This is a genomic window from Pseudomonas sp. GW531-T4, assembly GCF_017349615.1.
Taxonomy (GTDB): Bacteria; Pseudomonadota; Gammaproteobacteria; order Pseudomonadales; family Pseudomonadaceae; genus Aquipseudomonas; species Aquipseudomonas chlororaphis_I.
This window is the reverse complement of sequence record NZ_JACMZT010000022.1, coordinates 57,672-104,503: the sequence shown is the minus strand read 5'-3', so window position 1 is coordinate 104,503 and position 46,832 is coordinate 57,672. Positions and strand designations below refer to the sequence as shown.

Genomic DNA, 46,832 nt, shown 5'->3' with positions numbered 1-46,832 from the left:
ACTGAGGGTGGCGGTGTATTTGCGGTAGCGCGCATTCGGCTCGCCCGGCCCTGGGTGGCCATTGTCCTGGGCGTCGAAGGCACCGATGCCGTGCTGCATGCCCAGGTCGAGGTTGACGAAGGCACCGCCGATGCGCCGGCCGTGGTTGATGCCGAACTGGGCTTCGCTGAGGCGATTGCTGCTCAGGGCCAGCTTGCTGTCTTCGATGAAGTTGTTGGTGCGCAGGTAGGCCAGCCCGGCATTCAGCGAGGTCTTGCTCACCGCGTCACGCAGGATCACCCGCTCGGCGCGCAGCTGGTGGTTCTGGCTGTCGCCGGTCTGCTTGAAGCTGAAACCATTGGCCTGGGCCTGGGAGCGGTACTCGCTCTGGCTATAGGTGTAACTGAAGTTCCACCAGCCCCAGGGCAGGTTGTAAGAGAGCATGGCGTTGTTGGAGGTGTGCTGGTGGTCGCTCATGGCATCGTGGCCACCGCGCAACATCAGCTGGTCGGCCAGCCCCAGCGGGCTGTCCCAGTCGAAGGTGGTGCCCCACTGCTGCTCGCCGGTGCTGCGCTGGCCGTCGTTGCTGCGCGACAGCCCGGCCCGCCAGGGCTTTTGCGCGGTGTTCTTGACCAGCACTTGGCTGCCGCCGACCTCCTTGCCGGGGGCCAGCTCCATTTGCGCCTGGTTCGACGGCAGGCGGTTGAGCTGGTCCACCAGTTGTTCGATTTCCCGCAGGTTGACCAGCGCGCCGACCTGACCGGGAAAGGCCATGGCCAGCTCCCGCTCGGACAGCTGGCTGTCGGCCGCGCCCTTCAAGCCTTCGAGCCGGCCCTCGACCACCAGCACCTTCAAGTGGCCGCCAGACAGGTCCTGCTGCGGCAGGTAGGCACGGCTGGTCACCAGGCCCTTCTCCAGGTAGTAGTCGGTGATGACCTTGAGCAGCTCATTGAGCTGGCTGACGCCCAGGCACTGACCGATATAGGGCTTGAGCAGGCGCGCCTGCTCGGCGGCGGACAGGCTGTCGGCGCCCTTGAGTTCGATGTCCTGGATCGGGAAACAGCGGGTGTCGGCAGGCGCGGTCGGCGCCGTGGGGGCAGCCTCTTTACCGGGCAGGTCCTTGAGTTCTTCCAGGCGCCGGCGCTGCTCTTCGAGCAGGCGGTCCTGGCGTTCGCGGATCAGGTCGGTGTCACCGGGGGTGGGAGCAGCATGAACGAGGTGTAGCGGAGTCAAGCACAGCAAAGCCAGGCACAACCTCCCCGCGAGGGCGGGTGAGTACATGTTCGATCCCTCGAGACGCATTAGTATCAAAATGATATCAATATGTTAATTGGCCATCATTTTGGCGTCAATCATTCATCCTGCCGGCTGGTGCAGGAGAGAGGCTCTGCAACGAGGGTTCCAGCGAAGAACTCAAGTCGTCGAGGGGCCAGAGCCAGTGAAGGCGCGGCCAAGAAGAAGGCCGACAGCTGATCGCCGGCCAATAAAAAGCCCGGACGGGGTCCGGGCTTTTTGTATGGCGCTACGGCTTATTCGGCAGCCGGTGCTGGCTTGCGGCGCTTGAGCGGCGCCATGCCGTCCTGGCTGACCAGGGCATCGCTTTTCGGCCGGTTGGCGGTCTTGCGTTTGGTCGGGGCCTTGGCCACGGTTTTTTTCTTGTCGCCCTTGGCGTCGGTCTTTTTCTTCTTCACACCCGCGGCCTTGCCGGAGGCCTTGACCTTCTTCGGCCCGCTGTAGGTGCCTTTGACTTCCTTGATGGTGCGGCGCTCGAAGTGCTGCTTGAGGTAGCGCTCGATGCTCGACATCAGGTTCCAGTCGCCATGGCAGATCAGCGAGATGGCCAGGCCGTCATTGCCGGCACGCCCGGTACGGCCGATGCGATGCACGTATTCGTCGCCGCTGCGCGGCATGTCGAAGTTGATCACCAGGTCCAGGCCGTCGACATCCAGGCCGCGGGCGGCGACGTCGGTGGCGACGAGGATTTTCACCCCGCCCTGCTTCAGGCGGTCGATGGCCAGCTTGCGGTCCTTCTGGTCTTTCTCACCGTGCAGGACGAACGCCTTGTACTCCTGGGCCACCAGGCGGCCGTAGATACGGTCGGCCATGGCGCGGGTGTTGGTGAAGACGATGGCCTTCTGGTAGGTCTCGTTGGCCAGCAGCCAGTTGACGATCTGCTCTTTGTGCTGGTTGTGGTCGGCGGTGATGATCTGCTGGCGGGTGGTGTCGTTCAGCTGGCTGACCGCGTTGAGCTGCAGGTGCTCAGGGTTGTTCAGGACCTTGGCGACCATCTCGCGCAGGCCCGAGCCACCGGTGGTGGCGGAGAACAGCATGGTCTGCTGACGGTTCGGGCACTCGTCCACCAGGCGCTGCACGTCGTCGGCAAAGCCCATGTCGAGCATGCGGTCGGCTTCGTCGAGGACCAGCACTTCCACTTCTTTCAAATCGAGGTTGCCGGCGTTCAGTTGCTCGATCAGGCGACCCGGGGTGCCGATCAGGATGTCCGGCACCTTGCGCAGCATCGCGGCCTGGACCTTGAAGTCTTCGCCGCCGGTGATCAGGCCGGCCTTGATGAAGGTGAACTGCGAGAAGCGTTCGACTTCCTTCAGGGTCTGCTGCGCCAGCTCACGGGTCGGCAGCAGGATCAGGGTCTTGATGCTGACGCGGATCTTCGCCGGGCCGATCAGGCGATTGAGGATCGGCAGGACGAACGCGGCGGTCTTGCCGCTGCCGGTCTGCGCCGTCACCCGCAGGTCACGCCCTTGGAGCGCGAGCGGAATGGCCGCTGCCTGCACAGGCGTTGGCTCGACAAATTTAAGCTCGGCCACGGCTTTGAGCAGGCGTTCGTGCAGGGCGAATTGGGAAAACACGGGTGCTACCTCGAAGATATGCAAAAAAACAGCTGCATAGGGTAACGGTTTCGGGCGCGAAGGCCGAGTTTCTTTCACGCAAACCACGGTAAACAATTGGTTTTTGTCAGCGATTCGTCCTTAACGGTAACTTTCGACGGCTTAAATGTTCTAATCGATCCGTCTCGTCTCATAGAGGAAGCTTCTGACCCCATGGATTTCAAACAGCTCTGGCTCAACGTTCAAGACCTCTGGGGGGCGCTCGATGAGCACCCGCTCCTGCATTCCAGCCTGGCCCTGGTCATCCTGCTGGTGGTGGCGCTGCTCGTCGGACGAGTGGCGCGCTACCTCATCCTGCACGCGGTCAAGCTGCTCGGCCGCCAACCGTCCCTGCACTGGCTCAACGACCTGCGCCAGAACAAGGTGTTCCATCGCCTGGCACAGATGACCCCGTCGCTGGTGGTCCAGTTCGGCCTGCACCTGGTGCCGGAGCTGAGCAAGACCAGCCTGGTGTTCCTCGGCAACCTGGCCCTGGCCTTCACCATCCTGTTCCAGGTACTGGCCATCAGCGCCCTGCTCAACGCCCTGCTGGACATCTACGCCCGCACCGAACATGCGCGCACCCGTTCGATCAAGGGTTACGTGCAACTGGCGAAGATGGTGCTGTTCGTGTTCGGCGCGATCATCATCGTCGCCACCCTGATCGACCGCTCGCCGCTGCTGCTGTTGTCCGGCCTGGGCGCCATGTCGGCGGTGATCCTGTTGGTCTACAAGGACACCCTGCTGTCGTTCGTCGCCAGCGTGCAACTGACCAGCAACGACATGCTGCGGGTCGGCGACTGGATCGAAATGCCCCAGGTCGGCGCCGACGGCGATGTAGTGGATATCACCCTGCACACGGTCAAGGTGCAGAACTTCGACAAGACCATCGTCTCGATCCCCACCTGGCGCCTGATGTCCGAGTCGTTCAAGAACTGGCGCGGCATGCAGCAGTCCGGCGGCCGGCGGATCAAGCGCAGCCTGTACATCGACGCCAGCGGCGTGCGCTTCATCAACGATGAGGAAGAGGTGCGCCTGGGCAAGGTCCACCTGCTCACCGACTACATCAGTCGCAAGCAGGCCGAGCTCAAGAGCTGGAACGAAGCCCAGGGCAATGTCGCCGCCATGTCGGCCAACCGCCGCCGCATGACCAACCTGGGGACCTTCCGCGCCTATGCCCTGGCGTACCTCAAGAGTCATCCGGACATCCAGCCGAACATGACCTGCATGGTCCGCCAGATGCAGACCACCGCCCAGGGCATTCCGCTGGAAATCTACTGCTTCACCCGCACCACGGCGTGGACCGACTACGAGCGCATCCAGGGCGATATCTTCGATTACCTGCTGGCGGTGATGCCGGAGTTCGGCCTGAGCCTGTATCAGCAGCCGAGCGGCAACGACCTGCGCGCCGGCCTGCTGCCGGCGGTGCTGGGCGCCAGTCATATCCCCGAAGTGGAAAAACGCGCGCTGTAATTCCCGCCTGATCGCCCCGTCCCCGGGGCGATCAACCCCTCTATCTGCTCAATCTGTAGGAGCGAAGCTTGCTCGCGATCCGCGCAGCGGCCTGACCTCGCGGTGTCTGTCAGATCACTATCGTGGGCAATCGAGCGTCGACCGGCCGCTCCTACAGGGCAGTGGCAGTAGTCGCGGCGTTTTCGCCGCGACGGCTGATCCACACCGCCGCCAGGATCACCAGCGCGCCGAGGAACAGGCGCCCCAGTTCCTCATGCTGATTCCAGATCAACAGATTGATCAGCAGCCCCACCGGCACATGCAGGTTGTTCATCACCGCCAGGGTCGCGCCAGTGACCAGGCAGGCGCCCTTGTTCCACCAGTACAGCCCCAGCGCGGTGGACACCAGCCCGAGAAACAGCAGCACGGCCCATTGCAACGGGGCTTCGGGCAGGAAGTCCGGCTTGCCGAACAGCAGGAAGGCCGGCAATACCACCGCCAGCGCCCCCAGGTAGAAGTAGCCGAAACGCCGGTAATGCGGCAGGTCGCTCGGATGGCGCGCCACCAGGTGCTTGTACAACACCTGCCCGGCGGCGTAGGTAAAGTTGGCCAGTTGCAGCAGCAGAAAGCCCATGAAGAAATCCGGGCTGATGCGGTCGTAGCGGATCACCGCCGCCCCGGCCACCGCTACCAGCGCCGCCAGCAGGCCCCAGGGGTTGAAGCGCCGGTTCAGCGCGTCCTCGATCAGGGTCACATGCAGCGGCGTGAGGATGGTGAACAGCAGCACCTCCGGCACCGTCAGCACGCGAAAACTCAGGTACAGGCAGACGTAGGTCACGCCGAACTGCAAGGCGCCGATCAGCAGCATGCTGCGCATGAACGCCGGCTCTACCTGGCGCCAGCGGGTCAGCGGGATGAACACCAGCCCGGCCAGCAACACCCGGACCAGCACCGCGAAATAACTGTCGACATGCCCGGCCAGGTATTCGCCGATCAGGCTGAAGGAAAACGCCTGGATCAGCGTGACAAAAAGTAGATAGCCCATGCTCGCCTCGTCTTGAAGAGGCGGCGACGATAGCGGTTTTGCCCCGCCCGACGCAAAGCGGTGTATCAGAAATACCGCGGTGCCTGGTTTGGCGACGGCTGCGCCGTCGATCGCAGCCTCGCTGACGCTCGACAGCGGCTACGGGCCAACGATTGCAGCCGATGGCCCAGTCACTCGCCTCCCCGCTTTTGTAGCCGCTGCCGAGCTCCGGCGAGGCTGCGATCGGCTGCATAGCAGCCGCGAACCCGGCAACCGCGGTGTATCAGAAATACCGCGGTGCCTGGTTTGGCGACGGCTGCGCCGTCGAGCGCAGCCTCGCTGACGCTCGACAGCGGCTACGGGGCAACGATTGCAGCCGATGGCCCGGTCACTCGCCTCCCCGCTTTTGTAGCCGCTGCCGAGCCCGAGCGAGGCTGCGATCGGCTGCGTAGCAGCCGCGAACCCGGCAACCGCGGTGAATCAGAAATACCGCGGTGCCTGATTTGGCGACGGCTGCGCCGTCGATCGCAGCCTCGCTGACGCTCGACAGCGGCTACAACGGACGTGACAAATCGCGGGCAAAAAAAAGCCCGATCTCGCAAAGCGTTCAATCGGGCAGGAGCACTCAGGAGCAACAAGTGCAAAGGGAGGTTCGATGCGCACACAAACTTGAAGGGGAGCGCAGGGCCTACTAGACCACTGCGCGATTATCTGGCGATTAACGGATTAAGCGACCTGGGCCAGTTTGGCGTTGGCCTGGTTCAGGCCCTTCTCCTGGAAGTCGCCGCCCAGGTTCATGCCTTCGGCGTGAATGAACTCGACGTCGTGGATGCCGATGAAGCCCATCACCTGGCGCAGGTAGGGTTCCTGGTGATCCGCGGTGCTGCCGGCGTAGATGCCGCCACGGGCGGTCAGCACGTAGGCACGCTTGCCGTTGAGCAGGCCCTGGGGACCGGTTGCGGTGTACTTGAAGGTCACGCCGGCACGCAGCACGTGGTCCAGCCAGGCTTTGAGGGTGCTCGGGATGGCGAAGTTGTACATCGGCGCGGCCATCACCAGCACGTCGGCGGCCAGCAGTTCGTCGGTCAGTTCGTTGGAACGCTGCAGCGAGGCCTCTTCGCTCTCGTTGCGCTGCTCGGCGGGTTTCATCCAGCCGCCCAGCAGGTTGCTGTCCAGGTGCGGCACCGGGGTTACCGCCAGGTCACGCACGGTGATCTGGTCGCCCGGGTGGGCCGCCTGCCATTGCTTGATGAAGGTCTGGGTCAGCTGGCGGGAAACGGAATCCTGCTGACGGGCACTGCTTTCGATGATCAGAACGCGGGACATGGGATGTAGCCTCCATCGGGAATGCTGTAGGTCGATGGAGCGCAGATTAAACAGAGTCATATCGATGAAAAAGCGCAAATAACTGCTATAACCAATCAATAAATTCGTTTATAAGCGGAGCAGGTCGCGCACCCTGCTCCGCTTTGCGCTTACTTGGCGGTACAGGTCAGGTCGATGCGCAGCTTGATGATGCTGCGGTTGAACTTGGCCGTGGCGTTCTTGAACTTGCCGGCCGCCACTTCCACCTTGCGCGTGCGCGGGGCTTCGGGGCCGTTGCGGAAGACCACCGTGCAGGCGGCGTCGGTGGTGCCGTAGTTGTTCACCTGGATCGAACCGATGTCAGCATCGGTGTCGTAGGCGGTGTAGTCGATGCTCACGCCTTCGAGGTGTTTCTTCACGTCGATGGGATAGGCGAACGCACTGAGCGGCAGCAGGGCCAGCAACACACAACAGAATTTTCTCATTCGGCAGTCTCCAATAAGGAGCGCCAGCTTAGGACAAGAGGAGCTCCTCATGAAAGCGCCCCGCGTTACCCTCGATCAATGGCGAACACTGCAGGCCGTGGTCGATCACGGCGGCTTCGCCCAGGCCGCCGAGGCGCTGCACCGTTCGCAATCGTCTGTCAGCTACACCGTGGCGCGCATGCAGGACCAACTGGGCGTGCCGCTGCTGCGTATCGACGGGCGCAAGGCCGTACTCACCGAGGCCGGCGGCGTATTGCTGCGCCGCTCGCGGCAACTGGTGAAACAGGCCAGCCAACTGGAAGACCTGGCCCACCACATGGAACAGGGCTGGGAAGCCGAAGTACGCCTAGTGGTGGACGCCGCCTACCCCAGCGCGCGCCTGGTCCGCGCCCTGACCGCCTTCATGCCGCAAAGCCGCGGCTGCCGGGTGCGCCTGCGCGAGGAAGTGCTGTCCGGGGTCGAAGAGGTGCTGCTCGAAGGCGTGGCCGACCTGGCCATCAGCGGCTTCAACATCTCCGGCTACCTGGGCACGGAAATGAGCTCGGTGGAATTCGTCGCCGTGGCCCACCCGGAACACGCCCTGCACCGCCTGAACCGCGAGCTGAATTTCCAGGACCTGGAAAGCCAACTGCAGGTGGTGATCCGCGACTCCGGCCGCCAGCAGCCGCGGGACGTCGGCTGGCTCGGCGCCGAACAGCGCTGGACCGTCGGCAGCCTGGCCACCGCCGCCACCTTCGTCGGCAGCGGCCTGGGCTTTGCCTGGCTGCCGCGCCACATGATCGAACGCGAACTCCGGGAGGGCCTGCTCAAGGTGCTACCGTTGGACCAGGGCGGCAGCCGGCACCCGACCTTCTACCTGTATTCGAACAAGGACAAACCCCTGGGCCCGGCCACGCAGATCCTCGTCGAGCTGCTGCGCACCTTCGACACCGCGCCGCTGGACGCGCCGTTCGCCGCCCCGGAACAAGCCTGAACCGACACTTGAACCCTCCACGCGCCTGAACAGGAATTCAGCCATGGCCTATTTCGAACACGAAGGATGCACCCTGCACTACGAGGAATACGGCCATGGCGAACCGCTGGTGCTGGTTCACGGGCTCGGCTCCAGCACCCGGGACTGGGAAAAGCAGATCGCCGAGCTGTCCGCCCATTACCGCCTGATCCTCCCCGACGTGCGTGGCCATGGCCGTTCCGACAAGCCCCGCGGGCCTTACAGCATCGCCGGTTTCAGCGCCGACCTGGTCGCCCTGCTGGAACACCTGAACCTGTCGCGGGTGCACCTGGTGGGCCTGTCCATGGGCGGCATGATCGCCTTCCAGCTCGCGGTGGATCAGCCCCGGCTGCTGAAAAGCCTGTGCATCGTCAACAGCGCGCCCGAGGTGAAGATCCGCAGCGCCAACGACGCCTGGCAGTGGTTCAAGCGCTGGAGCCTGATGCGCCTGCTCAGCCTCGAAGCCATCGGCATCGCCCTGGCCGGCAAACTGTTCCCCAAGCCGGAGCAGGCCGAGCTGCGGCAAAAGATGGCCGAGCGCTGGGCAAAAAACGACAAACGTGCTTATCTCGCAAGCTTCGATGCCATCGTTGGCTGGGGGGTCCAGGAACGACTTTCGCAAGTCGCCTGTCCAACCCTGGTCATCAGCGCCGACCGTGACTACACCCCGGTCGCACTGAAAGAAAGCTATGTGAAACTGCTGCCCGACGGGCGCCTGGTGGTGATCGCCGATTCGCGTCACGCCACACCGCTGGACCAGCCGCAACGCTTCAACCAAACCCTGCTCGAGTTTTTAACCGCAGTCGACACCACCACCCAGGATCACTGACCCATGCTGAAAAAAATCGCCCTCGTCGCCGGCTCCGTTCTGTTCGCTGCCAACCTGATGGCCGCCCAACCGGCCAAGGCGCCTCACGTCCTGCTGGACACCAGCTTCGGCAAGATCGAAGTCGAACTGGACCCGGTCAAGGCCCCGATCTCCAGCAAGAACTTCCTCGACTACGTCGACAGCGGCTTCTACACCAACACCATCTTTCACCGGGTGATCCCGGGCTTCATGGTCCAGGGCGGCGGCTTCACCCCGCAGATGGTGCAGAAGGAAACCCGCGACCCGATCAAGAACGAAGCCAGCAACGGCCTGCATAACGTACGTGGCACCCTGTCCATGGCCCGCACCTCGAACCCGAACTCGGCCACCAGCCAGTTCTTCATCAACGTCGCCGACAACGCCTTCCTCGATCCGGGCCGCGATGCCGGTTACGCGGTGTTCGCCAAGGTGGTGAGCGGCATGGACGTGGTCGACCAGATCGTCAACTCGCAGACCACCACCAAACAAGGCATGCAGAACGTGCCGATCGACCCCGTGCTGATCAAGTCGGCCAAGCGCATCGACTAAGGCCCTGTACGGAAAGTGGCTACACCCGCCGACTTTTCGTACAGAGCCCAAGGCTTCGCCGGGACTCCCGGCGCAGCGCCGACACGGCGCTGCGCCTGCTTACTGATAAGGAGAGCCCGCCACGCGGGCGTCAGATCCCATGCTCTATCGTCGTTTTGAACAGCTGATCGATATTTTCCGCGACGCTCCCACTGCCGCTCCCCCCAACCGCGTACTGCCCTTCTACCTCTATTACATCAAGCAAGTCTGGCCGAGCTTCGTCGCCCTGCTGGTGGTCGGCCTGTTCGTCGCGCTGATCGAAGTGTCGCTGTTCAGCTACCTGAGCACGATCATCGACCTGGCTCAGGGCACGCCCAATGTCGAGATCTTCAAGACCCACGGCCTCGAGCTGGCCTGGATGGCGGTGGTCGCGCTGATCTTCCGACCGCTGTTCGTCGCCCTGCACGACCTGCTGGTGCACCAGACCATCAGCCCGGGCATGACCAGCCTGATTCGCTGGCAGAACCACAGCTATGTGCTCAAGCAGAGCCTGAACTTCTTCCAGAACGACTTCGCCGGGCGCATCGCCCAGCGCATCATGCAGACCGGCAACTCGCTGCGCGACTCGGCGGTGCAGGCGGTGGACGCGCTGTGGCACGTGCTGATCTATGCGGTCAGCTCCCTGGTGCTATTCGCCGAGGCCGACTGGCACCTGATGATCCCGCTGCTGATCTGGATCGCCAGCTACATCGGCGCGCTCTGGTACTTCGTGCCCAGGGTCAAGGAACGTTCGGTGATTTCCTCGGACGCCAACTCCAAGCTGGTCGGCAGGATCGTCGACGGCTACACCAACATCACCACCCTCAAGCTGTTCGCCCACACCCACTTCGAGCAGAACTACGCGCGCGAAGCCATCGGCGAGCAGACCGAGAAAAGCCAGCTGGCCGGGCGGGTCATCACCAGCATGGACGTGGTGATCACCGCCATGAACGGCCTGCTGATCGTCTCCACCACGGGCCTGGCCCTGTGGCTGTGGACCCAGTCGCTGATCTCGGTCGGCGCCATCGCCCTGGCCACCGGCCTGGTGATCCGCATCGTCAACATGTCCGGCTGGATCATGTGGGTGGTCAACGGCATCTTCGAGAACATCGGCATGGTCCAGGACGGCCTGCAGACCATCGCCCAGCCCATCAGCGTCAGCGACCGCGAACAGGCGCCGCGCCTGGCGGTGGCCAGCGGCGAAGTGCGTTTCGAGCATGTGGATTTCCACTACGGGAAAAAGACCGGGGTCATCAGCGACCTCAACCTGATCATCAAGCCGGGGGAAAAGATCGGCCTGATCGGCCCGTCCGGCGCCGGCAAGTCGACCCTGGTCAACCTGTTGCTGCGGCTCTATGACCTGGAGAGCGGGCGCATCCTGATCGACAACCAGAACATCGCCGAGGTGACCCAGGAAAGCCTGCGCGAAAGGATCGGCATGATCACCCAGGACACCTCGCTGCTGCACCGTTCGATCCGCGACAACCTGCTGTACGGCAAGCCCGACGCTACCGACGAGGAGCTCTGGGAAGCGGTGCGCAAGGCCCGCGCCGATGAGTTCATCCCGCTGCTCTCCGACGCCCAGGGCCGCACCGGCTTCGATGCCCATGTCGGCGAGCGCGGGGTGAAACTCTCCGGCGGCCAGCGCCAGCGCATCGCCATTGCCCGGGTGCTGCTCAAGGATGCGCCGATCCTGATCATGGATGAGGCCACCTCGGCCCTGGACTCGGAAGTCGAGGCGGCGATCCAGGAAAGCCTGGAGACCCTGATGCAGGGCAAGACCGTGATCGCCATCGCCCACCGGCTCTCGACCATCGCCCGCATGGACCGCCTGGTGGTCCTGGAAAAAGGCCGCATCGCCGAGACCGGCAGCCATGCCGAGCTACTGGCCCACGGTGGCCTGTATGCGCGCCTGTGGCAGCACCAGACCGGAGGCTTTGTCGGTATCGACTGACCGTAGCCCTGTAGCCGCTGCCGAGCCTGCGAGGCTGCGATAGGGTTCGCAGAACCCTCGACGCCCTCAGGGACACGTCCCCTTCGGGGCCGATCGCAGCCTTCGGCAGCGGCTACAGAAAAACGCCAGGGCCCGTTACATCGGGCCCTGGCGTTTTTTTTTCGCACTGGATTTGTAAAAAAAGCCTGCTGTACTGAGCCTAGGTTCTGGACCAGGGCCTGCGGCCAGCCTGCACGGCCGCATCACGGCTTTATCGCATCGATAGTCGACCTAAAAGGATAACTTCATGTCTCTGTTCAAACGTTCAGTCACTGAGTTGTTAGGTACCTTCTGGCTGGTATTGGGTGGTTGTGGCAGCGCCGTACTGGCGGCCGCGTTCCCGGAGGTCGGCATCGGCCTGCTCGGCGTGGCGCTGGCCTTCGGTCTTACCGTCCTGACCATGGCCTTCGCCATCGGCCATATCTCCGGCTGTCATCTCAACCCCGCGGTGTCCGTCGGCCTGGTGGTGGGCGGGCGTTTTCCGCTCAAGGAACTGCCCGCCTATGTCATCGCGCAAGTGCTCGGCGGGGTGATCGCCGCGGCGCTGCTGTACTTCATCGCCAGCGGTAAGCCGGGCTTCGAGCTGGCCAGCGGGCTGGCTTCCAACGGTTATGGCGAACATTCGCCGGGAGGCTATTCACTGGCCGCGGGTTTTGTCAGCGAGCTGGTGATGACCGGGATGTTCGTGGTGATCATCCTCGGCGCCACCGATAAACGTGCGCCGGTGGGCTTCGCGCCAATTGCCATCGGCCTGGCGCTGACACTGATCCACCTGATCTCGATCCCAGTGACCAACACCTCGGTCAACCCGGCGCGCAGCACCGGGCCGGCCTTGATCGTCGGTGGCTGGGCGATCCAGCAACTGTGGCTGTTCTGGCTGGCGCCGATTCTCGGCGCGGTGGTCGGCGGCGGTATCTACCGCTGGCTGGGCAAGGAAGACAGCTGAAAACCACCCCGAGGGTCACGCCTGCCGATACGGCAGCGCGGCCCTCGCCTCTTCGGCGTAAGCCAATACGCCCGCCCGCTCCTGCCGGAGAAAATCCTCCACCGCCGCTTTCAAGCCCGGGTGGCGCAGGTAGTGCCAGGACCGGGTAATCACCGGCTCGAACCCCCGAATCAACTTGTGCTCGCCCTGGGCCCCGGCGTCGAAACGCTGCATGCCCTGGGCGATCGCATAGTCCATGCCCTGGTAGAAACAGGTTTCGAAATGCAGGCGATCGAACTCCGCCAGGCAACCCCAGTAACGCCCGTAGAAACTGTCGCCACCGATCAGGCTGAAGGCCATGGCCACCGGCCTGGCGTTCTGCTTGGCCAGCACCACGCGGATGGCCTCGGGCATGCGTTCGGCCAGCAGGCTGAAAAAAGCCCGGGTCAGGTAGGGTGACTGGCGCCGCACCGCATAGGTGTTGGCGTAACAGGCGTAGACAAAATCCCACTGCGCCTCGCTGAGCTGCCGGCCTTCGAGCCACTCGAACTCGATGCCCTGCCCCGCCACCTGTTCGCGCTCCTTGCGCATCTGTTTGCGCTTGCGCGAGCTGAGGCTATCGAGAAAGTCCTGGAAGTCCCGATAGCCACGGTTCTGCCAGTGGAACTGGCAACCCAGGCGCTGCAACCAGCCGTCCTGCCAGGCCAGGGCGGCATCGGTAAAGGCATCGGTGAAGTTGATATGGGCGCTGGACAGCCCTTCGATCTCCAGGTAACCGGGCAGGCTTTGCAGCAGTTCGAGGCCGTCTTCCAGGCTCGCCGCCAGCAGCCGCGCGCCGCTGACCGGGCTGAAGGGCACGGCGCTCAGCAGCTTGGGGTAATACTCGATGCCAGCCCGGGCGCAGGCGTCGGCCCAACCATGGTCGAACACGTACTCACCGTAGGAATGCCACTTGCGGTAGCTGGGCAACGCCGCGATCAGGCGCCCGTCTTGCACATGCAGCAGGTGCTCGGCCTGCCAGCCGGAACGCGGGCCGAGGCTGCCGCTGTCTTCCAGCGTGCTGAGAAAGGCGTGGCGCAGAAACGGCTGGCCGTCACTGAGCAGGCCGTCCCATTGCTGCGGATCGACGGCGGCCAGGCTGGTCAAGGATTGCAACGGCATTGGGTTCCCCACAAGTGATGCCACGAACGCGCCGAGTATCGCCGATCACTGCCCCAGGTGCAGCAACAGGAAATCGATGAACGCCCGCGACTTGTGCGGCAGGTGCGAACTGTTGGGAAACACCACGTTCACCGACTGCGAAGGCAAGGCGTAGTCGGGCAGCAGGCGCACCAGCCGGCCGCTCGCCAGGTCGTCCTCGACCACCCAGCCGGGCAGTACCGACACCCCCAGGGACGACAGGGTCATGGCGCGGATGGCGGTGGAGGAATTGGACTCGAAATGATTGGGCCCGCTGACCTCGACCTGGCCCAGTTGCGGGTGGCTCAGGGTCCAGGTGGTCGGCCCTTGCAGGTTGCTGTTGGCGATCCACGGCACGCTGTTCAGGTCCAGGGGCTCGACCACCGGATGGCGCACCAGAAAGTCCGGGCTGGCCACCAGGACGATGTCGTAGTCGGCCAGCTTGCGGCTCTTGAAAGCCGAGTCGGCGAGGTTGCCCAGGCGGATCACCAGGTCGAGTTTTTCCGCCACCAGATCATTCAACGAAGAGTTGAAGTTATAACAAAGACGGATCTCCGGATAACGTTCGGTGAACTTGGAAATGATCGGCAGTATATAGCGCTCGCCATACTCGCTAGTTGAACTGAAACGCAACTTACCGGAAATACGATTATGCCCGTGCAGGACATTTTCGAAGGCATTGTCGATATCCGCGACAATGCCCTTGAACTCGTTATAAAAGTCCTGGCCTATTTCCGTCAGGGATATATTGCGGGTATTGCGGATCAACAGGGTCGCCGACAAAACTTCCTCGAGCGCCTTGACATGCAGGCTGGCCATGGCTTTGCTGATGCACAGGTAATTGGCCGCCTTGGTATAGGAACCGAAATCGACAACCGCCAGGAATGTCTGGACGCGATTTAGATGCGTGTGCATGTTATAGCTCACTGTTTTTGTAAATCATTGTTAAATCCCATCAAACAATGTTTCAAGTATAGGCGTATCGACACCCTCGGTCTATCGCTCCTATGATCCCGCCGCAAAAGGGAGATCATATGACTTATCGCTACAAAGTGGCTCTTATATTCCTCATCGGATTCTTTATCGACTGTATAAACATATTCATGTCGGCCGTGGCTTTACCGAGTATTGCCCATGACATGCACGTCTCGACTTCATCCGTGGCCTGGGTGGCCAATGCCTATATTCTCGGCCTGACCCTGATCATTCCGGTAAGCACCTGGCTGGCCGGACGATTCGGCAGCCGCGAAACCCTCACCGCCTCGATGCTGGTGTTCAGCACCGCCGTATGGATGTGCGGGATGGCCGGCAGCTTCCATGAGCTGGTGATCTGGCGCTTCGTCCAGGGCATCGGCGGCGGCTTGCTGATCCCGGTGGGCCAGGCCCTGACCTTCAATCTGTTCCAGGGCCCGCAGCGGGCCAAGATCTCCACCCTGGTGATGGCCGTCGCCCTGATCGCCCCGGCCATCTCGCCGACCATCGGCGGCGTGATCGTCGACAGCAGCTCCTGGCGCTGGGTGTTCCACAGCAACATTCCGTTCTCGCTGATCGCCGCCGCCCTGTCCTGGTTGTGGATCAAGGAAGCCCGTCCCGCCAGACTGGCGCGCCCGGACATCAAGGGTCTGCTGCTGGTCAGCGCGGCCCTGGGCAGCCTGCTGATGGGCATGTCGCTGTACGGCGGCGACTACCCGCCGCTGGCCGCCCTGAGCTGCCTGATGCTGGGGGTCACCTGCGTGGTGCTGTATGTCCTGCACTACCGCCGCTGCGACAACGCCATCGTCGAGTTGAGCCTGCTCAAGAGCAAGAAGCTCAGCACCTCGATCTTCATCTACTACGCGATTCCCGGGGTGTTCACCGGGGTCAACCTGCTGAGCATCTTCTTCCTGCAGAACAGCCTGCACTTCAGCGCCAAGCTGACCGGCATGTTCATGATCCTCTACGCCGGCGGTGCCTTCATCGCCATGCTGGTCTGCGGCCGGGTCTACAACCGCTTCGGCGCCCGGCGCCTGTTCACCCTCGGCATGCTCCTGCACAGCGCCGGCATCGCCACCCTGTACCTGGTCGACAGCGCCGCCGACCTGCCGATCATCGTCATCGCCTACTGCCTGATGGGCATCGGCGGCGGCATCGGCGCCAACACCGCGCAAACCACTTCGCTGATGGACTTCGAAGGTGCCGATACCCACAAGGGCAGCGTGATCTGGAACATCAACCGGCAGATGTCCTTCAGCATCGGCGCCGCGCTGTTCCTGATGATCTACAACCTGCTGCTCGCCAGCCTGGCGTCTACCCCGGCCTATCACCTGACCTTCGTCATCGCGGCGGTGATGGGTCTGTTACCCCTGTTGCAGATGAGCAACCTGACCACGCAAAAGGAATGTCATGCACAACACAATCGTTGAACAGGCCAAACACAGCATCCATGCGGTCCACGAGCTGATCCACGCGGTCTTCACCGACCTGGACGGCAACGGCGCCGCCGCCATCGACCGCCTGCTGCCGGCCTTCGCCGAGCACTTCAGCATGGTCACCACCGCGGGCGCCATCGTCAGCCGCGAGCAGGTCGAACAGATGTTCCGCGGCGCCGTCGGTGCCCGCCCCGGCCTGGAGATCCTCGTCAGCGACATGCACACCGTCTGGCACGAAGGCCACAGCGCGGCGATCCGCTACAAGGAAACCCATCGCCTGGAGCAGAAGGAAACCTCACGCCTCTCGGTGGTGGTGATCCGGATCCATGAGCACTCGGCCCAGTGGCTGTACCTGCATGAAACACCGTTAAGCTGACAGCGAGTCACCCCATGAATTACCAGATCACCCAGTGCCTGATGCTCTCGCCAAGCATCAAGGAAATCACTCTGGCGCCTCTTGTGCCGGCCCCCTGCGAGGCCACCGCCGGGGCCCACTTCAAATGGTGGATTCCCCAACTCGAGCAATGGCGTCACTACTCCCGGGTCGAACTGGCCGAACATGAGCTGCCCCAGGGCAGCCTGGTGTTCGCCATTCGCCTGAACCCCGACTCGCCCAGCAGCGCTTATATCCGCCAGCTGAGCGTTGGCGACTCGGTACGACTCGACGGCCCGTTCAATGCCTTCGACTACCAGCTGGATGACAACGATGGCGCCGACATCGCCCTCGCCGGCGGCATCGGCATCACGCCGTTGACCGGCATCCTCGGGCATCTGCGAGCCCGGCAGCGCCCGGCGCGGCTGCACTATTTCGCCAAGAGCGCGGACGACGCGGCCTACGCCGCACAGATGCGCGAGCTGTTGCAGGACAGCCTGAGCCTGCACTGCTCCGACTCGGCCGAGGGGCGCCCGTCGGTGGCCGCGGTGCTGGGCCAGTTGCAGCCCCGGGATCGCCTGTACGTCTGTGGCCCGCAAGACATGCTCAACGACGTGTTCAGCCATGCCCAGAGCCTGGGCTTTCCTCGCGAACGCATCCACTTCGAAATCTTCAACACCACCCTGGCGGAAGACGAACCCGGCTTCGCCGTGCATGCCGCGGACTCCGGCATCGACCTGCGGGTGCAGCCCGGCCAGTCCCTGCTCGACGCCCTCGAAGAGGCCGGCCTGGAGCCGCTCTACGACTGCCGTCGCGGCGAATGCGGGGTGTGCGAGCTGGACGTGCTGGAAGGTGAAGTCGATCACCGCGATTTCATCATGAGCCCGCAGCAGGCCGCCTGCAGCAACAAGATCTACCCCTGCGTATCCCGGGCCAAAGGCCCAAGCCTGAAACTGGTCATCTAAAGAGAGAACCTCGTTGGACAACTACTTCAACGGCAAGGAAGTGCATCGCACGCTGTTCCTTGATCCGTCGCTCTTCGAGCGAGAACAACAACAGGTGTTCGCCGCCAGCTGGTGCTACCTGGGCCATGAAAGCCTGGTGCCGGAAACCGGCGACTTCTTCACCGGCGACATCGCCGGCCAACCGCTGGCCATGGTCCGGCAGAAAAACGGCGAGATCGTCGTGCTGCACAACCGCTGCCCGCACAAGGGCGTGAAAGTGCTGGCCGAGCCGCAAGGCAATGTCGGGCGCTTTATCCGCTGCCCCTATCACGCCTGGACCTTCAAGACCGACGGCCAGTTGCTGAGCATCCCGGTGAAAAAGGAATACGACGACTGCGACCTCAGCAGCTGCGCCGCCCACAAGGGCATGCAGCCGGTGGCCGCGGTGGAGAACTACCGGGGCTTTGTGTTCGTGCGCCTGAAGGAACAGGGCGTCGGCTTTAGCGAGTTCTTCGGCGACTCGCTGTCGACCCTGGACAACATGGTCATGCGCTCGCCCCAGGGGCAGTTGCGCGCCATCGGCCAGCCCCTGCTGCACCGCCATCGCTGCAACTGGAAGATGGTGGTCGACAACCAGACCGACACCTGTCATCCGATGGTCGCCCACGAATCCTCGGCCGGCGAAGCCATTCGCCTGTGGAAGGAAACCGGGCATGACGGCCAGCCGCCGATGGCCGTTGAACTGTTCTCGCCGTTCATGGCGTCCTACGAGTTCTTCAGCGCCATGGGCATCCGCACCTGGCCCAACGGCCATGGCCATACCGGCGTCAGCAACTCGATCCACAAGGCCTATTCCAGCATCCCCGGTTACTGGGAGCTGATGGTCGAGAGCTACGGCGAAACCCAGGCCGCGGCGATCCTCGACGATACCCGGCACAACACCGTGTATTTCCCCAACCTGATGGTCAAGGGGCCAATCCAGACCCTGCGGGTGATCCGCCCGGTCTCGGCCAGCGAGACCGTGGTCGAGTCATGGATCTTCGAGCTGGTGGGCGCGCCGGTGCAGCTGCTGGAAAGAACCGTGCAGTACAACAACCTGATCAACTCGCCGTGCTCGATGGTCGCCCACGACGACGTGGAAATGTACGAACGGGCCATGGACGGGCTGCGCAGCCAGGCCAACGACTGGGTGAACGTCGCCCGCCTGTTCGAACCGGGTGAATCCCATGAGCAGACCCAGGTGGTGTCCGGCACCAGCGAACGGGCCATGCGCAACTTCTACAACACCTGGCAGCAGCTGATGCAGGCCCCAGACGGATCGACCGCCCATGGATAACTCGCCCCTCGAACAGCTGATCTACCAAGAGATCGCGCTTCTCGACCAACAGGATTTCGACGCCTGGCAACAGCTGCTGTGCGACGACTTCCACTACTGGATTCCGCTGCGCCACGATCAACCCTGCCCGTTGCGCGAATCCTCCCTGCTGTATGAGGACCGTTTCCTCACCACCCTGCGCATCAACCGCCTGGCCAGCGCCCGCAATTTCTCGCAGCAGCCCAAGAGCCGCAGCCTGCACATTGCCCAGCGGCCGGCGATCAGCCTCGACCCGGACGGCCTCAGCGCCCGTTGCCTGACCCCCATGCTGTATTGCGAGGCCCGTGGCGACAGCGAATGGCATTACCCGGTGACCGTGGAGCACCAACTGCTGTGCCTCGCCGGCCAGTGGAAAATCCAGCGCAAGAAAGTCCTCCTGCTCAATCCGTCCCGCGCGTTTGAAAGCCTGCAGCTCATCATCTGATTTCCGAGACCCTTACCTGTGAACTCCTCCCACTCCGGTTTCGAAGAAACCCAAGGCACCCGCTCGTTCCCCAACATCGACCTGTTGTACGACTATGGGCAGTTCCTGCACCGTGCCACCCAGGCCATCGGCCACCTGCCGCCGGCGATCGCCGACAAGCACATCGGCATCGTCGGCGCCGGCCTCAGCGGCCTGATCGCGGCCTATGAACTGCTGCGCGCCGGCGCCACCCGCATCACCCTGTTCGAAGCCTCGAAAGACCACCTCGGCGGGCGTTTCCTGACCCAGTGCTTCGACGAAACCCAACCGCAGTTCATCGCCGAGATGGGCGCCATGCGTTTCCCGCCGAGCGAAGTCGGCCTGTTCCATTATCTGGACCGCTTCGGCATCGGCACCACCGAGGCCTTCCCCGACCCTGGCGTGGTCGACACTGAAATCCACTACCGCGGCGAAACCCACCACTGGCCGGCCGGGGAAAATCCACCGCCGATCTTCAACACCGTGCACCGCGGCTGGAACGCCTTTCTCAAGGAGGGCGTGCGCCTGGACGACGGCACCTTCCTGGCGCCGCCGCTGCTGCTCACCGAGCTGCTGGAAAAGCAGCAATACGCCGAAGTGCAGCCGGAGTGGCAACGCTACCTGGACTGCTTTGGCGATCACTCTTTCTACTCGGCCATGGTGCAGATCTTCACCTCGAAAAACCCACCGGGCGGCAAGCGCTGGCGCAAGCCGGAAGACTTCCACCTGTTCGGTTCCCTGGGCATCGGCTCGGGTGGTTTCCAGTCGGTGTACCGGGCCTCGTTCACCGAGATCCTGCGCCTGGTGATCAACGCCTTCGAAGTCAACCAGCGGCTGGTGCCCAACGGCATTTCCACGCTCTGGGAGCGGATCGCCGACGAGGAATTCCATGGCATCGCCCTGCGCGACCGGATCTGCCGCACCCGCATCGAATCCATCAGCAAAGGCGCCGACGGGCAGATCCTGCTGCAAGGCTGCAACGGTGAAACCTATGGCTGCGACCGGGTGATCACCACCGCCACCACCCGCGCCCTGCAAGTCAACATGCGCCTGACCCAGGCCGAGCAGTTCGTCAATCGCGATGTCGCCCGGGCGATCAACGAAACCCACATGGTCGGCTCGTCCAAGCTGTTCATCCTGACCCGCGACAAGTTCTGGCTCAAACATGGCCTGGCGCAGAACATCCAGACCGACACCCTGGTCAAGGGCGTCTACTGCCTGGACTACGCCCCGCAGGATCCCGACTCCTGGGGCGTGGTGCTGATCAGTTACACCTGGGAAGACGACTCGCACAAAATGGTTTCGATGACCGACAAGGTCCAGCGCTGCAAGCGCCTGGTGGACGAACTGGCGATGAGCGCGCCGGAGTTCGCCCGCCACCTGGTGCCGCTGGACGGCGACTACCAGCGTTACGTGCTGGAGTACGACTGGCTCACCGACAAGCAGGCCCTGGGCGCGTTCAAGCTGAACTTCCCGGGCGACGACCTGTACTCCCAGCGCCTGTTCTACCAGTTCAAGACCGCCCTCGACCCGCAGCAGGACACCGGCCTGTACCTGGCCGGCTGCGGCAGCTCGTTTACCGGCGGCTGGGCCGAAGGCGCGGTGCAGACCGCCCTGAACGGCGCCTGCGCGGTGATCGCCAGCCTCGGTGGCGAACTGCTGGAAGGCAACCCGCTGTTCGATCTGCAATCGCACTTCCGCTATTGCTGAGCCCAGGCCCCCACCGACTTTCGTTGAGACTTTTTCATGTACAGCCAGCTTTCGATCGAAGCGCTCGTTGACGGGTTTCGCCAGGGCAAGCTCTGCCTGGACTCCTGGCACCGCACGCTGCTCGAGCAATACGCCGACGCCGGGCACCTGAACAGCTTCATCAGCTTCGCCCCGCAGGCGTTCAGCGGCGACACCGGCACGCCAGAGCAGCGCCAGTTGCCGCTCTACGGCATCCCGGTTTCGTTCAAGGACAACATCAATGCCAGCGGCCTGCCGACCACCGCCGGCACGCCCGGCCTGGCCGACTACCAGCCGGCCACGGACGCCGGCATCGTCCAGCGCTTCAAGGCGCTGGGCGCGCGGGTCGCCGGCAAGAACAACATGCACGAGCTGTCGTTCGGCGTGACCTCGGCCAACCTGAGCTATGGCGCGGTGGTCAATCCGCGCCACCTGCAACACAGCGCCGGCGGCAGCAGCGGCGGTTGCGCCGCGGCCGTGGCCGCCGGCCTGGTGCCCTGCGCGGTGGGCACCGACACCGGCGGCTCGGTGCGAATTCCCGCGGCCTTCTGCGGCGTGGTGGGTTTCCGCCCGAGCACCGGGGGCTACCCTGGCGACGGCATTGTCCCGGTGTCCCAGACCAAGGACTCGCCGGGCCTGCTGACCCGCAGCCTGGAAGACGCGCTGTTCGTGCACCGGCAGCTGACCGGTGCTTCCTGCGCCGCGCCGATCGAGCCCAAGCGCCTGCGCATCGGCATTCCCCAGCAGTTCTTCTGGTCCGAGCTGGAGACCAAGGTCCACAGCGACTGCCGCGCGGCGATCGATTGCCTGGCCGATCAGGGCGTGGAGATGGTGCCGGTGGACGACCGCCTGATCGGCGAGATCAACGAAAGCATCCAGTTCCCGCTGCCGATCTTCGAGTTCTTCATCGACTTCCCGCGCTTCCTGCTGAAGGCCGGCTGCGGCGAGCGATTCCTCGAGATCCTGGCGCAGATCCGCGACCCACAGATCAAGAAGACCCTTATGGCGCAGTTGGAGAGCCCGGCCATTTCCTATGAGGACTACGTGCAGGCCTTGATGAGCAAGATCCGCCTGGATCGCGAATACGCCGGGCTGTTCCAGCAGCACCGGCTCGACCTGATCGCCTACCCGACCGTCAGCTGCACCGCGCCGCTGCTGGGCGACAGCGGCGCTCAGGAGCATTTCGAGCGTTTCGTACGCAACACCGATCCGGCCAGCAACCTGGCGGCGCCGAGTGTCAGCGTGCCGGTGGCCGCCGCGGGCAGCCTGCCGGTAGGCCTGTCGTTCGACGCCTTGCCCGGACAGGACCACCAGTTGCTGCAAATGGCGCAGCAACTGAGCCGCCTGCTGGCCCTGCGCTGAATCGCCGCCCGGGTGCGCGGGAGCCGGCCTGCCGGTTTCCCGCTACCCGAGGCGCACCCTCGCTACCTCCAATAACAATTTCATTGCAGGCCTTGCCATGCGCGGTACGTCCATCGCTTCATCCCCTTCAACCTCCCATCGCACGGTCGCCGAACGCCGGCCCTCGGTCATCGGCGGCGCCATGATCATCGGCGGCACCATTGTCGGAGCCGGCATGTTCTCGCTGCCGGTGATGATGTCGGGGCTGTGGTTCCAAGGCTCCCTCGCGGTGCTGGTGCTGTCGTGGTTCTGCACCCTGCACTCGGGGCTGATGATCCTCGAAGCCAACCTCAACTACCGGCCGGGGGCGAGTTTCTCGACCATCACCCGCGACCTGATCGGCCGGCGCTGGAGCCTGTTCAACGGCGCCACCCTGGTGTTCGTCCTGTACATCCTGACCTATGCCTATATCTCGGCCAGCGGCTCGGTGATCCGCCACACCGCCCACACCCTGGGCCTGGAGATTTCCTCGCGCAACGGCGGCCTGCTGTTCGCCCTGGCGGTGGCCCTGGTGGTCTGGCTCAGCACCGCGGCGGTCAGCCGCATCACCACCCTGGTGTTCGGCGCCAAGATCCTTGCCTTCTTCCTGACCTTCGGCGGCCTGCTCGGCCATGTGCAGCCACAGGTTTTGCTCGATCGCGGCAACCCGCAACCGGACTACCTGCCCTATCTGTTCATGACCCTGCCGTTCTGCCTGACCTCCTTCGGCTTTCACGGCAACGTGCCGAGCCTGATGAAGCACTACGGCAAGGACCCGCAGCGCATCCGCAACTGCCTGCTGATCGGCACCCTGATCGCCCTGGTCCTGTACACGGTGTGGATGCTCTGCACCATGGGCACCCTGCCCCGCGATCAGTTCAAGGACATCGCCCGCCAGGGCGGCACCATCGATGTGCTGATCAGCGCCCTGGGCGGCATGCTCAACAGCGCCCGGGTCGACCTGCTGCTGACCCTGTTCTCCAACTTTGCCGTGGCCTGTTCGTTCCTCGGCGTCACCCTCGGCTTGTTCGACTACATTGCCGATTCCCTGGGCTTCGACGACAGCCCCCGGGGCCGCCTGAAAAGCGCGCTGGTCACCTTCGCCCCGCCGATCGGCTGCGCGCTGATCTGGCCGGAAGGCTTCATCCTCGCCATCGGCTTCGCCGGCCTGGCGGCGACCGTCTGGGCGGTGATCACCCCGGCCCTGCTCGCCCATGCCTCGCGCAAACGCTTCGCCAGCCCGCTGTACCGGGTCTGGGGTGGCACGCCGATGATCGTCCTGGTGCTGCTGTTCGGCCTGGCCAATGCCCTGGCCCACCTGCTGTTCAGCTTCGACCTGCTGCCGGTCTGGCGTTAGCCGGGAGCCGGGCAAAAAAAACCCCGCCGGAGCGGGGCTGAAACGAAAGGAGCTTTAACGGATGAGAAAGAGCTCTTTACAGCAAGTGCATCGACATCAGAACACGTACTGCGCGCGAACGATGAAGCCGTCGCCGTCGTCGTCGCCGGTACGCTTGGCCGGTGTACCACCGCTGGCGGCCGTGGCGTTGGTGACCTTGTCGGTCTTGGCCTTGACGTAGGTGGCAGAGATTTTCACTGCTTCGTTGGCGTACCAGTTCACACCCAGGTTGTGCACCTTGACTTCGGCATCGCCGACGTCGCGGGTCAGGCTGGCGGTGGTGATGTTGTCGTCTTCGACGGTCATGCTGTCGTAACGATAGAACAGTTCCCAGGCGCCGAAGGCCTTGTTGGCCGGCTTGATGGCGTCGAACTTGCCAACCTTGTAGCCGCGGGATTCGCCGGTCAGGGTGTAGGCGCCCTGCACGTAGAAGCCATGGCCCTTGATGTCTTCGTAGGCGTTGGAATCAGCCTTGGTCTTGCGGGTGATGTATTCACCCTGGATCGAGGCCGGGCCCATGGCGAACGCGGCTTCCAGACCAAAAGCGGTGTCACGGTCGTAGGAGCCGGCTGGCGAACTGGAGCTGCCGCCCAGCACCGGACGGTTGCCGTTGGTGCCGGCATCGTTACCACCCAGGGTCTCGACGCCACGCATGCCCATGCGGGTGCGATAACGGGAGTCGAAAGCGGTGTCGGAGACATCGCGCGAAGCCACGTTCACACCGAAGTGCAGGACGTTGCCGGCATCGTGCATCGGGGCGAAGACGAAGCGACCGTTGACCTGCTTGACGCTGTCGCCGTCGGTGTCGTCGGTGTCCTTGCTGAACACGCCGGCCGAGGCATAGAAGGAATCGGCGAAGGTGCTGGAAGCTTGCAGGCCCATGCCGTTCTGGTGGGTGTTGGCCCAGTCGACCATGTCGTAGGCGATGTTACGTTCCGGCGCGGTGACCCACTTGGAGCTGGTGGCTTTTTCCAGGCCGAAGTCCGGGTCGAAGCGACCAACCTTGATCGACACCGGCTTGAAGCCGTTGTAAGCCAGCGAGGCTTCGTCGAAGTAGCCGTTATCGGAGTCGCCGGTGTTGTGGGAGAAGTCGTAGTTGATGGTGTAGGCCCAGTCGGTGTACAGCACGCCGGACAGTTCGAGGAACGCGCGACGGAAGTAAGCGGCGTCGGCGGTGTCACCATTCTTGGTGTAGACACCGTCGAAGCGGCTGTAGTCGGCTTGCAGGCGACCACCGAGCTTGAAGCTGAACTCTTTGTCTGTGGTGGCGACCTCAAGGCCGCCCTTGGTCTTGACTACGATATCGGCGCCATCGGTGGTGACGGTGCCAGCGAAAGCCTGGGCGGTAACTGCCAGGGCCAGGGCGCTGGCGGCAAAACCGGCGAAGTGCTTACGGATCATCGAAGATTTCCCCTAATTGGTGGTCTGTAGCGCTGGAAAAAACACGCGAGTCAGGCCCGCTTGTGTTGGGAGGGAATCTTGGCGGCGGGTTATTTCAGGGGAGTTGCTGATAGATAAAGATTTGATGACAGCGGAACTTTTTTACTTCCAAACGAAATAAGGCAAAAAGCCTGTACTAGAGCCTTGGGCGGGGGATTTTGGAAAAAACGGGATCCAATGTAGCCGCTACCACAGGCTGCGATCGACCCGGGCCGTGTTCGGAGAACGGCCGCGGCGACTTCAAGATCGCTGAAGGCCTTCGGCCTTATCGCAGCCTGCGGCAGCGGCTACAGGAATTGGTATGCCTTGCAGGCGTTGGTGTAGCCGCTGGCGAAGCCTGCGAACGAGCGCGAAGCGGTCGCGCTCTTGAGGCTTCAGCGGCTACGGGAGGATGGTCGGGTGAATCAGGCGTTGCGCTTGCGCTCGGCGGCCAGGCGTTCGGCCAGCGCATCAACATCGGCGACAGGCGCTTCGGGCATCTTGCGCAGGGTGGCCTGCATCAGGCGCATCTGCCGCAGGAAGCGCCGGCAATTGGGGCAGAACAACAGGTGATGGCGCTGGATCAGGCGCTGGCGAAAGCTCAGCTGACCATCGAGATAGTCGCTGGAGCGTGCCACTTGTTCCTTGCAGGTCAGCATTGGCCGGTCTCCTCGAAGTGCTCCACCGTGGCAAAAATCTTCAGCCGCGCCCGGTGCAGCAGCACCCGGACATTGGAGAGGGAAATGTCCAGAAGATTACAAATCTCCTCCAACTCCAGGCCCTGGCGCTCGCGCAGGGTCAACACGCTGCCCTGCAGTTCCGACAGGCTCAGCAAGGTGTGTTCCAGGCATTCGCGCAGCTCGGCCTCGGTGAGCAGGGCTTCCGGGGTGTCGGCGTGCCAGGCGAACGGCGCCACCAGCCAGTGACCGTCAGCGGAAGAAAAACGCTCGTCGCCGATGGTGCCATGGGGGGACGGCAAGTCATCCAGCAGGACTTCCCGGCGGTTCTGTTTGTAGCGGCTTTTCGCCGAGTTGGCGGTGATGGTCAACAGCCAGGTCTTGAGGCTGGAGCGCCCCTGGAAACCCGCCAGGTTGCGCACCACCGACAGCCAGGCATCCTGCACCACTTCGTCGGCGTGGCGCTGGCCGACAATGGCGTAGGCCACGGCGCGCATCGCGCTCTGGTAGGTACTGACCAGTTCCTTGTAGGCCTTTTGCTCGCCGGCCAACAGGCGTTCAAGCAGTTGCGTGTCGTCAGCTGCGGACATTCATGCCTCGTAATCGGAATCAGGGATCACAGCCGCCCAGCGCCGCCGGCGCCATGCAGGAGCCGACGGCCAGCGCTTCAGCGGCTGCGATCCATAAGACTGTCAACGCTTGCGCAGAAGCACACTGCCAATCGAATAACCGGCGCCGAACGAGCTGAGCACCGCCAGCGAGCCGCTGGGCAGGTCGTCCTGGTTCTTGTGGAAAGCGATCACCGAACCGGCCGAACTGGTGTTGGCGTAGGTGTCGAGAATCACCGGCGCTTCCTCTTCGGTGGCTTCGCGGCCCAGCAGTTTCTTGACGATCAGGTGGTTCATGCTGAGGTTGGCCTGGTGCAGCCAGAAACGCTTCACGTCGCTGACGTTCAGCTGGTTTTCCTGCAGGTGCTCGGCGATCAGTTCCGCCACCATCGGGCAGACATCGCGGAACACCTTGCGGCCTTCCTGCACGAAGAGTTTGTCCGGCGCGCCGATGCCCTCTTCCGCGGCGCGGTTGAGGAAGCCGAAGTTGTTGCGGATGTTGTTGGAGAACTTGGTCAGCAGCTTGGTGCTGATGATGTCGAACTGGTACGGCGAGGTGGCCAGGTCAGCCCGTTCAATAATCACCGCGGTGGCTGCGTCGCCGAAGATGAAGTGGCTGTCGCGGTCACGGAAGTTCAGGTGGCCGGTGCAGACTTCCGGGTTGACCATCAGGATCGCCCGGGCCTGGCCCAGTTGCACGCTGTTGCAGGCGGCCTGGATGCCGAAGGTGGCCGAGGAGCAGGCCACGTTCATGTCGAAACCGAAACCGGCGATGCCCAGGGCTTCCTGGACTTCGATGGCGATGGCCGGGTAGGCGCGCTGCAGGTTGGAGCAGGCGACAATCACCCCGTCGATGTCCGCGGCGGTCCTGCCAGCGCGTTGCAGGGCCTGTTCGGCGGCGCCGATGGCCATCTGGCAGAGCACCGACCATTCGTCGTTGGAACGCTCGGGCAGACGCGGGGTCATGCGCTGCGGATCGAGGATGCCGTCCTTGTCCATGACAAAGCGGCTTTTGATGCCGGAGGCCTTCTCGATGAAGGCCGCGCTGGATTCGGTCAGGGCCTGAACGTCGCCGCGCTCGATCGCTTGCGCGTTGTCGGCGTTGAACTGATGCACGTAGGTGTTGAAAGACTCCACCAGCTCTTCGTTGGAGATGCTGTTGGCCGGGGTGTACAGGCCAGTGCCGCTGATGACGACGTTATGCACGGTCGTTCCTCTATTCTGTTCAGGCAGAAGGTATTGGCACCGTCGTACCAAACCGTAAATGGTCTATCCCGACTGGCGGAATAGGACCTGACATCGCTTTATTCCGCTTTGCCCGGGCGGCGAACGCTCAAAACCGCGGGGCCGGCATTTATAACGGCGAAGTTTGCCATAAACGCCGGCATTTGGCCCCATCGGCAAGCGTAATCGCCGCCATCACAGATCGCTGTAGCCGCTGCCGCAGGCTGCGATCGACCTCGAAGAGGGCGTGCTCCCTGAGATCGCGGGAAGGTCCTTCGGACCTTATCGCAGCCTGCGGCAGCGGCTACAGGCGTCGTATCAGGCTTCCACCTGGCTCCACTGCTTGTTCAGACGCTTGTCGGAAATCGGCGCCTTGGTGCCCAGTTGCTGGGCGAACAGCGACACTCGATATTCCTCCAGCCACCAGCGGTACAGCTCCAGCTGCGGGTCGCGCTTGCCTTCCTGGGCATGTTTGCCGGCGCGGGCCTGGTACTGGTTCCACAGGCCGGCCAGTTCGGTACTCCAGACCCGGTCCTTCTGCACCTGGCTGCCGAGTTTCTCGAAACGCAGCTCGACGGCCTTGAGGTAACGCGGCAGCTCCTTGAGCCATTGCGCCGGGGTCTCGCGGACAAAACCCGGATACACCAGGTGGCTTAGCTGCGACTTGATGTCATTCAGCGCCACCGCCTGGGCCAGGTCGATCTTGCCCTTGAAGCGTTTTTGCAGGCTGTGCCAGAGCTTGAGGATATCCAGGGTCAGGCGCGCCAGGCGCTCGGCGTGCTCGGTCCATCTGCCGCGCTTGCGTTCGGCCAGCGACGCCAGGCCGGCGCCATCCCGGGGCAGGCTGTCCTCGCCGTCCAGCACGCAGCTGTCGAGGCTGGCCAGCAGGATGTCCTCCACCAGGGCGTCGACGCGCCCCAGTTCGCGATACAGCAGGCCCAGCTCGGTCAGCCCCGGCAGCTTGTTGCGCAGGAACTTGGCCGGCTCGGCCAGCTGTTGCAGCAACAGGCGCTGCAAGGCGCGACGATGCTGGAACTCGGCTTCGGCCGGGGTGGAGAAACGCCCTTCCTTGACGGTCCCGCCTTCTTCTACCAGCGCCGGATACACCGTCATCGACAGCCCGGCGATCTTCTGCTGGGTTTTCTCCGCCACCGCAGCGAACACCTTGGCCTCCACCGGCTGCTGGCTTTTCGCGGTTTGCGGCACGGCCAGGGCGGCCTGGCTGGCTTCGGCGAAACGCGCGGTCAGCTCGGCCAGGTCGCGGCCTTCGCCGAGGAACTTGCCCTGGGCGTCGACGATTTCCAGGTTCATCCGCAGGTGGCTTTCCACCTGTTGCGCCGACTCGGCCCAGGCCTCGTCGCTGACCCGTGCCCCGGTCATGCGCAGCAGCTCGCGACCCAGCGCCTGGGGCAGCGAGCCCTGGGCGAAATCGATACGCGCCAGGGCCGCCTTGACGAAGTCCGGCACCGGCACGAAGTTCTTGCGCAACGCCTTGGGCAGGTTGCGCACCAGGGCGATGCACTTGGCTTCCACCAGCCCCGGCACCAGCCATTCCAGACGCTCGGCGGGCAAGGCCGGCAGCAACGGCGCCGGCACCCGCAGGGTCACGCCGTCCCGTGGATGGTTGGGCTCGAAGTGGTAACTCAGGGCCAGTTCCAGATCGCCGATCTGCAAGGTGTCCGGGTACTGCATGGCGGTGACTTCGCTGGCCTCGCGGGCCAACACGTCTTCCTCACGCATGATCAGCAGCTGCGGGTCTTTCTGGCTGTGCACCCGGTACCAGCTGTCGAAGGTCGCGGTCTGGTGGATCTCCGCCGGCAGGCGCGCGTCGTAGAAGGCGAACAGGGTTTCCTCGTCGGCGAGGATGTCGCGGCGCCGGGCCTTGGCTTCCAGTTCGTCGAGCTGTTCCAGCAAGCGCGTGTTGGCACTCAGGCACTTGGCCTTCGACTGGATCTCGCCACGCACCAGGCCTTCGCGGATAAACAGTTCGCGCGACACCACTGGGTCCACCGGGCCGTAATGCACAGGGCGGCGGCCGACCACAATCAGGCCGAACAGGGTGATCTGCTCGTAGGCCACCACCTGCCCGCGCTTCTTCTCCCAATGGGGTTCGAAGTGGTTTTTCTTGATCAGGTGCCCGGCCAGCGGCTCGATCCAGTCCGGTTCGATCTTCGCCACCATGCGCGCATAGAGCTTGGTGGTTTCCACCAGCTCGGCGGTCATCAGCCACTGCGGACGCTTCTTGCCAAGACCCGACGACGGATGCACCCAGAAGCGCCGCTGACGGGCACCGAGGTAGTCGCCCTCCTCGGTCTTCTGGCCGATCTGGCTCAGCAGGCCGACCAGCACCGCCTTGTGCAGTTTCGGATAGTCGGCCGGCTCCTTGTTCAGGCTCAGCTGCAGGTCGCGGCAGATCAGGCTCAACTGGCGGTGGGAGTCGCGCCACTCGCGCAGGCGCAAGTAGTTGAGGAAATTCTTGCGGCACCAGTTACGCAGCGGGCTGGCGGTCAGCGCCTGGCGCTGCTCTTCGAAACCGCGCCACAGATTGACCAGCCCGGCGAAATCCGAGTCGGCGTCCTTCCATTGCGCGTGGGCCTGGTCGGCCGCCTGCTGGCGCTCCGGCGGCCGCTCGCGCGGGTCCTGGATCGACATGGCGCTGGCGACGATCAGCACTTCCTGCAGGCTGCCCAGCTTCGCCGCTTCCAGCAGCATGCGGCCCATGCGCGGGTCCACCGGCAGCCGCGCCAATTGGCGACCCAGCGGCGTCAGCTGGCTGTTGCGGTCCACAGCCGAGAGTTCTTGCAGCAGGTTGAAACCGTCGCTGATGGCCTTGCCATCCGGCGGCTCGATAAAGGGGAACGCGGTGATTTCACCGAGGCGCAGATGGAGCATCTGCAGGATCACCGCCGCCAGGTTGGTACGCAGGATCTCCGGGTCGGTGAATTCCGGACGGCCGTTGAAATCTTCTTCGCTGTACAGGCGCACGCAGATGCCCGGCTCGACCCGGCCGCAGCGGCCTTTACGCTGGTTGGCGCTGGCCTGGGAAATCGCCTCGATGGGCAGGCGCTGGACCTTGGCCCGGTAGCTGTAGCGGCTGATGCGCGCGGTGCCGCTGTCGATCACGTAGCGGATGCCCGGCACGGTCAACGAGGTCTCGGCGACGTTGGTCGCCAGTACCACCCTGCGGCCCGGGTGCGACTGGAAAATCCGCTGTTGCTCAGGCGGCGACAGGCGCGCATACAACGGCAGGATTTCGGTGTGCTTGAGCTGGGCCTTGCGCAGCATCTCGGCGGCGTCGCGAATCTCCCGCTCGCCCGGCAGGAACACCAGCACGTCACCCGGGCTGCGACGCTCGCTGCGCTCATGGGCGGCGATTTCGTCGAGGGTGGCGAGGATCGCCTGGTCCACCGTCAGGTCGTCCTCGACCCGGTTGCCCTCTTCGTCCTGCTCCAGGGTCAGCGGGCGGTACCAGGTTTCCACCGGGAAGGTACGGCCGGAGACCTCGACGATCGGCGCGTCGTCGAAATGCTTGGAGAAGCGCTCCAGGTCGATGGTCGCCGAGGTGATGATGACCTTGAGGTCCGGACGCCGCGGCAGCAGGGTCTTCAGGTAGCCCAGCAGGAAGTCGATGTTCAGGCTGCGCTCGTGGGCTTCGTCGACGATGATCGTGTCGTAGCGTTCCAGGTAGCGGTCGTTCTGGGTTTCCGCCAGCAGGATGCCGTCGGTCATCAGCTTGATCAGGGTGTTCGAGTCGCTCTGGTCCTCGAAGCGCACCTGGTAACCCACCAGGGCACCTAGCGGCGTCGCCAGCTCTTCGGCGACCCGGCTGGCCACGCTGCGCGCGGCGATCCGCCGAGGCTGGGTATGACCGATCAGGCCGTGCTGGCCGCGACCGATTTCCAGGCAGATCTTCGGCAGCTGGGTGGTTTTACCCGAGCCAGTTTCGCCGGCAATGATCAGCACCTGGTGCTTTTGCAGCGCCGCCTTGATCTCGTCGCGCTTGGCGGCGATCGGCAGGCTGTCGTCGTAGCGAATCGACGGCACGCTGGCGCGCCGCGCCGCCACCTGGGCGCAGGACGCCTGCATGCGTTCGACCCACTGCCCAAGCTTGGCCTCGTCGGGTTTCTTGCGCAGCTCAAGCAGCTGCCGGCGCAACCGGTGGCGGTCGGCGAGCATGGCTTGGTCGAGGTTTTTCAGCAGTTGGTCGGTCATAAAGGCAGCTACAAGCTTCAAGCGAAAAGCCGCAAGATTAACGCAGCTTTACGCTTTTAGCTTGCCGCTTGTAACTTGCCTCTTGCCGCTGCTCCCTCTATTCGTTGTCCCGGTCCTTGCGCCGGTACGGGAACACATCGATCACCTTGCCGGCGCGAATGGCGTCCTGCAGGCCTTTCCAGTAATCGGCGTTGTACAGCTCGCCGTGCAGCTGGTCGAACAGCTTGCGCTGCCCGGCGTCGGCGAACAGGAACGGCGGGAATTCCTCGGGGAACACGTCCAGCGGGCCGATGGAATACCAGGGCTCGGACGCCATCTCGTCCTCCGGGGTGCGCGGCGCCGGGATGTGGCGAAAGTTGGCTTCGGTGAGAAAGCAGATCTCGTCGTAGTCGTAGAACACCACCCGGCCATGGCGGGTGACACCGAAGTTCTTCAGCAGCATGTCGCCGGGGAAGATATTCGCTGCGGCCAGTTGCTTGATCGCCAGGCCGTAGTCGTCCAGCGCCTCGCGCACCTGGGCCGGGTTGGCGTGGTCCAGGTAGAGGTTGAGCGGGGTCATGCGCCGCTCGGTCCAGCAGTGGCGGATCAGCACCGTATCGCCCTCCACCGACACCGTCGACGGCGCCACTTCCAGCAACTCCGCCAGGCACGCCGGATCGAACTTGCCCAGGGGAAAGCGGAAGTCGGCGAACTCCTGGGTATCGGCCATGCGCCCGACCCGGTCGACGCTTTTCACCAGGCGGTACTTCTCGATCACCGTGGCGCGGTCGACGTTTTTCGACGGTGAGAAGCGGTCCTTGATGATCTTGAACACGGTGTTGAAGCCCGGCAAGGTGAACACGCTCATGACCATGCCGCGCACGCCCGGGGCCATGATGAACTGGTCGTCGGTGTTGGCCAGGTGGTTGATCAGCGCCCGGTAGAACTCGGACTTGCCGTGCTTGTAGAACCCGATGGAGGTGTACAGCTCGGCGATGTGCTTGCCCGGCAGGATGCGCTTGAGGAAACCGATGAACTCCGCCGGCACCGGCACGTCGACCATGAAATAGGAACGGGTGAAGGAAAAGATGATCGACACCTCGGCTTCGTCAGTGATCAGCGCGTCGATCTGGATGCCCCGCCCTTCACGATGCAGCAACGGAATCACCAGCGGCCACTGCTCGTCGTGGGTGTAGATGCGCCCCACCAGGTAAGCGCCCTTGTTGCGGTACAGCACCGAGGAAAACAGCTCCACCGCCAGTTCCGGGTCCTTGCACACCCAGTCCGGCAGGTTCTCCCGCAGCTGCGACTCCAGGCGCCGCAGGTCGCCGGACAGGTCGGCATAGGCCTCGCTGAAGCGGTAGTCGACGAAGATCTGTTCGAGCATCGTCGACAGATGTCCTTGCGGCCGGTAGGTGCGGGTCTGCGCGGCCCGGGCGCGGCGCAGGCTCGGCCGCGTGGTGTGGATGAACATGCAGCCGTCGCTGATCAGGTCGTGGCTGAACAGGCCGCAGAAGGCCGAGTTGTACCAGGTCTCGGACAGCTCATCGTCGAAGCGCAGGTCGATAAGGCTGATATAGGCGCTTTTCACCAGCGGCCACTGATTGACGTCGAGCAGGGTCTCCAGGTCGAACGTCGTGCGCAGGCGCTGCACGGTCTCGCCGACCTTTTCCTCGTACAGGTTGATCCGCGCCGCCGAGGCGGTCTGTGCCTCCTGCCACTGCGCCTGTTCGAAGCGGGCCCGGGCACCGTCGGTGATCTGGCGAAAGTGCTCGCGGTAATCGTCGAAGCCATCGAGGATCGTTCGAGCGATATCGGCGGCGGGCCATTTCTGCGGCATGGTGAGACCTCTGCGGGAATTCGGAAAGGCCTGAGCTTAGCCAGTGAACCGGGTGCAGGAGAAGTGCAATTTTTCCGTAGCGAGAAGGATCCCGCCCATTCGACCGCAAGATAGCGATTGCTCGCGTCCCGTCTCTCGGCAACACTCTCGCCCTGCCGAAAAAAGGGCCGTTGCAGGGGCCATCAAAGGAGTTGCGCCGTGAGACTTGTCGATACCCTGCGTTTGTTGTCCCTGGCCGCGATCTGGGGCGCGAGTTTTCTGTTCATGCGCATCATCGCTCCAGTGATCGGCAGCATTCCCACGGCCTTCTTTCGCGTCTCCATCGCCGCCACCGGCCTGTTGGTGATCCTCGCGCTGATGCGCATCAGTTGGGACTTCCAGGGCAAGTTCAAGACCGTGCTGCTGCTCGGCGTGATCAACTCCGGTATCCCCGCCACTATGTATTCGGTGGCGGCCCTGGTGTTGCCGGCCGGTTATTCGGCGATCTTCAATGCCACCACGCCCTTGATGGGCGTGCTGATCGGCGGGCTGTTCTTCCACGAGAAACTGACCCCGACAAAAATCGCCGGGGTCAGCCTGGGCCTGTTCGGCGTGGGCATCCTGACCCGCGCCGGCCCCATGACATTCGACCTGGAACTGCTGCTGGGCGCGCTGGCCTGCCTGCTCGCCACCACCTGCTACGGCTTCGCCGGCTTCCTCGCGCGGCGCTGGCTGGACCAGGCCGGCGGCCTCGACAGTCGCCTCTCGGCCCTGGGCAGCATGCTCGGCGCCAGCCTGTTCCTGCTGCCGATCTTCGCCTACAGCACCATCAGCCAGCCGCCCGCCAGCTGGGGCGGCTGGAGCGTCTGGCTGTCGTTGCTGGGCCTGGGGCTGGCCTGCACCGCCTTTGCCTACATCCTGTATTTCCGCCTGCTGAGCTCGATCGGCCCGGTCAAGTCGATGACCGTGACCTTCATGATCCCGCCGTTCGGGGTGCTGTGGGGCGCGTTGCTGCTAGACGAGCCGCTGTCCATGGCCCACTTGTATGGCGGCGTGCTGATCGCTGCGGCCTTGTGGCTGGTACTCAAACCGGGAGCCCGGGTCGCCTCGCCCCAGGAACTGGCGGATCGCTGATCGCGTCGATTCCCCGGCATTGCGAGCGGTCCTGAAACATGGGCGCGCTCGCCACTTGCACAACAGTCTCGATCAGGCTTGAGCAGAATCGAACTGCATATCGGACACCGTAACTTCCGCCCTTCGGCAAAAAAACTTAAAACAATAAAAAACCATCGTCTTCTAAAAAACAAATACTGCCCTCTCAATAAAAACATCCCCTCAAGCAAAAAATCATTACCCCGCCGTCTTTATGTTTTACCCCCTTCTTTTGCCCCTCGTCCAAACCCCATAAAACTTGAACAAAATTCGCAAAAAAGCCCGAACCAGACAGTTCCACTGATAACAACAACGAACTAACCACAACCAACAAAGATTATTCTCGACCACCATAAAGATATTTCTGAAAAGTTTAAAAAAAGTTCCCAACCTCTCTCCCCACGTATATTCCCGCCTCCTTCTTTATTAAGTTACCGGCCCGCTCACAACTTTCCGGACAACTTGATCAGTTATTCAACGCTTATGAACAGATCACTCAGGCCGCACTGTTACAGCACCGGTCCTATTGCACTTCATAGCCAGAAAACTCCTCTGCCGGCCGGGAAGCGCCTCGCGCCTCTGTGCAGCCATCGAACGCTTTCACCCCTCGGCGCACGCCGCTGATCCCTAGCGCACCCGACGCCGTTTCCACTCCTCCGACCACACAGGCACAGCCTTGGAAAAGAAGACCATGACACCCCACAGTTTCAGACCCTCCAGCACCGCGCTCGCCGTCGCCCTGGCGTTGAGCACCTTCGCCCCGGCCGTACTCGCCACGACGAACTGGACCGGAGACGCCCATCACTTTGCCTATGACGAGGACGGCAACGCCTATCGCGTCAACGACAGCAACGCCTGGGAAAACAGCGGTAACTGGAGCAACGGCGCTCCCGCCAGCAATGAGGCGGTCAATATCGATCGACCGCTCCCCGGGCTGAGCAACCAGGTCGCGCAACTGGACAGCGCCCGAACGGTCGGCAGCCTGAACGTTGGCACCGCCAACAACGGCCTGGGCCAATTGAATGTCGGCGGCAGCGGCAAGCTGAATGTCGCTGACGGCTTCACCCTGGGCACCGTACAGGGCGCCACGGGCAAGGCCACCTTCAACAACGGCGCGACCTTGAACACCGGCGGCGACCTGATCGTCGGCAAAGGCGGCTCCGCCGACCTGAACCTCAAAAGCGGCTCCCGAGCCCACTCCCAGGGCGACACCCTGATCGGCTCCGAGCGTGGCGCAACCGGCACCCTCATCGCCGACGGCGGGTCAACCCTGACCAGCGATAAGCGCCTGGTGGTCGGCGGCGCCGGCAACGGCACCCTGCTGGTCAAGAACGGCAGCCAGGTCAACAGCCAGGACAGCCTCATCGCTGCCGACCTGGGTTCCACTGGCAGCGCCAGCCTCGATGGCGCGGGCAGCCTCTGGAAAACCCTCGGCGACATGACCGTCGGCCAGTCGGGCAACGGCTCGCTGTCGCTCACCAACGGCGCCAAGGTACAGACCGCTGGCAACACCGTGATCGCTGCGCAAAAAGGCTCGAATGGTTCGGTCAGCGTCGACAACAGCACGCTCTCCACCGACAAGACCCTGATCGTCGGCGGCGCCGGCAATGGCACCCTGCTGGTCAAGAACGGCAGCCAGGTCAACAGCCAGGACAGCCTCATCGCTGCCGACCTGGGCTCCACTGGCACCGCCAGCCTCGATGGCGCGGGCAGCCTCTGGAAAACCCTCGGCGACATGACCGTCGGCCAGTCGGGCAACGGCTCGCTGTCGCTCACCAACGGCGCCAAGGTGCAGACCGCTGGCAACACCGTGATCGCTGCGCAAAAAGGCTCGAATGGTTCGGTCAGCGTCGACAACAGCACGCTCTCCACCGACAAGACCCTGATCGTCGGCGGCGCCGGCAATGGCGTCCTGGAAGTCAAGAACGGTGGTCAGGTCAACAGCCAGGACAGCATCATCGCTGCCGACCTGGGCTCCACTGGCAGCGCCAGCGTCGATGGCGCGGGCAGCCTCTGGAAAAGCCTGGGCGACATGATCGTGGGCCAGTCGGGCAACGGCTCGCTGTCGCTGACCAACGGCGCCAAGGTGCAGACCGCTGGCAACACCGTGATCGCTGCGCAAAAAGGCTCAAGCGGTAAGGTCAGCGTCGACAACGGCACGCTGTCCACCGACAAGACCCTGATCGTCGGCGGCGCCGGCAACGGCGTCCTGGAAGTCAAGAACGGCGGTCAGGTCAACAGCCAGGACAGCATCATCGCTGCCGACCTGGGCTCCACTGGCAGCGCCAGCCTCGATGGCGCGGGCAGCCTCTGGAAAAGCCTGGGCGACATGATCGTGGGCCAGTCGGGTAACGGCTCGCTGTCGCTGACCAACGGCGCCAAGGTGCAGACCGCTGGCAACACCGTCATCGCTGCCAAAAAAGGCTCAAGCGGTACGGTCAGCGTCGACAACGGTACGCTCTCCACCGACAAGACCCTGATCGTCGGCGGCGCCGGCAATGGCGTCCTGGACGTCAAGAACGGTGGTCAGGTCAACAGCCAGGACAGCATCATCGCTGCCGATCTGGGTTCGAATGGCAGCGCCAGCCTCGATGGCGCGGGTAGCCTCTGGAAAAGCCTGGGTGACATGATCGTGGGCCAGTCGGGCAATGGCTCGCTGTCGCTCACCAACGGCGCCAAGGTGCAGAACGGTGGCAACACCGTCCTCGGTGCACAAAAAGGCTCGAATGGTTCGGTCAGCGTCGACAACAGCTCGCTCTCCACCGACAAGACCCTGATCGTCGGCGGCGCCGGCAACGGTGCCCTGGACATCAAGAATGGCGGCCAGGTAACCAGCCAGGACGGCATCATCGGTGCCAACCAGGGCGCCAATGGCAGCGCCAGCGTCGATGGCACGGGCAGCCTGTGGGAAACCCTCGGCGACATGATCGTGGGCCAGAGCGGCAACGCCAGCCTGGTACTCGCCAACCAGGGCGTGGCCAAAGTCGGCGGTGGCACCCTGCGGATCGCCAACGACAGCAGCTCCAACGCTGCGCTTTATGTGGGCGCGACCAGCGACAAGGCCGCCGACGCCAAGGGCGCAGGCCATCTGGAAGCCAAACGCGTGGTCTTCGGTCAAGGCCAGGGCCTGGTCCAGTTCAACCACAGCGACCGCAACTACCAGTTCGATGCCGGCTTCGAAGGTAAGGGCCGCGTCAATCACATCGCCGGGCAGACCGTGTTCAACGGTGACTCCAGCGGCTTCACCGGCCAGTTGAATGTCAAGGGCGGCGAACTGCTGCTGAACAACCGCATGGCCGGGCAAGTGCAGGTCGACAAGAACGCCAGCCTGCACATCGGCGCCTTCAACGGCAGCCAAGGCGAAGTGCTCAGCGATATCGGCAACGATGGCCAGGTCGTGTTCGACCGCAACAACCAGTACCAGTACGACCACGTCATCTACGGCAGCGGCTCGGTCGAGCAGCGCGGCACGGGCAGCACCGTGCTCACCGGCGAAAACACCTACAAGGGCGGCACGCTGATCAGCAACGGCACCCTGCAACTGGGGGCCGGCGCGAACGGCGGCAACAGCGGCTCGATCCTCGGCGACGTGCAGATCGACGCACCCGGCAGCCTGGTGTTCAACCGTGCCAACGCCTACACCTTCGGCGGCGCCCTCTCCGGCACCGGTACGCTCTATAAGCGCGGTGCCGGGCGCACCGAACTGAGCGGCGACAGCTCCGCCTTCCACGGCCGCAGCTACGTCGATTCGGGCATCCTGGCCGTCAATGGCAAGCTCGGCGGCTCGACCGACGTGTATGACGGCGCCACCCTGGCGGGCAACGGCCAGGTCGGCAACGTCACCCTGCACAAAGGCGCGACCATCGCCCCCGGCAACTCCATCGGCACTCTGAGCCTGACCGGCGATCTCGACCAGCACAGCGGTTCGACCTTCCATGCCGAACTGCTGAGCACCGGAGCCAACGACCGGCTGCTGGTGAACGGCGCGGCGCGGCTCGAGGACGGCAGCATCATCAACGCGGACAAACTCGACAGCAAACGCTACGAGCTGGACCGTCGTTATCTGGTGCTCGCAACCCAGCAGGGCCTGAGCGGTCGTTACAAGCTGACGGGCGATACCTGGGTCTCGACCTTCTATGACCTGGTGGACAACTACGACAGCCACAATGCCTACCTGGATGTGCAGCAGACTCGCCTGTTCCAGGAAGCCGCCTTCACCCCTAACCAGCGGGCCACGGCCACTGCGGCACAAAGCCTGAAAGGCGCGGCCGTGCCAGCGCTGACGCCACCGGTGCACAACAAACTGTTCGAGGCCATCGCCTATCTGCCCGATGACCACCAGGCACGCGATGCCTTCGATCAACTGTCCGGCGAGCTCCACAACTCCACCCGTTCGGCGCTGATCCAGGACAGCCGCCTGGTGCGCGACGCGGCGAACAGCCGTCTGCGTTCGGCGACTGTCGCCCAGCCGGCTGACACCGCGAGCGACGCACACTCCGGCCTGACCCCGTGGATCACCACGCTGGGCAACTGGGGCGAGGTCAAGGGTGACAGCAATACCGCCACCCTGCGCAGCGACACCAAGGGCTTCCTGACGGGTGTCGATACCGCGGTTGGTGACAGCGGCCATGTCGGCGTGCTGACCGGCTACAGTCGTACCGACCTGAAGAGCTCGTCACGCGACTCCTCGAGCGACAACGACAACATCCATCTGGGTGTCTATGGCGGAGCACAGGTCAGCGGGTTCGACCTGCGCGGCGGCATGGCGTACACCTGGAGCCGGATCGACGCCAAGCGTTCGGTGAACTTCGCCGGCTACAGCGACCACCTGAAGTCCAAGCATGACGCCAATACCCTGCAAGCCTTCGGTGAGCTGGGCCGGCGCTTCGACCTCAGCCCTTCGGTACAGCTGGAACCCTTCGCCAACCTGGCCTATGTGCAGGTCAAGAGCGAAGGCTTCAAGGAAGATGGCGGCCCTGCGGCCCTGCGCGCCAAGCACGCGTCGGACGAGCAGACGTTCTCCACCCTGGGTCTGCGCGCCAGCGCCGACAAGCAGCTGGATAACGGCAAGTTGCTGACCGTGTTCGGCAGCGCCGGCTGGAAACACGCCCTGGCCGGCATCACGCCGTCCAACACCTACCGTTTCGACGGCAGCGATGCGTTCCGCACCGAAGGCGCGGCTTACTCGCGCAACAGCGCAGTGGTCGAAGCCGGAGTGGAAACCCGGGTGACTCCCGAGCTGAGCCTGGGCGCCGCCTACAGCGGGCAACTGGGCAGCGGTGCCAGCGAACACGGCCTGAGCCTGAACGCCAGCTACCGCTTCTGACCCCGCCCTGATCACGCAGCGGCGGCCCCGCCGCTGCGTATTGTGGATTGACCGGCAAGGTGCACTTGCCGGTCTTTTTTTGCCTTTCGTCAAGGCATGCCTCCAGCAACAACGGGGGCATCCGTGACGGCCATTCAATACCCGGCGCTCTAGCGCCGGGCATTGGGCTATACCTGCGTCATGGCGACGTCAGGGTAATCAGGTAGGTCCCCGATTTCACCGATTTGCCTGCCCCATCGACCAGCGCATAGTGCTGATCGTAGTAGCGCCCGTCCTTGCCGCTGTCCGTCACCAGTTTGACGTTGACCGGCGACTGGCCGACGGCCGTCACCGTGCTCGACGGACCGACCCCGTGCACCCGGATGTCGTTACCCCGCGACAGTTGTGGGCACTGGCGCAGGCTCAATACGGCCCCGCCATTGGCAGTCGAGCTTGGCGTGCAAGGTTCCTCGACGATGCTGCCGTGAAAATAGATCGTTCCCTGGATGCTTTGAGGGGCTGCGGAACAGATTCCACTCAAACCTAGAAACATGCCGACACCTGCCAAAACCAGCTTGCTACTCATTCTGACTATCTCCATTGGGCCTGAAGAGTATGTCGTCAGTGTAGAAGGAATCTTTAATTTTTAAGGTTTGTCTTATTCCCAAAGCCTTAATAAATAGGGTAAAAGCGAACGCAATTTAATATCAATAAGCCACCATTGCTATCGGCCAGTCCTGGCCAATCTGAAGGGTGCGCCCCAGACAAAAAAAGGCGCAGCTTCGATCAAGTCGAAAGCTGCGCCCGGCACTTTCTGAATCAGCTGTTTTTGCGGAACACGAACACCAGCCCGACGATGATCAACAGCATGCCGAACACGCTCAGCAGCGCCAGTCGATTACCGAAGAACAGGTAGTCCATCACGGCCGTCACCGCCGGCACCAGGTAGAACAGGCTGGTGACATTCACCAGGTTGCCGCGAGCGATCAGCCGGTACAGCAGCAGGGTCGCCAGCACCGAGACCACCAGTCCCATCCACAGCGCCGGGACAATAAAGCCGACGCTGCGCTCGAAGTGAAACGACTGGAACGGCACGAACAGCGCGCACAGCAACAGCCCGGCCAGGTATTGCACCGGCAGGGTGCCCAGCGGGTTGTCACTGATGCGTTTCTGCATGATCGAGCCCAGGGTCATGCTCACCAGGGCCAGCAGGCCGAAGAGCATCCCGGCCAGCGACATGCCTGCCAGGCCAATGCCCTGGTAGACCACCATGATCAACCCGGCCAGGCCCAGCGCCAGGCCGAACATCCGGCTCCAGGAACGCTGACGCTCCATGATCACCACGGTGAGGATCGGCTGCACCCCCATGATGGTGGCCATCACGCCGGGGGTGACCTTCAGGTCCAGGGCCAGCAGGTAGAAGATCTGGTACGCCCCCAGCAACACCAGCCCGGTGGCCACCGCGTACAGCATCGGCTTGCGCCCGCGGGGCAAACGCAGCTTGAGCAAGGGAATCAGCAGCACCAGGCCGCACAGGGCGATGGCGAAACGGAACAACAGGAAGGCAAAGGGCGAGGCATGGGCCAGCCCCCATTTGGAGAAAATCGCCCCACTGCTCCAGAGCAGGACGAACAGGCTCGTGGAAGCCGCCGCGAGCGCGGACTTTTTTGCTATGAACAACATGAATACCACCTGTAATCAGGCAAATGGCCAACTCAGCCGAGGCTGAAATTCAGTAGTTTTTTCTGGCGGGCGCGGGCAACAGCAGAGGTTGCTGATCAGCCCCGTACGACAACGCCCGGCGGTGATACGACGGCGCACACCGGCGTGCTACTGACAGGTGGGGGGTAATGACTGATCTGCACAGGCTGCGGGTTCCCGCACGGCACGACGCCAGCGTTGACCGCTGAATCGACTACCGCGTTGATGAGGGAATGAGGCATGTGCTGATCTTTCTGAAGAGGAAGGTGAGTCTTCTGATACACCGGGCGCCGACTATAACCAGCGCCCGATATTCATTGCAACGCCTTATCCGAACAGCCAGTAGCCCAGGGCGGTCAGGACCACCACCGCCAGCACCGGACGCAGGACGCGGTAGAGCTTCGGATTGCGGCGTTTCCATTGCTTGACCACACCACTGATGCGGTCGCTGAAACGCTTGCTCCAGGCATAGGCCTGGTTGATCCCGCCGACGCGCTCGTCGTCGAGGTTCTGCGGCGCGGTGGCACGCCCCAGCCAGCCGCTGATCCAGCGGTTGATGCGGGTCATCAGCGAGTTGCTCAGTGGACGCTCGATGTCGCAGAACAGGATGACCCGAGTCTTGTCGGTCTCGTTCTTCACCCAATGCACGTAGGTTTCGTCGAACATCACGTCTTCGCCATCGCGCCAGGCGTAGACCTGGCCGTCGACGAAGATCCGGCAGTCGTCGGAGTTCGGTGTGGACAGGCCCAGGTGATAACGCAGGGAACCGGCGAACGGGTCACGGTGTGGGTTCAGGTGGCTGCCACCGGGCAGCAGGGCGAACATCGCGCCCTTGACGTTGGGAATACGACTGACCAGCTCAACGGTCTTCGGGCACAGCATTTCGGCCGATGGCAGGGGTTTGTCGTACCACTTGAGGTAGAAACGCTTCCATCCCTTCTTGAAGAACGAACCGAAACCGGCGTCGTTATTCTTCTCGGCGGCGCGGATATAACCCTCGTCGAACAGGTGCATGGCCTCGTCGCGGATCACTTCCCAGTTGTCCTTGAGCACATCCAGCTCGGGGAACTTGCTGCGGTCCAGGTAAGGCTTGGAAGGCACACCGGAAAACAGGTACATCAAGGCGTTATAAGGAGCGAACAGCGCCGAATGGTTGACGAACTGACGCAGCACCGGCAGTCGAGCCTTACCGCGTAAATGCACGTAGAGAGTACTGCCGATAAATAGCAGCAACACCGCGGACTTGGCGGCAAACGAAAGGCTCATGCAATATCTCCTTGAAATAATTACCAGCGGGGCAGCATTCATCCGACATGGCAGCCGGCCATCATAAACACTCCTGGCCCCTGGAAAAACCCGCACAAACCAACAAACAGTGTTAACAGTCGTGCAATAAAACGCTAATTAACATAAGTCACCTGAACGCCAGCTGATGCAGGTCAGCACAATTGTGCTGTGCCCTGCACACCGCAGCCGCCGTACCTTCGATCGCCGGCCAGCCGGCTCCGGCGATCACCTTCCCTTGTGTCTTACTGCTGGTTCTCCTGCTCGGTGAACAGGTCGCTGAACAGCATGCTCGACAGGTAACGCTCACCCGAATCCGGCAGCACCACCACTATGGTCTTGCCCTGCATCTCGGGGGTTTCTGCCAGGCGCACCGCCACCGCCATCGCCGCGCCGGAGGAAATGCCACAGAGGATCCCCTCCTCCTGCATCAGGCGCAGGGCCATGACCTTGGATTCCTCGTCGCTCACCAGCTCGACCCGGTCGACCACCGACAGGTCGAGGTTGCTCGGCACAAAACCGGCACCGATGCCCTGGATCTTGTGCGGGCTGGGCTTGATCTCTTCGCCGGCCAGTTTCTGGGTGATCACCGGCGACACGCTCGGCTCCACCGCCACCGACAGGATAGGTTTGCCCTGGGTCTTCTTGATGTAGCGGGAAACCCCGGTGATGGTGCCGCCAGTGCCGACGCCGGCCACCAGCACGTCCACGGCGCCATCGGTGTCATTCCAGATTTCCGGACCGGTGGTTTTCTCGTGGATCGCCGGGTTGGCCGGGTTATCGAACTGCTGCGGCATGAAATATTTTTCAGGGTCGCTGGCAAGGATTTCCGCGGCCTTCTCGATCGCGCCTTTCATGCCCTTGGCCGGCTCGGTCAACACCAGCTCGGCCCCCAGGGCCTTGAGCACCTTGCGCCGCTCGATGCTCATCGACGCCGGCATGGTCAGGACCAGCCTGTAGCCACGGGCCGCGGCGACGAATGCCAGGCCGATGCCGGTATTGCCCGAGGTCGGCTCGATGATGCTCATGCCCGGCTTGAGTTTGCCGCTGCTTTCCGCGTCCCAGATCATGTTCGCGCCGATCCGGCACTTCACCGAATAACCCGGGTTGCGCCCTTCGATCTTGGCCAGGATGGTGACGCCGCGGGGCGCGATGCGGTTGATCTGCACCAGCGGCGTATTGCCAATGGAATGGGCGTTGTCGACGAAAATGCGGCTCATGGCTGGGTCCTTGTACAGCGTGAAAGGAAGTGTCCAAGGGTATGCCTCGCACCCATGAGCGTCCAGTCGGGACGAACGACTGCGATGCCGGGGAGTCAATCGCTATAAGGCACATGGCTGGAGACTCATGCTCATGAAACGTCGCTACAGTTGGCCCCTGTGGACCCTCGCCGGGGTGCTGGTGCTGCTGGTTGCCCTGCACATCGCCATGCCCTATCTGGTGCGCGACTACCTCAATGACCGGCTCGCCAACATGGGCGACTACCGCGGCCAGATCGCCGATGTCGACCTGGCCCTGTGGCGCGGTGCGTACCGGATCAACGGCCTGAAAATCGTCAAGGTCGACGGTAAGGTGCCGGTGCCGTTCGTCAATGCTCCGCTGGTCGATCTGTCCGTGAGCTGGCACTCCCTGTGGTACGACCATGCAGTGGTGGCCGAAGTGCAATTCGTCGGGCCGCAGGTCAACTTCGTCGACGACTCCAACAAAAAGAATTCGCAAACCGGCGAAGGCACCGACTGGCGGGCCCAGCTGAACAAGCTGCTGCCCATCACCCTCAACGAAGTACAAGTCAGCGACGGCAAGATCAGTTTCCGTAACTTCAACTCCAAACCGCCGGTGAACATGAGCGCCACCCAGGTCAACGCCAGCGCCTACAACCTGACCAACGTGGTCGACACCCAGGGCAAACGTGACGCCCGCCTCGAAGGCAAGGCCATGCTGCTGGACCATGCGCCCCTGGAAACCAACGCCACCTTCGACCCGCTGAGCGACTTCCAGGACTTCGCGTTCCGCCTGCGTGTGCAGGACATCGAACTCAAGCGCTTGAACGACTTCGCCGGCGCCTATGGCAAATTCGACTTCAACGCCGGCCACGGTGACCTGGTGATCGAAGCCGAGGCCAACAAGGGCCAGCTCACCGGCTATATAAAGCCGCTGTTGCGCGATGTCGATGTGTTCAACTGGCGGCAGGATGTCGAGAACAAGGACAAGGGGATATTCCGCTCGATCTGGGAAGCCCTGGTGGGGGGCAGCGAAACCGTGCTGAAAAACCAGGGGAAAAACCAGTTCGCCACCCGGGTTGAACTCAAAGGCAGCGTACATCAGCGTGATGTCAGCGCATTCCAGGCTTTTTTACAGATTTTACGCAATGGTTTCATCGAGGCCTTCAATGCCCAGTATGAGCGCCCCAAGCCATCCACTGACTGAGTCACCATGTGACGCCCCATTCAGAGACTGAATAGGGCGTCTGCGTTCACAGTCGACCGGGCGCCGCGCTATAGTCGGCCATTCGTGTTTTATTCTTCCGACCTGCTCGATGCACGTCGGCGTTACCGTTCGAGGAATTGCAGATGAAGTTCGAAGGCACCAGCGCGTACGTCGCCACCGATGACCTGAAGCTGGCAGTCAATGCCGCCATCACCCTGGAGCGGCCGCTGCTGGTCAAGGGCGAACCGGGCACCGGCAAGACCATGCTCGCCGAGCAACTGGCCGAGTCCTTCGGTGCCAAGCTGATCACCTGGCACATCAAGTCCACCACCAAGGCTCACCAGGGCCTGTACGAGTACGACGCGGTGAGCCGCCTGCGCGATTCGCAGTTGGGCGTGGACAAGGTGCATGACATCCGCAACTACCTGAAGAAAGGCAAGCTGTGGGAGGCCTTCGAATCCGAGGAGCGGGTGATCCTGCTGATCGACGAAATCGACAAGGCCGACATCGAGTTCCCCAACGACCTGTTGCAGGAACTCGACAAGATGGAGTTCTACGTCTACGAAATCGACGAGACCATCAAGGCCAAGCAGCGCCCGATCATCATCATTACCTCCAACAACGAGAAAGAGCTGCCGGACGCCTTCCTGCGCCGCTGCTTCTTCCACTACATCGCCTTCCCCGACCGCACCACCCTGCAGAAAATCGTCGACGTGCACTACCCGGACATCAAGAAGGACCTGGTCAGCGAAGCGCTGGACGTGTTCTTCGACGTGCGCAAGGTGCCGGGCCTGAAGAAGAAGCCTTCGACCTCCGAGCTGGTGGACTGGCTCAAGCTGCTGATGGCCGACAACATCGGCGAAGCGGTGCTGCGCGAACGCGATCCGACCAAGGCCATCCCGCCACTGGCCGGCGCCCTGGTGAAGAACGAGCAGGACGTACAATTGCTGGAACGCCTGGCGTTCATGAGCCGTCGCGGCACCCGCTGAGAGGGCATTGTCATGCTGCTCAACCTGTTCAATGAAATGCGTGCCGCCAAGGTTCCGGTGTCGGTGCGCGAGCTGCTCGACCTGATCAACGCGCTCAAGCAGCGCGTGACCTTCGCCGACATGGACGAGTTCTATTACCTGTCCCGGGCGATCCTGGTGAAGGACGAGCGGCACTTCGACAAGTTCGACCGCGCGTTCGGCGCCTACTTCAACGGCCTGGAAAAACTCGACGACCACCTGCAGGCGCTGATCCCTGAGGATTGGCTGCGCAAGGAGTTCGAGCGCTCGCTGAGCGATGAGGAACGGGCGCAGATCCAGTCCCTCGGCGGCCTGGACAAGCTGATCGAAGAGTTCAAGA

General features: G+C 63.1%; 36 protein-coding genes (1 of these 36 only partly in view). 19 read left to right on the top strand and 17 right to left on the bottom strand.

What is annotated here, in order from left to right:
* Together J4D28_RS18645 and J4D28_RS18640 are read right to left on the bottom strand one after the other, a co-directional pair.
* Window positions 1-1,260, bottom strand: a 1,260-nt coding sequence (locus tag J4D28_RS18645; RefSeq protein WP_207246439.1) for a ShlB/FhaC/HecB family hemolysin secretion/activation protein, incomplete at its 3' end; no start/stop codon positions are given.
* A 248-nt stretch (window positions 1,261-1,508) separates the two neighbouring features.
* A complete protein-coding gene (locus J4D28_RS18640; RefSeq protein ID WP_009047613.1) occupies window positions 1,509-2,846 on the bottom strand; it encodes a DEAD/DEAH box helicase in 1,338 nt (445 codons plus the stop codon).
* A gap of 192 nt (window positions 2,847-3,038) precedes the next feature.
* Here J4D28_RS18640 and J4D28_RS18635 point away from each other — a divergent pair, with 192 nt between their 5' ends.
* Window positions 3,039-4,337, top strand: a complete 1,299-nt coding sequence (locus J4D28_RS18635; RefSeq protein WP_009047612.1) for a mechanosensitive ion channel family protein — start codon at window positions 3,039-3,041, stop codon at window positions 4,335-4,337.
* A gap of 151 nt (window positions 4,338-4,488) precedes the next feature.
* Here the strand turns inward: J4D28_RS18635 and J4D28_RS18630 are convergent, their stop codons facing one another.
* The 3 genes from J4D28_RS18630 to J4D28_RS18620 all read right to left on the bottom strand — a co-directional run bounded on the left by J4D28_RS18630 (window position 4,489) and on the right by J4D28_RS18620 (window position 7,130).
* Window positions 4,489-5,361 carry a carboxylate/amino acid/amine transporter gene (locus J4D28_RS18630; RefSeq protein ID WP_207246438.1) on the bottom strand — a complete coding sequence of 291 codons (873 nt, stop codon included), beginning with the start codon at window positions 5,359-5,361 and terminating at the stop codon, window positions 4,489-4,491.
* 705 nt (window positions 5,362-6,066) lie between these two features.
* On the bottom strand, window positions 6,067-6,666 hold the full coding sequence (locus J4D28_RS18625) for an FMN-dependent NADH-azoreductase (protein WP_016704169.1): 600 nt from the start codon (window positions 6,664-6,666) through the stop codon (window positions 6,067-6,069).
* Between the two features lie 149 nt (window positions 6,667-6,815).
* On the bottom strand, window positions 6,816-7,130 hold the full coding sequence (locus J4D28_RS18620) for a hypothetical protein (protein WP_007920629.1): 315 nt from the start codon (window positions 7,128-7,130) through the stop codon (window positions 6,816-6,818).
* A gap of 49 nt (window positions 7,131-7,179) precedes the next feature.
* On the opposite strand from J4D28_RS18620, the gene J4D28_RS18615 reads away from it, so the two are divergent.
* From J4D28_RS18615 to aqpZ, 5 genes are all read left to right on the top strand, one after another.
* Entirely contained in the window at window positions 7,180-8,103 is a 924-nt protein-coding gene (locus J4D28_RS18615) for a LysR family transcriptional regulator (protein ID WP_007920628.1), read from the top strand.
* Between the two features lie 43 nt (window positions 8,104-8,146).
* Entirely contained in the window at window positions 8,147-8,950 is an 804-nt protein-coding gene (locus J4D28_RS18610; RefSeq protein ID WP_016704168.1) for an alpha/beta fold hydrolase, read from the top strand.
* A 3-nt stretch (window positions 8,951-8,953) separates the two neighbouring features.
* A complete protein-coding gene (locus J4D28_RS18605; RefSeq protein WP_007920626.1) occupies window positions 8,954-9,517 on the top strand; it encodes a peptidylprolyl isomerase A in 564 nt (187 codons plus the stop codon).
* 139 nt (window positions 9,518-9,656) lie between these two features.
* Window positions 9,657-11,489, top strand: a complete 1,833-nt coding sequence (locus J4D28_RS18600; RefSeq protein WP_016704167.1) for an ABC transporter ATP-binding protein — start codon at window positions 9,657-9,659, stop codon at window positions 11,487-11,489.
* A gap of 286 nt (window positions 11,490-11,775) precedes the next feature.
* Window positions 11,776-12,474, top strand: a complete 699-nt coding sequence (aqpZ, locus tag J4D28_RS18595) for an aquaporin Z (RefSeq protein WP_009047606.1) — start codon at window positions 11,776-11,778, stop codon at window positions 12,472-12,474.
* Between the two features lie 15 nt (window positions 12,475-12,489).
* On the opposite strand, the gene J4D28_RS18590 is transcribed toward aqpZ, so the two are convergent.
* On the bottom strand, window positions 12,490-13,614 hold the full coding sequence (locus J4D28_RS18590; RefSeq protein WP_103331381.1) for a GNAT family N-acetyltransferase: 1,125 nt from the start codon (window positions 13,612-13,614) through the stop codon (window positions 12,490-12,492).
* A 45-nt stretch (window positions 13,615-13,659) separates the two neighbouring features.
* Entirely contained in the window at window positions 13,660-14,547 is an 888-nt protein-coding gene (locus tag J4D28_RS18585) for a LysR family transcriptional regulator (RefSeq protein WP_029526997.1), read from the bottom strand.
* 119 nt (window positions 14,548-14,666) lie between these two features.
* On the opposite strand from J4D28_RS18585, the gene J4D28_RS18580 reads away from it, so the two are divergent.
* The 8 genes from J4D28_RS18580 (at window position 14,667) to mtr (ending at window position 23,639) form a co-directional block, all read left to right on the top strand.
* Window positions 14,667-16,034 (top strand): MFS transporter, encoded by a 1,368-nt coding sequence (locus tag J4D28_RS18580; protein WP_028681884.1) that lies wholly within the window; start codon window positions 14,667-14,669, stop codon window positions 16,032-16,034.
* Entirely contained in the window at window positions 16,015-16,416 is a 402-nt protein-coding gene (locus tag J4D28_RS18575) for a hypothetical protein (RefSeq protein ID WP_028681883.1), read from the top strand. The genes J4D28_RS18580 and J4D28_RS18575 overlap by 20 nt, the downstream gene beginning before the upstream one ends.
* A gap of 14 nt (window positions 16,417-16,430) precedes the next feature.
* Window positions 16,431-17,378 carry a flavin reductase family protein gene (locus J4D28_RS18570; RefSeq protein WP_063428905.1) on the top strand — a complete coding sequence of 316 codons (948 nt, stop codon included), beginning with the start codon at window positions 16,431-16,433 and terminating at the stop codon, window positions 17,376-17,378.
* Window positions 17,379-17,391: 13 nt separating this feature from the next.
* Entirely contained in the window at window positions 17,392-18,693 is a 1,302-nt protein-coding gene (locus J4D28_RS18565) for a Rieske 2Fe-2S domain-containing protein (protein ID WP_028681881.1), read from the top strand.
* Window positions 18,686-19,156, top strand: coding sequence for an aromatic-ring-hydroxylating dioxygenase subunit beta (locus tag J4D28_RS18560; protein WP_009047599.1), 471 nt, complete (start codon window positions 18,686-18,688; stop codon window positions 19,154-19,156). Before J4D28_RS18565 ends, J4D28_RS18560 begins: the two co-directional genes overlap by 8 nt.
* 18 nt (window positions 19,157-19,174) lie before the next feature.
* Window positions 19,175-20,884: an NAD(P)/FAD-dependent oxidoreductase gene (locus tag J4D28_RS18555; RefSeq protein WP_103331382.1), complete on the top strand. Its 1,710-nt coding sequence runs from the start codon at window positions 19,175-19,177 to the stop codon at window positions 20,882-20,884.
* Window positions 20,885-20,920: 36 nt separating this feature from the next.
* A complete protein-coding gene (locus J4D28_RS18550; RefSeq protein ID WP_103331383.1) occupies window positions 20,921-22,264 on the top strand; it encodes an amidase family protein in 1,344 nt (447 codons plus the stop codon).
* A 97-nt stretch (window positions 22,265-22,361) separates the two neighbouring features.
* Window positions 22,362-23,639 (top strand): tryptophan permease, encoded by a 1,278-nt coding sequence (gene mtr / locus J4D28_RS18545; protein WP_029526995.1) that lies wholly within the window; start codon window positions 22,362-22,364, stop codon window positions 23,637-23,639.
* Window positions 23,640-23,735: 96 nt separating this feature from the next.
* On the opposite strand, the gene J4D28_RS18540 is transcribed toward mtr, so the two are convergent.
* The 6 genes from J4D28_RS18540 to aceK all read right to left on the bottom strand — a co-directional run bounded on the left by J4D28_RS18540 (window position 23,736) and on the right by aceK (window position 33,637).
* On the bottom strand, window positions 23,736-25,079 hold the full coding sequence (locus J4D28_RS18540) for an OprO/OprP family phosphate-selective porin (protein ID WP_009047595.1): 1,344 nt from the start codon (window positions 25,077-25,079) through the stop codon (window positions 23,736-23,738).
* 443 nt (window positions 25,080-25,522) lie between these two features.
* Window positions 25,523-25,756 carry an anti-sigma factor gene (locus J4D28_RS18535; protein ID WP_009047594.1) on the bottom strand — a complete coding sequence of 78 codons (234 nt, stop codon included), beginning with the start codon at window positions 25,754-25,756 and terminating at the stop codon, window positions 25,523-25,525.
* Complete coding sequence (locus tag J4D28_RS18530) at window positions 25,750-26,364, bottom strand: RNA polymerase sigma factor (RefSeq protein ID WP_009047593.1); 615 nt, start codon at window positions 26,362-26,364, stop codon at window positions 25,750-25,752. The genes J4D28_RS18535 and J4D28_RS18530 overlap by 7 nt, the downstream gene beginning before the upstream one ends.
* Before the next feature lie 102 nt (window positions 26,365-26,466).
* Window positions 26,467-27,588 carry a beta-ketoacyl-ACP synthase III gene (locus tag J4D28_RS18525; protein ID WP_009047592.1) on the bottom strand — a complete coding sequence of 374 codons (1,122 nt, stop codon included), beginning with the start codon at window positions 27,586-27,588 and terminating at the stop codon, window positions 26,467-26,469.
* Between the two features lie 336 nt (window positions 27,589-27,924).
* Window positions 27,925-31,818, bottom strand: a complete 3,894-nt coding sequence (hrpA, locus tag J4D28_RS18520) for an ATP-dependent RNA helicase HrpA (protein ID WP_103331384.1) — start codon at window positions 31,816-31,818, stop codon at window positions 27,925-27,927.
* Window positions 31,819-31,915: 97 nt separating this feature from the next.
* Window positions 31,916-33,637: a bifunctional isocitrate dehydrogenase kinase/phosphatase gene (gene aceK, locus J4D28_RS18515; protein WP_009047590.1), complete on the bottom strand. Its 1,722-nt coding sequence runs from the start codon at window positions 33,635-33,637 to the stop codon at window positions 31,916-31,918.
* 198 nt (window positions 33,638-33,835) lie between these two features.
* Here aceK and J4D28_RS18510 point away from each other — a divergent pair, with 198 nt between their 5' ends.
* Together J4D28_RS18510 and J4D28_RS18505 are read left to right on the top strand one after the other, a co-directional pair.
* Window positions 33,836-34,750 (top strand): DMT family transporter, encoded by a 915-nt coding sequence (locus J4D28_RS18510; RefSeq protein WP_016702617.1) that lies wholly within the window; start codon window positions 33,836-33,838, stop codon window positions 34,748-34,750.
* 709 nt (window positions 34,751-35,459) lie between these two features.
* On the top strand, window positions 35,460-40,094 hold the full coding sequence (locus J4D28_RS18505; RefSeq protein WP_103331404.1) for an autotransporter domain-containing protein: 4,635 nt from the start codon (window positions 35,460-35,462) through the stop codon (window positions 40,092-40,094).
* Window positions 40,095-40,272: 178 nt separating this feature from the next.
* On the opposite strand, the gene J4D28_RS18500 is transcribed toward J4D28_RS18505, so the two are convergent.
* From J4D28_RS18500 to cysK, 4 genes are all read right to left on the bottom strand, one after another.
* The gene (locus tag J4D28_RS18500) at window positions 40,273-40,659 is read right to left on the bottom strand and encodes a hypothetical protein (protein WP_103331385.1); all 387 of its coding nucleotides are present in this window, start codon (window positions 40,657-40,659) and stop codon (window positions 40,273-40,275) included.
* Between the two features lie 233 nt (window positions 40,660-40,892).
* Entirely contained in the window at window positions 40,893-41,756 is an 864-nt protein-coding gene (locus J4D28_RS18495) for a DMT family transporter (RefSeq protein WP_103331386.1), read from the bottom strand.
* A 345-nt stretch (window positions 41,757-42,101) separates the two neighbouring features.
* Window positions 42,102-43,040, bottom strand: a complete 939-nt coding sequence (locus tag J4D28_RS18490; RefSeq protein WP_009047585.1) for an aspartyl/asparaginyl beta-hydroxylase domain-containing protein — start codon at window positions 43,038-43,040, stop codon at window positions 42,102-42,104.
* Window positions 43,041-43,303: 263 nt separating this feature from the next.
* Complete coding sequence (gene cysK, locus J4D28_RS18485; protein ID WP_103331387.1) at window positions 43,304-44,278, bottom strand: cysteine synthase A; 975 nt, start codon at window positions 44,276-44,278, stop codon at window positions 43,304-43,306.
* A 133-nt stretch (window positions 44,279-44,411) separates the two neighbouring features.
* On the opposite strand from cysK, the gene J4D28_RS18480 reads away from it, so the two are divergent.
* From J4D28_RS18480 to J4D28_RS18470, 3 genes are all read left to right on the top strand, one after another.
* Window positions 44,412-45,485 carry a DUF748 domain-containing protein gene (locus J4D28_RS18480; RefSeq protein WP_103331388.1) on the top strand — a complete coding sequence of 358 codons (1,074 nt, stop codon included), beginning with the start codon at window positions 44,412-44,414 and terminating at the stop codon, window positions 45,483-45,485.
* A gap of 143 nt (window positions 45,486-45,628) precedes the next feature.
* Window positions 45,629-46,474, top strand: a complete 846-nt coding sequence (locus J4D28_RS18475; protein WP_016705272.1) for a MoxR family ATPase — start codon at window positions 45,629-45,631, stop codon at window positions 46,472-46,474.
* Between the two features lie 12 nt (window positions 46,475-46,486).
* A protein-coding gene (locus tag J4D28_RS18470; protein ID WP_007926886.1) for a VWA domain-containing protein crosses the window boundary here: on the top strand, window positions 46,487-46,832 show its beginning. Its footprint extends 833 nt past the window's final position; only the first 346 of its 1,179 coding nucleotides appear in the window; the start codon lies at window positions 46,487-46,489; its stop codon lies off the right edge, out of view.

Excerpts from the sequence above, each read along its gene's own strand:
- J4D28_RS18630 (WP_207246438.1), bottom strand. The coding sequence starts at position 5,361 with ATGGGCTATCTACTTTTTGTCACGCTGATCCAGGCGTTTTCCTTCAGC.
- J4D28_RS18635 (WP_009047612.1), top strand. The coding sequence starts at position 3,039 with ATGGATTTCAAACAGCTCTGGCTCAACGTTCAAGACCTCTGGGGGGCG.
- J4D28_RS18480 (WP_103331388.1), top strand. The coding sequence starts at position 44,412 with ATGAAACGTCGCTACAGTTGGCCCCTGTGGACCCTCGCCGGGGTGCTG.
- J4D28_RS18575 (WP_028681883.1), top strand. The coding sequence starts at position 16,015 with ATGCACAACACAATCGTTGAACAGGCCAAACACAGCATCCATGCGGTC.
- J4D28_RS18570 (WP_063428905.1), top strand. The coding sequence starts at position 16,431 with ATGAATTACCAGATCACCCAGTGCCTGATGCTCTCGCCAAGCATCAAG.
- J4D28_RS18535 (WP_009047594.1), bottom strand. The coding sequence starts at position 25,756 with ATGCTGACCTGCAAGGAACAAGTGGCACGCTCCAGCGACTATCTCGAT.
- aceK (WP_009047590.1), bottom strand. The coding sequence starts at position 33,637 with ATGCCGCAGAAATGGCCCGCCGCCGATATCGCTCGAACGATCCTCGAT.
- J4D28_RS18540 (WP_009047595.1), bottom strand. The coding sequence starts at position 25,079 with ATGATCCGTAAGCACTTCGCCGGTTTTGCCGCCAGCGCCCTGGCCCTG.
- mtr (WP_029526995.1), top strand. The coding sequence starts at position 22,362 with ATGCGCGGTACGTCCATCGCTTCATCCCCTTCAACCTCCCATCGCACG.
- J4D28_RS18605 (WP_007920626.1), top strand. The coding sequence starts at position 8,954 with ATGCTGAAAAAAATCGCCCTCGTCGCCGGCTCCGTTCTGTTCGCTGCC.
- hrpA (WP_103331384.1), bottom strand. The coding sequence starts at position 31,818 with ATGACCGACCAACTGCTGAAAAACCTCGACCAAGCCATGCTCGCCGAC.
- J4D28_RS18580 (WP_028681884.1), top strand. The coding sequence starts at position 14,667 with ATGACTTATCGCTACAAAGTGGCTCTTATATTCCTCATCGGATTCTTT.
- aqpZ (WP_009047606.1), top strand. The coding sequence starts at position 11,776 with ATGTCTCTGTTCAAACGTTCAGTCACTGAGTTGTTAGGTACCTTCTGG.
- J4D28_RS18585 (WP_029526997.1), bottom strand. The coding sequence starts at position 14,547 with ATGCACACGCATCTAAATCGCGTCCAGACATTCCTGGCGGTTGTCGAT.
- J4D28_RS18495 (WP_103331386.1), bottom strand. The coding sequence starts at position 41,756 with ATGTTGTTCATAGCAAAAAAGTCCGCGCTCGCGGCGGCTTCCACGAGC.
- J4D28_RS18600 (WP_016704167.1), top strand. The coding sequence starts at position 9,657 with ATGCTCTATCGTCGTTTTGAACAGCTGATCGATATTTTCCGCGACGCT.
- J4D28_RS18490 (WP_009047585.1), bottom strand. The coding sequence starts at position 43,040 with ATGAGCCTTTCGTTTGCCGCCAAGTCCGCGGTGTTGCTGCTATTTATC.
- J4D28_RS18475 (WP_016705272.1), top strand. The coding sequence starts at position 45,629 with ATGAAGTTCGAAGGCACCAGCGCGTACGTCGCCACCGATGACCTGAAG.
- J4D28_RS18615 (WP_007920628.1), top strand. The coding sequence starts at position 7,180 with ATGAAAGCGCCCCGCGTTACCCTCGATCAATGGCGAACACTGCAGGCC.
- J4D28_RS18620 (WP_007920629.1), bottom strand. The coding sequence starts at position 7,130 with ATGAGAAAATTCTGTTGTGTGTTGCTGGCCCTGCTGCCGCTCAGTGCG.
- J4D28_RS18550 (WP_103331383.1), top strand. The coding sequence starts at position 20,921 with ATGTACAGCCAGCTTTCGATCGAAGCGCTCGTTGACGGGTTTCGCCAG.
- J4D28_RS18625 (WP_016704169.1), bottom strand. The coding sequence starts at position 6,666 with ATGTCCCGCGTTCTGATCATCGAAAGCAGTGCCCGTCAGCAGGATTCC.
- cysK (WP_103331387.1), bottom strand. The coding sequence starts at position 44,278 with ATGAGCCGCATTTTCGTCGACAACGCCCATTCCATTGGCAATACGCCG.
- J4D28_RS18590 (WP_103331381.1), bottom strand. The coding sequence starts at position 13,614 with ATGCCGTTGCAATCCTTGACCAGCCTGGCCGCCGTCGATCCGCAGCAA.
- J4D28_RS18560 (WP_009047599.1), top strand. The coding sequence starts at position 18,686 with ATGGATAACTCGCCCCTCGAACAGCTGATCTACCAAGAGATCGCGCTT.
- J4D28_RS18500 (WP_103331385.1), bottom strand. The coding sequence starts at position 40,659 with ATGAGTAGCAAGCTGGTTTTGGCAGGTGTCGGCATGTTTCTAGGTTTG.
- J4D28_RS18610 (WP_016704168.1), top strand. The coding sequence starts at position 8,147 with ATGGCCTATTTCGAACACGAAGGATGCACCCTGCACTACGAGGAATAC.
- J4D28_RS18505 (WP_103331404.1), top strand. The coding sequence starts at position 35,460 with ATGACACCCCACAGTTTCAGACCCTCCAGCACCGCGCTCGCCGTCGCC.
- J4D28_RS18530 (WP_009047593.1), bottom strand. The coding sequence starts at position 26,364 with ATGTCCGCAGCTGACGACACGCAACTGCTTGAACGCCTGTTGGCCGGC.